This window comes from Nocardia sp. NPDC051911 (assembly GCF_040681035.1).
GTDB classification, from domain to species: Bacteria; Actinomycetota; Actinomycetes; order Mycobacteriales; family Mycobacteriaceae; genus Nocardia; species Nocardia sichangensis.
Genome location: NZ_JBFAXY010000020.1, coordinates 1 through 57,671, shown reverse-complemented (window position 1 = coordinate 57,671; position 57,671 = coordinate 1). Strand labels below are relative to the sequence as shown.

The 57,671-nt window shown below is 68.5% G+C and carries 53 protein-coding genes and 2 tRNA genes; 37 read left to right on the top strand and 18 right to left on the bottom strand.

Features of this window, described 5'->3' with window-relative positions; genetic code table 11:
- Positions 1-66 precede the first annotated feature (66 nt).
- From AB0L97_RS23710 to AB0L97_RS23700, 3 genes are all read left to right on the top strand, one after another.
- On the top strand, positions 67-2,886 hold the full coding sequence (locus AB0L97_RS23710; protein WP_364433127.1) for a DEAD/DEAH box helicase: 2,820 nt from the start codon (positions 67-69) through the stop codon (positions 2,884-2,886).
- Positions 2,883-3,650, top strand: a complete 768-nt coding sequence (locus AB0L97_RS23705; protein ID WP_364433124.1) for an SWIM zinc finger family protein — start codon at positions 2,883-2,885, stop codon at positions 3,648-3,650. Before AB0L97_RS23710 ends, AB0L97_RS23705 begins: the two co-directional genes overlap by 4 nt.
- 363 nt (positions 3,651-4,013) lie before the next feature.
- Positions 4,014-4,730, top strand: a complete 717-nt coding sequence (locus AB0L97_RS23700) for a helical backbone metal receptor (protein WP_355073629.1) — start codon at positions 4,014-4,016, stop codon at positions 4,728-4,730.
- Here the strand turns inward: AB0L97_RS23700 and AB0L97_RS23695 are convergent.
- The 3 genes from AB0L97_RS23695 to icmF form a co-directional block, all read right to left on the bottom strand.
- Entirely contained in the window at positions 4,715-4,828 is a 114-nt protein-coding gene (locus tag AB0L97_RS23695; protein WP_364433120.1) for a DUF3224 domain-containing protein, read from the bottom strand. The genes AB0L97_RS23700 and AB0L97_RS23695 overlap by 16 nt on opposite strands.
- A gap of 46 nt (positions 4,829-4,874) precedes the next feature.
- On the bottom strand, positions 4,875-5,945 hold the full coding sequence (locus AB0L97_RS23690) for an amidohydrolase family protein (RefSeq protein WP_364433117.1): 1,071 nt from the start codon (positions 5,943-5,945) through the stop codon (positions 4,875-4,877).
- Between the two features lie 211 nt (positions 5,946-6,156).
- On the bottom strand, positions 6,157-9,375 hold the full coding sequence (gene icmF / locus AB0L97_RS23685) for a fused isobutyryl-CoA mutase/GTPase IcmF (RefSeq protein ID WP_364433114.1): 3,219 nt from the start codon (positions 9,373-9,375) through the stop codon (positions 6,157-6,159).
- Between the two features lie 193 nt (positions 9,376-9,568).
- On the opposite strand from icmF, the gene AB0L97_RS23680 reads away from it, so the two are divergent.
- From AB0L97_RS23680 to AB0L97_RS23655, 6 genes are all read left to right on the top strand, one after another.
- Positions 9,569-10,546 (top strand): DUF2157 domain-containing protein, encoded by a 978-nt coding sequence (locus AB0L97_RS23680; RefSeq protein ID WP_364433111.1) that lies wholly within the window; start codon positions 9,569-9,571, stop codon positions 10,544-10,546.
- A gap of 174 nt (positions 10,547-10,720) precedes the next feature.
- On the top strand, positions 10,721-12,220 hold the full coding sequence (locus AB0L97_RS23675) for a CoA-acylating methylmalonate-semialdehyde dehydrogenase (protein ID WP_364433108.1): 1,500 nt from the start codon (positions 10,721-10,723) through the stop codon (positions 12,218-12,220).
- 5 nt (positions 12,221-12,225) lie between these two features.
- Positions 12,226-13,365, top strand: coding sequence for an acyl-CoA dehydrogenase family protein (locus tag AB0L97_RS23670; protein ID WP_355073641.1), 1,140 nt, complete (start codon positions 12,226-12,228; stop codon positions 13,363-13,365).
- A 70-nt stretch (positions 13,366-13,435) separates the two neighbouring features.
- A complete protein-coding gene (locus AB0L97_RS23665; protein ID WP_364433104.1) occupies positions 13,436-14,500 on the top strand; it encodes an enoyl-CoA hydratase/isomerase family protein in 1,065 nt (354 codons plus the stop codon).
- Positions 14,500-15,396 carry a 3-hydroxyisobutyrate dehydrogenase gene (gene mmsB, locus AB0L97_RS23660; RefSeq protein WP_356969401.1) on the top strand — a complete coding sequence of 299 codons (897 nt, stop codon included), beginning with the start codon at positions 14,500-14,502 and terminating at the stop codon, positions 15,394-15,396. The genes AB0L97_RS23665 and mmsB overlap by 1 nt, the downstream gene beginning before the upstream one ends.
- Positions 15,393-16,166, top strand: a complete 774-nt coding sequence (locus tag AB0L97_RS23655; protein WP_355073647.1) for an enoyl-CoA hydratase — start codon at positions 15,393-15,395, stop codon at positions 16,164-16,166. The genes mmsB and AB0L97_RS23655 overlap by 4 nt, the downstream gene beginning before the upstream one ends.
- A 50-nt stretch (positions 16,167-16,216) precedes the next feature.
- On the opposite strand, the gene AB0L97_RS23650 is transcribed toward AB0L97_RS23655, so the two are convergent.
- Positions 16,217-17,257 carry an Hsp70 family protein gene (locus AB0L97_RS23650; protein ID WP_364433099.1) on the bottom strand — a complete coding sequence of 347 codons (1,041 nt, stop codon included), beginning with the start codon at positions 17,255-17,257 and terminating at the stop codon, positions 16,217-16,219.
- A 116-nt stretch (positions 17,258-17,373) separates the two neighbouring features.
- A complete protein-coding gene (locus AB0L97_RS23645; protein WP_355073651.1) occupies positions 17,374-17,925 on the bottom strand; it encodes a MarR family transcriptional regulator in 552 nt (183 codons plus the stop codon).
- 113 nt (positions 17,926-18,038) lie between these two features.
- Here AB0L97_RS23645 and AB0L97_RS23640 point away from each other — a divergent pair.
- A tRNA-Cys gene (locus AB0L97_RS23640) sits at positions 18,039-18,113 on the top strand.
- Between the two features lie 80 nt (positions 18,114-18,193).
- Here AB0L97_RS23640 and AB0L97_RS23635 read toward each other — a convergent pair.
- The 5 genes from AB0L97_RS23635 to AB0L97_RS23615 all read right to left on the bottom strand — a co-directional run bounded on the left by AB0L97_RS23635 (position 18,194) and on the right by AB0L97_RS23615 (position 23,766).
- On the bottom strand, positions 18,194-19,246 hold the full coding sequence (locus AB0L97_RS23635; RefSeq protein ID WP_356969405.1) for an ABC transporter ATP-binding protein: 1,053 nt from the start codon (positions 19,244-19,246) through the stop codon (positions 18,194-18,196).
- On the bottom strand, positions 19,243-20,796 hold the full coding sequence (locus tag AB0L97_RS23630; protein ID WP_364433094.1) for an iron ABC transporter permease: 1,554 nt from the start codon (positions 20,794-20,796) through the stop codon (positions 19,243-19,245). The genes AB0L97_RS23635 and AB0L97_RS23630 overlap by 4 nt, the downstream gene beginning before the upstream one ends.
- A gap of 2 nt (positions 20,797-20,798) precedes the next feature.
- Complete coding sequence (locus AB0L97_RS23625) at positions 20,799-21,821, bottom strand: iron ABC transporter substrate-binding protein (RefSeq protein WP_364433091.1); 1,023 nt, start codon at positions 21,819-21,821, stop codon at positions 20,799-20,801.
- 108 nt (positions 21,822-21,929) lie between these two features.
- Positions 21,930-23,207, bottom strand: a complete 1,278-nt coding sequence (locus tag AB0L97_RS23620) for a metallophosphoesterase (RefSeq protein WP_364433088.1) — start codon at positions 23,205-23,207, stop codon at positions 21,930-21,932.
- A 148-nt stretch (positions 23,208-23,355) separates the two neighbouring features.
- Positions 23,356-23,766: a hypothetical protein gene (locus AB0L97_RS23615; protein ID WP_355073670.1), complete on the bottom strand. Its 411-nt coding sequence runs from the start codon at positions 23,764-23,766 to the stop codon at positions 23,356-23,358.
- A 125-nt stretch (positions 23,767-23,891) separates the two neighbouring features.
- Here AB0L97_RS23615 and AB0L97_RS23610 point away from each other — a divergent pair, with 125 nt between their 5' ends.
- Entirely contained in the window at positions 23,892-24,260 is a 369-nt protein-coding gene (locus AB0L97_RS23610) for a hypothetical protein (RefSeq protein ID WP_364433084.1), read from the top strand.
- Positions 24,261-24,690: 430 nt separating this feature from the next.
- Here the strand turns inward: AB0L97_RS23610 and AB0L97_RS23605 are convergent, their stop codons facing one another.
- A complete protein-coding gene (locus AB0L97_RS23605) occupies positions 24,691-25,092 on the bottom strand; it encodes a nuclear transport factor 2 family protein (RefSeq protein ID WP_364433081.1) in 402 nt (133 codons plus the stop codon).
- Between the two features lie 141 nt (positions 25,093-25,233).
- Between AB0L97_RS23605 and AB0L97_RS23600 the strand changes: the two genes are divergently transcribed.
- Together AB0L97_RS23600 and AB0L97_RS23595 are read left to right on the top strand one after the other, a co-directional pair.
- Positions 25,234-25,656, top strand: coding sequence for a hypothetical protein (locus AB0L97_RS23600; protein ID WP_355073673.1), 423 nt, complete (start codon positions 25,234-25,236; stop codon positions 25,654-25,656).
- Between the two features lie 136 nt (positions 25,657-25,792).
- Complete coding sequence (locus AB0L97_RS23595; RefSeq protein WP_364433077.1) at positions 25,793-26,476, top strand: hypothetical protein; 684 nt, start codon at positions 25,793-25,795, stop codon at positions 26,474-26,476.
- 242 nt (positions 26,477-26,718) lie between these two features.
- On the opposite strand, the gene AB0L97_RS23590 is transcribed toward AB0L97_RS23595, so the two are convergent.
- The 4 genes from AB0L97_RS23590 to AB0L97_RS23575 form a co-directional block, all read right to left on the bottom strand.
- Entirely contained in the window at positions 26,719-27,267 is a 549-nt protein-coding gene (locus AB0L97_RS23590; protein ID WP_364433074.1) for a L,D-transpeptidase family protein, read from the bottom strand.
- A 243-nt stretch (positions 27,268-27,510) separates the two neighbouring features.
- The gene (locus tag AB0L97_RS23585) at positions 27,511-27,678 is read right to left on the bottom strand and encodes a hypothetical protein (RefSeq protein WP_364433071.1); all 168 of its coding nucleotides are present in this window, start codon (positions 27,676-27,678) and stop codon (positions 27,511-27,513) included.
- Between the two features lie 94 nt (positions 27,679-27,772).
- A complete protein-coding gene (locus AB0L97_RS23580) occupies positions 27,773-28,141 on the bottom strand; it encodes a hypothetical protein (RefSeq protein ID WP_364433068.1) in 369 nt (122 codons plus the stop codon).
- Positions 28,142-28,296: 155 nt separating this feature from the next.
- Positions 28,297-29,235: a PHB depolymerase family esterase gene (locus tag AB0L97_RS23575; RefSeq protein WP_364433065.1), complete on the bottom strand. Its 939-nt coding sequence runs from the start codon at positions 29,233-29,235 to the stop codon at positions 28,297-28,299.
- 167 nt (positions 29,236-29,402) lie between these two features.
- Between AB0L97_RS23575 and AB0L97_RS23570 the strand changes: the two genes are divergently transcribed.
- On the top strand, positions 29,403-29,684 hold the full coding sequence (locus tag AB0L97_RS23570; protein ID WP_364433062.1) for a type II toxin-antitoxin system prevent-host-death family antitoxin: 282 nt from the start codon (positions 29,403-29,405) through the stop codon (positions 29,682-29,684).
- A gap of 27 nt (positions 29,685-29,711) precedes the next feature.
- On the opposite strand, the gene AB0L97_RS23565 is transcribed toward AB0L97_RS23570, so the two are convergent.
- From AB0L97_RS23565 to AB0L97_RS23555, 3 genes are all read right to left on the bottom strand, one after another.
- Positions 29,712-29,784: transfer RNA gene (locus AB0L97_RS23565), tRNA-Arg, on the bottom strand.
- 106 nt (positions 29,785-29,890) lie between these two features.
- Positions 29,891-30,526: a DUF305 domain-containing protein gene (locus AB0L97_RS23560; RefSeq protein WP_364433318.1), complete on the bottom strand. Its 636-nt coding sequence runs from the start codon at positions 30,524-30,526 to the stop codon at positions 29,891-29,893.
- A gap of 539 nt (positions 30,527-31,065) precedes the next feature.
- On the bottom strand, positions 31,066-32,001 hold the full coding sequence (locus AB0L97_RS23555; RefSeq protein WP_364433059.1) for a DUF3105 domain-containing protein: 936 nt from the start codon (positions 31,999-32,001) through the stop codon (positions 31,066-31,068).
- A 92-nt stretch (positions 32,002-32,093) separates the two neighbouring features.
- Between AB0L97_RS23555 and argS the strand changes: the two genes are divergently transcribed.
- The 23 genes from argS (at position 32,094) to murA (ending at position 57,273) form a co-directional block, all read left to right on the top strand.
- Complete coding sequence (gene argS, locus AB0L97_RS23550; protein ID WP_355073686.1) at positions 32,094-33,752, top strand: arginine--tRNA ligase; 1,659 nt, start codon at positions 32,094-32,096, stop codon at positions 33,750-33,752.
- A gap of 61 nt (positions 33,753-33,813) precedes the next feature.
- A complete protein-coding gene (lysA, locus tag AB0L97_RS23545; protein WP_356969430.1) occupies positions 33,814-35,235 on the top strand; it encodes a diaminopimelate decarboxylase in 1,422 nt (473 codons plus the stop codon).
- Positions 35,232-36,587 (top strand): homoserine dehydrogenase, encoded by a 1,356-nt coding sequence (locus AB0L97_RS23540; protein ID WP_355073690.1) that lies wholly within the window; start codon positions 35,232-35,234, stop codon positions 36,585-36,587. The genes lysA and AB0L97_RS23540 overlap by 4 nt, the downstream gene beginning before the upstream one ends.
- A gap of 23 nt (positions 36,588-36,610) precedes the next feature.
- Entirely contained in the window at positions 36,611-37,732 is a 1,122-nt protein-coding gene (gene thrC, locus AB0L97_RS23535; protein ID WP_356969450.1) for a threonine synthase, read from the top strand.
- A 25-nt stretch (positions 37,733-37,757) separates the two neighbouring features.
- Positions 37,758-38,711 carry a homoserine kinase gene (gene thrB, locus AB0L97_RS23530; protein ID WP_364433053.1) on the top strand — a complete coding sequence of 318 codons (954 nt, stop codon included), beginning with the start codon at positions 37,758-37,760 and terminating at the stop codon, positions 38,709-38,711.
- A 415-nt stretch (positions 38,712-39,126) separates the two neighbouring features.
- On the top strand, positions 39,127-41,151 hold the full coding sequence (gene rho, locus AB0L97_RS23525; protein ID WP_364433050.1) for a transcription termination factor Rho: 2,025 nt from the start codon (positions 39,127-39,129) through the stop codon (positions 41,149-41,151).
- Between the two features lie 632 nt (positions 41,152-41,783).
- Complete coding sequence (gene rpmE, locus AB0L97_RS23520) at positions 41,784-42,014, top strand: 50S ribosomal protein L31 (protein ID WP_039796334.1); 231 nt, start codon at positions 41,784-41,786, stop codon at positions 42,012-42,014.
- A gap of 82 nt (positions 42,015-42,096) precedes the next feature.
- A complete protein-coding gene (prfA, locus tag AB0L97_RS23515) occupies positions 42,097-43,167 on the top strand; it encodes a peptide chain release factor 1 (protein WP_364433046.1) in 1,071 nt (356 codons plus the stop codon).
- A 25-nt stretch (positions 43,168-43,192) separates the two neighbouring features.
- Positions 43,193-44,071 (top strand): peptide chain release factor N(5)-glutamine methyltransferase, encoded by an 879-nt coding sequence (gene prmC / locus AB0L97_RS23510; protein ID WP_364433044.1) that lies wholly within the window; start codon positions 43,193-43,195, stop codon positions 44,069-44,071.
- 580 nt (positions 44,072-44,651) lie between these two features.
- Entirely contained in the window at positions 44,652-45,320 is a 669-nt protein-coding gene (locus AB0L97_RS23505) for an L-threonylcarbamoyladenylate synthase (protein WP_355073699.1), read from the top strand.
- On the top strand, positions 45,317-46,474 hold the full coding sequence (locus AB0L97_RS23500; protein WP_364433039.1) for an MraY family glycosyltransferase: 1,158 nt from the start codon (positions 45,317-45,319) through the stop codon (positions 46,472-46,474). The genes AB0L97_RS23505 and AB0L97_RS23500 overlap by 4 nt, the downstream gene beginning before the upstream one ends.
- A gap of 11 nt (positions 46,475-46,485) precedes the next feature.
- Positions 46,486-46,941 (top strand): hypothetical protein, encoded by a 456-nt coding sequence (locus AB0L97_RS23495; RefSeq protein ID WP_355073702.1) that lies wholly within the window; start codon positions 46,486-46,488, stop codon positions 46,939-46,941.
- A gap of 271 nt (positions 46,942-47,212) precedes the next feature.
- Positions 47,213-48,061, top strand: a complete 849-nt coding sequence (gene atpB / locus AB0L97_RS23490) for a F0F1 ATP synthase subunit A (RefSeq protein WP_355073704.1) — start codon at positions 47,213-47,215, stop codon at positions 48,059-48,061.
- 78 nt (positions 48,062-48,139) lie between these two features.
- The gene (locus AB0L97_RS23485) at positions 48,140-48,388 is read left to right on the top strand and encodes an ATP synthase F0 subunit C (protein WP_039796339.1); all 249 of its coding nucleotides are present in this window, start codon (positions 48,140-48,142) and stop codon (positions 48,386-48,388) included.
- A gap of 5 nt (positions 48,389-48,393) precedes the next feature.
- Positions 48,394-48,954: a F0F1 ATP synthase subunit B gene (locus AB0L97_RS23480; RefSeq protein ID WP_355073706.1), complete on the top strand. Its 561-nt coding sequence runs from the start codon at positions 48,394-48,396 to the stop codon at positions 48,952-48,954.
- 19 nt (positions 48,955-48,973) lie between these two features.
- Positions 48,974-49,783: a F0F1 ATP synthase subunit delta gene (locus tag AB0L97_RS23475; protein WP_355073707.1), complete on the top strand. Its 810-nt coding sequence runs from the start codon at positions 48,974-48,976 to the stop codon at positions 49,781-49,783.
- Between the two features lie 54 nt (positions 49,784-49,837).
- On the top strand, positions 49,838-51,475 hold the full coding sequence (gene atpA, locus AB0L97_RS23470; protein ID WP_355073709.1) for a F0F1 ATP synthase subunit alpha: 1,638 nt from the start codon (positions 49,838-49,840) through the stop codon (positions 51,473-51,475).
- A 126-nt stretch (positions 51,476-51,601) separates the two neighbouring features.
- Positions 51,602-52,573 carry a F0F1 ATP synthase subunit gamma gene (locus AB0L97_RS23465; RefSeq protein WP_355073710.1) on the top strand — a complete coding sequence of 324 codons (972 nt, stop codon included), beginning with the start codon at positions 51,602-51,604 and terminating at the stop codon, positions 52,571-52,573.
- A gap of 79 nt (positions 52,574-52,652) precedes the next feature.
- Positions 52,653-54,101 carry a F0F1 ATP synthase subunit beta gene (gene atpD / locus AB0L97_RS23460; protein ID WP_355073712.1) on the top strand — a complete coding sequence of 483 codons (1,449 nt, stop codon included), beginning with the start codon at positions 52,653-52,655 and terminating at the stop codon, positions 54,099-54,101.
- Positions 54,102-54,107: 6 nt separating this feature from the next.
- Complete coding sequence (locus AB0L97_RS23455; protein WP_355073713.1) at positions 54,108-54,485, top strand: F0F1 ATP synthase subunit epsilon; 378 nt, start codon at positions 54,108-54,110, stop codon at positions 54,483-54,485.
- Between the two features lie 252 nt (positions 54,486-54,737).
- Positions 54,738-55,160 carry a DUF2550 domain-containing protein gene (locus tag AB0L97_RS23450; protein WP_039796346.1) on the top strand — a complete coding sequence of 141 codons (423 nt, stop codon included), beginning with the start codon at positions 54,738-54,740 and terminating at the stop codon, positions 55,158-55,160.
- Positions 55,161-55,217: 57 nt separating this feature from the next.
- Positions 55,218-55,799, top strand: a complete 582-nt coding sequence (locus AB0L97_RS23445; RefSeq protein ID WP_355073715.1) for a cob(I)yrinic acid a,c-diamide adenosyltransferase — start codon at positions 55,218-55,220, stop codon at positions 55,797-55,799.
- Between the two features lie 214 nt (positions 55,800-56,013).
- Positions 56,014-57,273, top strand: a complete 1,260-nt coding sequence (murA, locus tag AB0L97_RS23440) for a UDP-N-acetylglucosamine 1-carboxyvinyltransferase (RefSeq protein ID WP_364433027.1) — start codon at positions 56,014-56,016, stop codon at positions 57,271-57,273.
- Positions 57,274-57,671 lie beyond the last annotated feature (398 nt).

Genomic DNA, 57,671 nt, shown 5'->3' with positions numbered 1-57,671 from the left:
AGAAATCCACAACGGTCCGGGCACGGTGTGCGCGGCCGTGTCGTACCCGCCTGCTTGGATGGGGTGATGCTGCACGGACTGTGGTCGCCGGGTGCCGGGTTGCTGCTCTGGCACGACTCGCCGGTCGCCGCGACGTCCGCCGAGCTTCCGGATCCGCTGGGCAGCGTGCTGCGCGCGTCGAAGTTCCGGCACCGGGCCGAGGTCCTGGTCGTCGAGCACGGGATCGCCGGGACCGAGCAGGTCCGCGCGCACGCGCTGGCCCCGGTCGCGGCGGCGGAGGCCCTCCGGCAGCGGTTGCCCGCCGACCTGGTGGCGGGGGATCTGCGGTATCTGGCGCATGTCGCGGGCGGCATCGAACGCTGGGTGCGCGCCGGGCGTGTCGTGCCGGACCTGCGCAGGGAGGACGGCCAGTGGTGGGTGCGCTGGCGGCTGGTCGGCGGGGAGCGGCAGCGGGCTTGGCTGGCCGAGCTGGCGGTCGCCATGCCGGAGGCGCTGCGGGTGGCCGGGCGTCCGGCAGCGCTGCTCGAGGACCTGGTCACCGAACTCACCGACCCGATCGCGCGGTCACTGGCCGACCTGCCGGACTCGCCGCATCCCCTGGTGGCCGCCCTGGTCGGCGACATTCCGCTGGACAACGGCAGCTATCAGGTCGCCGAGGTGCTCGAGGGCTGGCGGGCCAGCCTGACCGGTGACGAGCCGGAACTGGTGCTGCGTCTGCTGGAACCGGATGGCGAACTCGGTCTCGCCGACGAGTCGGTGGCGTTGTGGCGGCTGGAGGTGTGCCTGCGGCTCACCGGTGAGGCGCCCAGAACCGTTCCGCTGCACGAGGACCCGAATCTGGTCCGGATCGCGGTGGACAAGCTCGGCGCGGCCAAGCGGGCATATCCGAGGCTGCGTGACCTGCCGAGCGATCCGCGCAGCATGGATCTGCTGTTGCCCACCGAAGTGGTGCTCGACCTGGTCGCGCACGGCGTGCACGCCCTGCATGCGGTGGGGGTCCAACTGCTGCTCCCGCGTGCCTGGAGTGTCGCCGAGCCGAGCATGCGGTTGCGGGTGGAGAGCGCGGTGCCCGCCGCGGAGAGCACGGTCGGTCTGCCCGGCCTGGTGTCCTACCGCTGGGAACTTGCGCTCGGCGGCATGGTGCTGACCACGGCCGAGATGGAACGCCTGGTGCGCGCCAAATCCGATCTCGTCGAGTTGCGCGGTCAATGGGTGCAGGCCGATCACAAGGCGCTGGTCGCCGCGGCCAAGTACGTCGCCGCGCACGCCGACGACTCGCCGATCACCTTCGCGGACATGCTCGGCGAGATCGCGGTCTCCCGGGTGCCCCAGGTGCCGATCACCGAGGTCACCGCCTCGGGATGGGCGGGGGACCTGCTCGACCGCGCGCGGCAGCCGGAAGCGGTCGCCGCGCCCGTCGGGTTGAAGGCCGAGCTGCGCCCCTACCAGGAACGCGGCCTGGCCTGGCTGGCGACCATGAGCCGGATGAGTTGCGGGGCGATCCTGGCCGACGACATGGGACTCGGCAAGACCGTCCAGGTGCTCGCCCTGCTGGTGCACGAGCGCGAGAACGCGACGTCCGAGCCGGCGCCGCCGGGCCCGACCTTGCTGGTGTGCCCGATGTCGGTGGTCGGCAACTGGCAGCGCGAGGCGGAGCGGTTCGCACCCGACCTGCGGGTGTGGGTGCATCACGGCGCGGGCCGGCGGGTGGGCGCCGAACTCGACGAGACGGTCGCCGCCGCGGATCTGGTGATCACCACCTACGCTCTGCTGGCGCGCGACGCCGGGGAACTCGGCAGACAGCACTGGGACCGCGTCGTACTGGACGAAGCGCAGCACATCAAGAACGCGGGGACGCGGCAGGCGCGGGCGGCGCGGTCGCTGCGCGCGCGACATCGATTGGCGCTCACCGGCACGCCGGTGGAGAACCGGTTGGAAGAGCTGCGTTCCATCATGGATTTCGCGGTGCCGAAAGTGCTCGGCAGTCCGCAGTCCTTCCGCGCCCGCTTCGCGGTGCCCATCGAACGCGAGCGCGACCAGAACGCGATCAGTCGCCTGCGCTGGCTGACCCAGCCGTTCGTGCTGCGCCGGGTGAAGACCGACCCCACGGTGATCAGCGACCTGCCCGAGAAGCTGGAGATGACCGTGCGGGCCAACCTCACCGTCGAGCAGGCCTCGCTGTACCAGGCGGTCGTGGACGACATGCTGGCCAAGATCAAGGACGCGAAGGGCATGGCGCGCAAAGGCGCCGTGCTCGGTGCGCTCACCCGGCTCAAGCAGGTGTGCAACCATCCCGCGCATTTCCTGGGCGACGGGTCGAGTGTGCTGCACCGAGGGGCACATCGCTCCGGCAAGCTCGCCCTCGTCGAGGACGTGGTGGACGCGGTGCTGGCCGACGGTGAGAAGGCGCTGCTGTTCACCCAATTCCGGGAATTCGGCGAGCTGGTCGCGCCCTATCTGGCCGAGCGGTTCGGCGCGGCGATCCCGTTCCTGCACGGCGGCGTGCCGAAGAAGAAGCGCGACGCGATGGTCACCGGCTTCCAGGCGCCGGACGGACCGCCGCTGATGTTGTTGTCGCTCAAGGCGGGTGGTACCGGGCTCAATCTCACCGCTGCCAATCACGTGGTCCACCTGGATCGCTGGTGGAATCCCGCGGTGGAGAACCAGGCCACCGACCGCGCCTTCCGGATCGGCCAGCAGCGCAACGTGCAGGTGCGCAAGCTGGTGTGCGTGGACACGATCGAGGAGCGGATCGACGAGATGATCAACGGCAAGCGGCAGCTCGCCGATCTGGCCGTCGGCGCGGGGGAGAACTGGATCACCGAACTGAGCACCGACGAATTGCGCGACTTGTTCGCCCTGGGTGCGGCGGCGGTGGGCGAATGAGTCCGTTCATCGACTACTCCGAGTACGGGAAGAAGCTGCCGGTGCGCGGCGGAGTGGAAGCCCGCAGCAGACGAGGCGGTTTCGGGCGCACCTGGTGGGGCAGGGCGCTGGTGGAATCGGTCGAGCGAATGGCGGAGCCGGGGCGGCTGGCACGCGGTCGCAACTACGCCCGATCCGGCCAGGTGGTGAACTACCGGATCGAGCCGGGCGCGGTGACGGCGGAAGTGCAAGGCAGCCAACCGCGTCCGTTCACGGCGGTGTTCACCGTGCGCCCGGTGCGCGAGGACGAACTCGAATTGCTCATCGAAACCATTCGCTCGGCGCCGGGCATGCTCGCCGAGATCGCCTCGGGGGCGTTGCCCACCGGGCTGGGGCCGCTGCTGCTGCCGAGCACCGCGGCGGACCTGGATTTCACCTGCAGCTGCCCGGACCCGGGCTGGCCGTGCAAGCACGTGGCGGCGGTCTGCTACCTGCTGGCCGAGCGGCTCGACGAACACCCGCGCGAGATCCTGACCCTGCGCGGACTCGACCTGGACACGCTGATCGGGGGCATCGAGCGCGAGCCGAGACCCACCGTTTCCGACGATCCGTACGGTGAGCGCGTTTCGCTGCCGGACTTGCCCGCGGTCGAATTCCGGGCGGCGCCGGAGGATTTGGATCCGCTGCTGCTCCGTAAGGCGCTGCGGATGACTTCGGCGGACGAGACGGTCGCCGCGACCGGTCTGCGCGATCTCACCGCGCTCTATCGGCGGTTCGACCGCTGACGTTGGTTGGCACCCAGCATCGGGGCTGTCGGTTACCGCCGGTCTGTCGGGGCGGGATCGATACCGGCGGAGCGAAGGGACCGGAGACTTCCCGACGCCGGGTGCCGTTATTCAGTGTCGCGCCGCTCAACCCCGCGCGGAACTGCCCCAGCCACGCCCGGATGCTGCCCTTGCACCGCACTTGCCGCATCTCTCCCGGCGTGGCCCGATCGTCGCGGCTGGTCTCGCTTCGTCCAGAAAAGGCCGCCCACCTGCGTGAATCTTCTGTTATAGGCTGACAGCGTGGCAGGAAAGAGCCCAGCGGCCGGGTCGCCCCGCGACGACCTCGGTACTCCGGTGGATCTCCGCACACCCCCGCGCCGGGTGGTGTCGCTCGTTCCGTCGCTGACCGAGGCGGTGGCGCGCACTTGTCCGGAAGTCCTCGTCGCCGCCACGCAATGGTGCACGCACCCAGCCGATCTCGCGGTCGAGCGCGTCCGGGGGACCAAGAACCCGGATGTCCGCCGGATCGTCGAACTCGCCCCCGACCTGGTGCTGTGCAACAAGGAGGAGAACCGCCGCCTCGACGTAGAACGCCTGCGCGCGGCGGGAATTCCGGTGTGGGTTACCGAGATAGAGACCGTCGACGAGGCCATGGCCTCCCTGACCCGGCTCTGCGTGGAGGCGCTCGGCGTCGACTCGCCCGCCTGGCTCACCGAGGCCCGATCCGTTTGGGCCGCACCACCGCCCGAGCCGGCGCGCGCCGCCGTCATCCCGGTCTGGCGCGACCCGTGGATGGTGGTCGGACGGAACACCTTCACCGGCGACATCGCTCGCCGTTTGGGCCTGCGGCTGGTGCATGCCGATCGCCCCGACCGCTATCCGCGCGTCACGCAGGCCGAATTGATCGAAGGCGTCGACCTCGCGGTGCTTCCCGACGAACCCTATGTCTTCACTGAAACCGATGGGCCAGAAGCGTTTCCGGACATCCCGGTCGCGCTGGTGGAAGGTCGCGCCCTCACCTGGTATGGGCCCTCATTGGCTACTGCCCGCGATACCCTCACCGCGCAACTGGCTCGGGCGGCTCAACCCAATTCGTAGTCGAACCAGATGTGGTGCGTGCCGTCGGCGTCCACGTGCAGTCCGCCCGTGCCCGTGATGCCCGCGAGTTCACCGGCGCCGCTGGCGGGCGCGATCACGCAGAACTCGTTCGCGCGGTCGGCGCGGCGGGCACCGACAACCGGCTCAGTCGGCGATCCGGTACACCCGCTGCGCGGTGGTCCGGAAGACCTGCTCGAGTTCGGTTGGACCGCCGCCGTGGCCGGTGACGGCGGTCGCGATCGCCTCGATGCTGTTCGCGATGCTGGTGACCGGCTTGTCCACCGGGAAGTTCGACCCCCAGATGAGACGGTCCGCGCCGAAGACGTCCACGGCGTGTTCGACCAGCGGACCGATCCGGTCGAGCAGCTGCGGCACCGGCGTCGGCGTGCCGCGCGGCGGGATCGGATGGCCGAGGATCGGCATCATCAGCCCGCTCACCTTCGCGACCACGTTCGGGCGCGCGGCCAGTGCGGCGAGATCGTCGCGCCACCGCACCAGCAACTGCCTGCGCAGCCCGGGATTGGCGCCGGTGTGCTTGCCCACCGCCCCGAAGATCCCCGCGGGCGTTCCGAGGTGGTTCAGCACGATCGGCACTTCGGGATAGCGTTCGGCCAGCGCGGTGACGTCGGGAATGGCATGCGAGTACACCCAGGCTTCGAACGACAGGCCGCGCTCGGCCAGCCGCGCGAAGCCGTCCAGGAATTCCTTGGTCGCGAGCTTGCCGGGCGCGTCGGTGAACGACCGCACACCGGGATCGGGATGGTGGGCGACCATGGTGCGGATACCGCGCAGTAGCGGCGAGGCGGCCGCGTGCGCGTCGAGGAGCTCCCCGAACCGGGGGTCGGCCGGATCGCCGCCCGCGAGGATCGCGCCGAGCCGTGGCGCCGCTTCCAGCGGCAGCCCGGCCACCCAGGCGGTCTCCCCGGCCTTCCCGAGCGGTCCCGGTTGCGACCATTCGACTTCGATGTGCGCGACCACCTCCACCGGCGCGTTCCCGGCGTCGGCGCGGTAGTCGAACGGAAGGTAGGGCCGCAGGTAGGCGACGGGGTCACCGACGAATTCCCGGTCCCGGCGCGGCGCGAGACGCTTCGCGGCGTCCACCGGGACCGGCAACAGCCGGAACAGCTTCGCCAGGGCGCTGAAATCCCGGGGTGTGCCGAACGGATCCCACTGGTGGATGTGTGCGTCGATGATCCGGATTCCCGAGAGGTCCATGTCTGCCGTCCCCAACCGCGCCGAAGGTTTGCTCGGCGATTGTCACATGCCCGGCGCGCGGTGAGTTCGGAATCCGCGCCCGCCGAGTCGGCACGGCGGGTTCCGCCCGATCCGCGGGCGAACCCGGTCCGCGAGCGCGAACCGGGCCACCCGGGCATACGGCTGCTCGAAATCCGAGCGCGCGACGGGCTCAACACGGCGCGCAAAAGACTCACACGTTGCGGCGGTACTGACCTCCGACGGTGAAGAACGTTTCGGTGATCTGCTGCAACGTGCACACGCGGGCGGCGTCCATCAGCACCTCGAAAATGTTGTCGTCGGTGCGGGCGACCGCTTCGAGCCGGGCGAGTGCGGCATGGGCGGCGTCCCGGTTGCGCTGCTGGAACTCACGCACCCGGCGTAGCTGCGACTGCTTCTCCGCTTCGGTGCCGCGCGCCAGTTCCAGCTCCCGGTGCGGCTCCTCGTGGGAGTTGCGGAAGGTGTTCACCCCGATGATGGGCAGCGACCCGTCGTGCTTGCGCTGTTCGTAGCGCATCGACTCGTCCTGGATCTTGCCGCGCTGATAACCGGTTTCCATCGCGCCGAGCACGCCGCCGCGTTCGCTGATCCGCTCGAACTCGGTGAGCACCGCCTCCTCGACCAGATCGGTGAGCTCATCGATGAGGAAGCTGCCCTGGAGCGGGTTCTCGTTCATCGCGACGCCCCACTCTCGGTTGATGATCAGCTGGATGGCCAGCGCGCGCCGCACCGATTCCTCGGTCGGGGTGGTGACCGCCTCGTCGTAGGCGTTGGTGTGCAGGCTGTTGCAGTTGTCGTAGATCGCGATCAGCGCCTGCAACGTGGTGCGGATGTCGTTGAAGTTCATCTCCTGCGCGTGCAGCGACCGGCCGGAGGTCTGGATGTGGTACTTCAGCTTCTGCGACCGCTCGTTGGCGCCGTAACGGTCCCGCATGGCCACGGCCCAGATGCGGCGGGCCACCCGGCCGATCACCGAATACTCCGGATCCATCCCGTTGGAGAAGAAGAAGGACAGGTTCGGCGCGAAGTCATCGATATGCATGCCGCGCGCGAGATACGCCTCCACATAGGTGAATCCGTTCGCCAGGGTGAAGGCCAGCTGGCTGATCGGGTTCGCGCCCGCCTCGGCGATGTGGTAGCCGGAGATCGACACCGAGTAGAAATTGCGTACGCCGTTGCGCACGAACCATTCCTGGATGTCGGCCATCATGCGCAGGCTGAATTCGGTGGAGAAGATGCAGGTGTTCTGGCCTTGGTCCTCCTTGAGGATGTCGGCCTGCACCGTGCCGCGCACCGTGGCCAGCGTGCGGGCTCGCAGGTCGGCCGCTTCGGCGTCGGTCGGCGGCCGTCCCTGCTCCGCGGTGAAGCGTTCCAGCGCCTGATCGATCGCGGTGTTGAGGAAGTAGGCCAGGATGGTCGGCGCCGGACCGTTGATCGTCATCGAGACCGAGGTGGTCGGCGCGGTCAGGTCGAAACCGTCGTAGAGCACTTCCATGTCGTCGAGCGAGGCGATCGACACGCCGGAGGTGCCGACCTTGCCGTAGATATCGGGCCGCTCGGCGGGATCGTGCCCGTAGAGTGTGACCGAATCGAACGCCGTGGACAGCCTTTTCGCGTCGGAGTGCTCGCTGAGCACCTTGAACCGGCGGTTGGTGCGGAACGGATCGCCCTCACCCGCGAACATCCGGGCCGGGTCCTCGTTGTCGCGTTTGAACGGGAACACTCCGGCGGTGAAGGGGAAGCGCCCCGGCAGATGCTCGGCGCGCAGGAAACGCAGCAGCTCACCGTGATCGGTGAAGCGGGGCAGGGCGACGCGCGGAATCGAGTTGCCCGACAGGGTCTCCCGGCGCAGCGGAGTGTGTATCTCCCGGTCCCGCACCCGGACCACCTGTTCTTCCCCGCGGTAGGACTCGGCGAGGGCGGGCCACTCGGCCAGCAGTGCGGCGTTCGCGGGGGTGAGGTCGGCGCGGGCGCGTTCGGTCAGTTCGGCCACGGCGGTGTCGTCCGGCAGTTCGAGCGCCACCTGCTCGAGTCGTTGCAGCCGTTGCGCGGCGACGACCTGCGCGGCGGTCTCGGCGTGGTAGTCGCGCACGGTCTCGGCGATCTCGGCCAGGTAGCGCACCCGTGCGGGCGGGATGAGCTGGGCGAACCTGGTGGACGCGCGGGTGTCCACCCGGGGCAGCGCGCCGGGCTCCAGCCGCAGGCCGTGGTTCGCGAGCAGGCCGGTCAGGTGCTGGTATAGCGCTGTCACCCCGTCGTCGTTGAACGTCGCCGCGCTGGTGCCGAAGACCGGCATGTCCTGCGGCGCGGCGTGGAACTCCTCGCGGTTGCGGATCAGCTGCCTGGCCACCTCCCGCAGCGCGTCCGCGGCGCCGCGGCGCTCGAACTTGTTGATCGCCACTACGTCCGCGTAGTCCAGCATGTCGATCTTCTCCAGCTGGGAGGCGGCGCCGAACTCGGGCGTCATCACGTACATCGACACGTCGACGTGGTCGATCACCGCGGCGTCGCCCTGGCCGATGCCGGGCGTTTCGAGGATGACCAGGTCGTATCCCGCTGCCTTGCAGGCGGCCACGATGAGATCGATGTTGTCGGGCAGTTCGTGTCCGCCGCGGGTGGCCAGCGACCGGAAGAAGACGTGTTCGCCGTCGAGGGCGTTCATGCGGATGCGGTCGCCGAGCAGCGCGCCGCCCCCGCGCCGCCGGGTCGGGTCGACCGCGAGGATCGCGACCCGCACCTTGTCCTGCTGGTCCGAGCGCAGCCTGCGCACCAATTCGTCGGTGAGCGAGGACTTTCCGGAGCCGCCCGTCCCGGTGATGCCGAGCACCGGCACGGTTCGCGCCGCCGCGGTCTCGGCCAGTTTCCGCCGGTCGGCCTCCGGCAGCGCGTCCGCTTGCAGACAGGTGATGACGCGCGCGAGGGCGGCGCGCTCGCCCGCGAGCACCGCGTCGAGCACCGGCGGCTCGGCCGCGAGGTCGACGTCGCAGGCGCGGATGAGCTGATTGATCATGCCGGGCAGGCCGAGTCGCTGTCCGTCCTCGGGGGAGAAGATGGTCACGCCGGACGCGGCCAGTCGGGCGATCTCCTCCGCCACGATCACGCCACCGCCACCGCCGAAGATCCGCACGTGCTCGGCTCCGGCTTTCCGCAGGGCGTCCGCGAGATATTCGAAGTACTCGACGTGGCCGCCCTGATAGGAGCTGACCGCGACGCCTTGGGCGTCTTCGGTGAGCACGGCGTCGACCACCTCGCTGACCGAGCGGTTGTGACCGAGATGGATCACCTCCGCCCCTTGGCTCTGCAGGATGCGGCGCATGATGTTGATCGCCGCGTCGTGCCCGTCGAACAGGGCCGCCGAGGTGACGAAGCGAACGGGATGGGTGGGCGTGTAGAGCGCGCTGCTGTCGGCCACTGGGATTCCTCCGGGGATTCCATTGCCGCCCGATACTAGGACGTCAAACTAATTCTACGGTGACTGCGATCACACCGCCAGCCGATGGCGGCGGGTCGTGCGCGCTCGGTTTCATCGAACGACGGGCCCTGCGCCGACCGGTTCGCGCGGCAGATCGTGTTGTCATGGCGGCGGACTCGGACATACTGGGCGCATGGTGAGCGACGGCAAAGCGGAAGCCGCGATCGGACGGCTGGTCGCCGACGGCGTGCTGACTCGCGACCAGGCCGACGCGGTGCTCGCGGCGCTGGCCGTCGAGCGGGCCGCGGCGACCGCGCGCGGGAAGGTGCTCGCCGAGATCGCCGCGTACGTCGGCGCCGGTCTGGTGTTCGGCGGGATCGCCCTGGTGGCGGCCTCGTCCTGGGACGCGCTCGACCGGCCGGTCCGGGTCGGCGTGCTCGCTGTCGTGGCGGCCGGCCTGCTGCTCGGCGGAGTAGTGCTCGCAGGGGCGCCGTCCGGCCGCAGGAGCGCGCTGAGCGCCCGCGACAGGTTGGCGGCCGCGCTGTTCGCGCTGGGCTCGGTCGCGCTGGCCGGATCCGTCGGCACCGCGCTCGACGCAGCCGATGCCGCTTGGGTTTTCGCGTGCGCGGCGGGGGCGGGGATCGCGGTACTCGGTTATCTCGCGCTGCCCTCCGTTCTCGGCATGCTCGTCTGCGCCTGCTTCGTGCCCGCGGCCGTCGCGGGGATGTTGACCGAAGTGTTCGGTCTCGACGACACGTGGGCCTGCGTGGCGGTGTTGCTGCTCGGTGCGGGGTGGTTCGCGCTGACCAGGATCGGCGCCCTGGTCGATATCCGGGTCGGATACCTGATCGCGATCGTCACCTCCGTCGCGGCCGCGCAGAGCCTCGATATCGACGGTCGGACTTGGGCCTACGGGATCACCGCGCTGATTGCGGTGGTCTGCTTCGCGTTGTACGCGACCCAGCGCTCGGCCGTGCTCGTCATCGGGGGTGGTGTGGCCATCGCGGTGGCGGCGGGGGAGGCGGTCTCGGAATGGACCGGTGACTCGCTCGGCGCCGCGGCGGTGGTGGTGGCGATCGGCGCGATCACGCTCGCGGTGGGCGCGTTCCGGTTGGCGCGGCCACGGCGGGAAAAGGAAGCCGACCCGGCCGTTCCGGTATCGCAGGCGTAGGCCATCCGCGCGGTGGGGAAGAAGCCGAAAGGCTGCGCCTCCCGCGCCGGTCGTCCGTCGACACGTGGGATGAATCACATCACGCCCGACGCTCTGCCAATACTTGGACGTCCAACTATAGGATGACCGCATACCGCTCCGCGGTGTCCCGATCGCTACGAGAACAGGACTGGCATGGTTCGCGAACTCACCCATTTCATCGGCGGACAGCATGTGCCGGGCACGTCCGGCAACTTCGGCGACGTCTTCGATCCCAACCGCGGCCGGGTGCAGGCGCGGGTGCCGCTGGCGAGCAAGTCCGAGGTCGAGGCGGCCATCGCGAACGCTGAGGCGGCGCAGCCGCAATGGGCCGCGTTCAACCCGCAGAAGCGGGCGCGTGTGCTGATGAAGTTCCTGACCCTGGTGCAGGACGAGATGGACTCGCTGGCCGCCCTGCTGTCGTCCGAGCACGGCAAGACCATCGCCGACGCGAAGGGCGACATCCAGCGCGGCCTGGAGGTCATCGAGTTCGCCACCGGCATCCCGCACCTGCTCAAAGGCGAATACACCGAGGGCGCGGGCACCGGCATCGACGTCTACTCGATGCGTCAGCCGCTCGGCGTCGTCGCGGGCATCACCCCGTTCAATTTCCCGGCCATGATCCCGCTGTGGAAGGCCGGTCCCGCGCTGGCCACCGGCAACGCGTTCGTGCTCAAGCCCTCCGAGCGGGACCCCTCGGTGCCGCTGCGGCTGGCGGAGCTGTTCCTCGAGGCCGGTCTGCCCGCCGGCGTGTTCAACGTGGTCAACGGCGACAAGGAAGCCGTCGACACGCTGCTGCACGATCCGCGCATCAAGGCCGTCGGCTTCGTCGGCTCCACCCCCATCGCGCAGTACATCTACGAGACCGCCACCGCGAACGGCAAGCGCGCCCAGTGCTTCGGCGGCGCGAAGAACCACGCGATCGTCATGCCGGACGCCGACCTCGACGACGTGGCCGATCAGCTGATCGGCGCGGGCTACGGGTCCGCGGGCGAGCGCTGCATGGCCATCTCGGTGGCCGTCCCGGTCGGCGAGGAGACCGCCGATCGCCTGGTGGCCAAGCTGACCGAGCGGGTGCACAAGCTCAACGTCGGCCGCTCCGACGATCCCGGCGCCGACTACGGCCCGCTGGTCGGTCAGGACGGCGTGAACCGGGTGAACAACTACGTCCAGATCGGCATCGATGAGGGTGCCGAACTGGTGGTGGACGGCCGCGGCCTGGTCGTGGAGGGCGCCGAGAACGGCTACTTCGTCGGTGCGACGCTGTTCGACAAGGTGACTCCGGAGATGCGGATCTACCGCGAGGAAATCTTCGGCCCGGTGCTCAGCGTGGTCCGCGCCGAGGACTACGAGGAGGGGCTGCGGCTGGCCAACGAGCACGAGTACGGCAACGGCGTCGCGATCTTCACCCGGGACGGCGACACCGCGCGCGACTTCGCCGCGCGCGTGCAGGTCGGCATGGTCGGCATCAACGTGCCGATCCCGGTGCCGATCGCGTACTACACCTTCGGCGGCTGGAAGCGTTCCGGCTTCGGCGACCTGAACCAGCACGGTCCGGATTCGATCCGCTTCTACACCAAGACCAAGACGGTGACGCAGCGCTGGCCCGCGGGCCTGAAGGAGAGCAACGCGTTCGTCATCCCGACGATGGACTGACGCGGATGTTCGCACTCGACGACGACGAGAAGGCGATCCGCGACACCGCGCGCGGCTTCGCCGACGAATTCCTCGCCCCGAACGCGCTGGAATGGGACGAGCAGAAGCATTTTCCGGTGGACGTGCTGCGCAAGGCGGGGCCGCTGGGCCTCGGCGGTATCTACGTGCGCGAGGACGTGGGCGGTTCGGGCCTGCGCAGGCTCGACGCCGTGCGCATCTTCGAGCAGCTGGCCACCGGCTGCCCGGCCATCGCCGCCTACATCTCCATCCACAACATGGCGACGTGGATGATCGACCGTTACGGCGACGACGAACAGCGCCACCGCTGGCTGCCCCGGCTGACCGCGATGGAACTGCTGGCCAGCTACGCGCTCACCGAGCCGGGCGTCGGCTCCGACGCGGCGGCGTTGAGCACCAAGGCCGTGCGCGACGGTGACGACTACGTCTTCAACGGCGCCAAGCAGTTCATCTCCGGCGCGGGCGCCACGGACGTCTACGTCGTCATGGCGCGGACCAGTGACGCGGGAGCGCGCGGGATATCGGCGTTCATCGTGCCCGCCGACACTCCCGGCATCTCCGTCGGAGCCAATGAGAAGAAGATGGGCTGGAACGCGCAGCCGACCCGTCAGGTGATCTTCTCCGACGCCAGGGTCCCGGCCGCCAACCGGCTCGGCGCGGAGGGCGACGGCTTCCGCATCGCGATGAACGGGCTCAACGGCGGCAGGCTCAACATCGCCGCGTGCTCGGTCGGCGGCGCGCAGGCGGCGCTGGACAAGACAGTGCCGTATCTCGCCGAGCGGCACGCGTTCGGCAAGCCGCTGCTGCGGAATCCGGCGCTGCAATTCGAACTCGCCGATATGCGCATCGAATTGGAGGCCGCCCGCACGCTGCTGTGGCGGGCCGCCGCGGCGCTGGACGCCGACGCGCCGGACAAGGTGGAGCTGTGCGCCATGGCGAAGCGCTTCGCCACCGACGCGGGCTTCGAGGTGGCCAACAAGGCCCTGCAACTGCACGGCGGCTACGGCTACCTGACCGAATACGGCGTGGAGAAGATCGTCCGGGATCTGCGGGTGCACCAGATCCTCGAGGGCACCAACGAAATCATGCGGCTGGTCGTCGCCCGCTCATTGGTAGGAGCGGCATGAGAGGTCAGGCCCGGAGGCGGCAGCGCAGCGTGACCACGCAGGGTCCCGATCATGTCGGAAAGGACAGAGTATGAGCGAGCCAGAAGTTCTGCTCGAACAGCGTGACGGGCTCGGCCTGATCACGCTGAACCGGCCGAAGGCCATCAACGCGCTGAACCACTCGATGGCTCTCGCCATCACCGACGCGTTGCGCGAGTGGGCCGAGGACGACGCGGTGCGCACCGTCGTGGTCACCGGCGCGGGGGAGCGCGGCCTGTGCGCGGGCGGCGACATCGTCGCCATCCACGCCGACGCGAAAAGCGGTGCGAATACGGCGGATTCGGCCACCGGACGGTTCTGGCGCGACGAGTACGTCCTCAACGCCCTGATCGGTCGCTACCCGAAGCCGTACGTGGTGATCATGGACGGCATCGTGATGGGCGGCGGTGTCGGGCTCTCGGGCCACGGCAGCCACCGCGTCGTGACCGAGCGCTCCAAGATCGGCATGCCCGAGGTGGGCATCGGGTTCGTCCCGGACGTCGGCGGCACCTACCTGCTCGCGCGGACGCCGGGCGAGATCGGCACGCACGTCGCGCTGACCACCGCCCGCATGAGCGCGGGTGACGCCATCGCCGCGGGCTTCGCGGACTACTTCGTCGCCTCCGAGCATCTGCCCGCCCTGCTGGAGACGTTGCGCACGGAGAGCGCCGACATCGCGATCGCCAAATTCGCCACGGACGCACCGGAATCCGCGCTGGCCGCCGAGCAGGACTGGATCGACGTCTGCTACGGAGCCGATTCCGTGGAGGAGATCGTCGCGCGGCTGCAAGCGCACGACGCGCCGGGCGCGCGGGCGGCGGCCACCGAGATTCTGGCGAAATCCCCGGTGGCGCTGAAGGTGACGCTGCGCTCGCTGCGGGCGGCGCGCACCGCGCCGAGTCTCGAGGCGGTGCTGAACGAGGAGTACCGGGTGTCCATCGCGTCGCTGTCGTCGCACGATCTGGTCGAGGGCATTCGTGCCCAGGTGATCGACAAGGATCGTGATCCGCGATGGTCGCCCGCGACCCTCGATGCGGTCACGGACGCGCAGGTGGACGCGTACTTCGCCGAGTTGGGCGATCGAGAGCTGGGTTTGCGGACCCCGGAGGTGGCGTGATGAGCAAGCGAATCGGTTTCCTCGGCCTCGGCCACATGGGCGCGCCGATGGCGGCCAACCTGGTGCGGGCGGGCTACGAGGTGCTCGCCTTCGACCCGGTGCCCGCGGCGCGGGAGCAGGCCGGGCGCGACGGCGCGATCGTGGTGGATGCGGCCACCGAGGCCGCCGCGGCCGAGACCGTGATCACCATGCTGCCCAACGGCGAACTCGTCCTCGACGTGTATGCCGAGCTGCTCCCGGTCGCCGCGCCGGGCACGCTGTTCATCGACTGCTCCACCATCGACGTGGCCGATGCCAAGGTCGCGGCCGAACGCGCCACCGCAGCGGGGCACCGCGCGCTGGACGCACCGGTCTCCGGTGGTGTCGGCGGCGCGGCGGCGGGCACGCTGACCTTCATGGTCGGCGGCGCCGCCGCGGACTTCGCCGACGCGCTGCCGGTGCTCGAGGTGATGGGCGGCAAGGTCGTGCACTGCGGCGGCTCCGGCGTGGGCCAGGCGGCGAAGATCTGCAACAACATGCTGCTCGGCGTGTCCATGATCGCGCTGTCGGAGTCGCTGGTGCTGGGCGAGAAGCTGGGCCTGAGCCATCAGTCCTTCTTCGACGTGGTCTCCACGGCTTCCGGCCAGAGCTGGGCGCTGACCAGCTACTGCCCGGTCCCCGGCCCGGTGCCGACCAGTCCGGCCAACAACGACTACCAGCCCGGCTTCGCGACGGCGCTGATGTCGAAGGACTTGGGCCTGGCCGCGAACGCGTTGCGCGACAACAACGTCGACGGGCAGCTCGGGCTGCTCGCCGCCACGATCTACGACCGTTTCAACCAGACGGATGCCGGACGGGACTTCTCGGCTATCGTCACCGATATCCGTGACCGTTCCGACCAAGAGGGTGCCGAGTGAGCTTCGAGACGATTCTGCTGGAACGCAAGGGCCGGGTCGGCTGGATCACGCTGAACCGGCCGAAGGCGCTGAACGCGCTGAACGCGCAGGTCCTCGACGACGTCATCGCCGCGCTCGACGAGCTCGAGCACGACGACGAGATCGGGGCCATCGTGATCACCGGCTCGGAGCGCGCCTTCGCGGCGGGCGCCGACATCAAGGAGATGCAGCCCAAGTCGTACATGGACATGTTCCTGAACGACTACTTCGCCCGCTGGGACCGGCTGGCGCAGTTCCGCAAGCCCACCATCGCGGCGGTGGCGGGCTACGCGCTGGGCGGCGGTTGTGAGCTGGCCATGATCTGCGACATCCTGCTCGCGGCCGACACCGCCAAGTTCGGGCAGCCGGAGATCAAGCTGGGCGTCATCCCCGGCATCGGCGGCTCACAGCGCCTGACCCGCGCGATCGGCAAGGCCAAGGCCATGGATCTGGTGCTCACCGGCCGCAACATGGACGCGGAGGAGGCCGAGCGGGCGGGATTGGTCTCGCGTATCGTGCCCGCCGCAGAACTGCTCGACACCGCCCTCGAGGTCGCCGAGACCATCGCGGGGATGTCGCTGCCGGTCACCATGATCGCCAAGGAAGCGGTGAACCGCTCGTTCGAGACCACGCTCGCCGAGGGGCTGCGCTTCGAACGGCGAGTCTTCCACTCGCTGTTCGCGATCGAGGATCAGAAGGAAGGCATGAGCGCCTTCGTCGAGAAGCGTCCGGCGAAGTTCACCAACCGCTGACACCGGTTCCGCCCGGCCGGATCGCCCGGCCGGATCGCTCGGCCGGGCGGTTATCCGGTGGGGGGCGCGACGATCTTCGCGGGCACCTTGTTCCCTTCCGGCGGGGGCGCGTCCTCGTTCGTGGCGAGCAGTCCGGCGATGGTGGCGCCCAGCGCGATGGTGACCGCCGCCGCCGCGATGAGTTTGCGCCGGTCGACGGTGGCCGGGACCAGGGTGGCTCCGGCGCGTAGCCGCGCCATCCGGACGTCGCCGCCTCGTCGTTCCGCGGCGAGCAGCACGGCGCCGCGCGCGGAGACGAAGTCGGGTTCGGGGTCGTAGACGATCGGCAGGTCGATGTGTTCGGCCAGCTCGGCGCGAATGCTGGGACTGCGGGTGCAGCCGCCGAGCAGCACCATGGCCTCCGGTCGCACGCCGGTCTCGTCGATGATCTGCCGCACGAACGACACCGAGTGATGAATGCCCGCCGCGCACAGTTCGGCCAGGTCGCTGCGGGTGAGAACGGCCCGGTCGCCGGTGCCGTCGTCGATCGCGGTGACCACCCTCGCCTCGCTCAGTTCTTCGCGATGACGCCGGATGGTCGGCGTGTCGGTGAGCACGCCGTCGCGGGCCAGGCGCCAGCGCAACAGCGCGTCGTAGCCGTCGCCGCCGAGGACCGTGCTGCGTTTGCTGGACAGAATCGTGTCGGTGCGGCAATCGGCGTGGGTGATGGTCAGTCCCGAGCTGCCCAGGTCGTAGAGGATCACCGTGCCGCTGTCCGGCAGTTGCCCGGTGAAGCGCAGGTAGCGCAGCTGGGCGAGCGGTTCGTCGACGATGGTCACGTCACGGCCGCCGACGCCTGCGCGGATGGCGTCGGCGTGCAGCGGACAGCGGCACGTCACCGCCGTGCCCGAGATCAGCTCGTCGCGCCGGTCGGCGGCGCCGTTCATCCGGCGGATCGCCTCGAGGACCGATTCCTCGACGCCGCCGCCCGCCCGCCGCGGCACTTCGCAGCTATCGATCGGGGGTAGGTGTGGCTGATCGGAGTGTGTCAGCATCGCGTGAGCGCCGCCAGCGCCCGCCGATACACCCAAGACCAGCACCATGATCTCCATGGTGGACCTTTTCCGTTCCGCTGCCAAGACGGCGTGCCCGGTAATTCGCCGGTTGAATGCCGGAATGTCATCCCTCGGTCGGTCGGCAGCGGTATGCGACCGACCGGTACGTCGAATTAGTCTGTGGCCGTGGCCGACCAGCGCGCCGTTCCCTCCGCGGTCTCGAAGTCGCCCGCGGCATGTCGGAATTCGGCGAGCAGTTGCAGGAGAGTGTGCAGTCGTTCCGGAGGGAGGCCGGGGAGCGCGAAGACTTTCGCGTTGAGTTCCTCGGTCGCCTTCGCCACCAATTCGCGTCCGGCGTCGGTGATTTCGATCAAGGTAGCGCGCCGGTCGCTGGGATGCGGTACCCGCTCGACGAGCTTCGCCGCCTCCAGTCGGTCGACGGTGTTGGTGACGCTGGTTGGGTGCACCTGCAAGCGAGCGCTGGCCTTCGCCATCGGCAGCGCGCCGGTTTTGCTGAAACTGAGCAGCCGGAGCAACTCATAGCGAGAGAAGGTCAATCCCGTGGGTTTCAGCGCCTCGTCCACCCGTGCCATCACGATTTGCTGAGCCCGAACCAGCGACGTCACCGCGGCCATGCCGTCGGCGACATCCCCCCAGCCGTGGCCGACCCACTGGCGGTGGGCTTCCTCGATCGGATCGTTCGGAAGCGGGCGTGGCCGAGACATGTTCCGATCATTCCATGCCACCACAGGAGGGCGGGGGCACCCGGCCAGGCTTCGGATCACCGTGAGCGCAATGGTGGGCCGGGCCGTCGCCCACGGGCACTATCTAGGGCGAGGCGGGCGTGGCTGAGTGGTTTAGGCAACGGTCTGCAAAGCCGTTTACGCGGGTTCAATTCCCGCCGCTCGCTCCAAACGTCCTCGGTGCTCGGTCACGCCACTGCCGAGCACCGAGGCGCATCAGGAAGCCGCGTGGTCGTGACGCGAGCCTGTTTCAGGCGGCTTGGTTCGGCTCCGAATACGCCACCGCCGATCCGATCACTTCCAGGCGAACCCGCTGCCCGGTGACGGGGGCCGCGACGCTGGCCCGGCGTACGAGAATGGGAGTGCCGGAACCGTCCAGTTCGATCGTCAGGATGACGTCGGCGCCGCGGAAGTCGACGGCGCGCACTCGGCCTGCCTCCGCCTCGTTCTCCGAAGCGACATGGGCGACAAGCTGTTCCGGTCGCAGCATGATCGTCGACGGCCCGCACGCGGCATCGCGCTGCACCGGGATCCGGCCCAGCGCGCACTTGGCCACGTCGGCCTCGACCACCGCGTCCAACAGCACGCAATCGCCGAGGAACCGCGCGGTGAACAGATCCTTCGGCGTCGCGTAGACCTCCTCCGGCGTTCCGACCTGAGTGAAGCGGCCTTCCCGCATCACCGCCACCTGCTCGGCGAAACTGAGGGCCTCCTCCTGATCGTGCGTCACCAGAATGCTGGTCATGCCCGCCTCGCGCAGCGTGTCGGCCACCGCCTGCCTGGTCGTCGCGCGCAGGCCCGCGTCCAGCGCGCTGAACGGCTCGTCCAACAGCATCACCGACGGCTTGCGCGCCAGCGCGCGGGCCAGGGCGACGCGCTGCTGCTGACCGCCCGAGAGCTGATGCGGTCGCCGGTCGGCATAGGACGCGTCCAGCGACACCATCTCCAGCAGTTCGTGCACCCGCCCGCGGCTGTTGCGGCGCATGCCCGGCAGCCCGTAGGCGATGTTCTGGCCGACGGTCAGATGCGGGAACAGCGCACCGTCCTGGGCGACGTAACCGATGTTGCGGCGCTGCGGCGGCACCGTTACCCGTTCACCGACAACGGTTTCCGTTCCGATCGACACCGAACCCGCATCCGGCGACTCGAATCCGGCGATCACGCGCAGCAGGGTGGTCTTGCCGCACCCGGACGACCCGACCACCGCGGTCGCGGTGTGATCCGGCACGTCGAGCGTGATCCCGCCGAGCACCCGGGTGTGGCCGAAGGTCTTCGAGACATCGGCGACGACAACGCGACTCATATCCCGGCCGCCTTCCGCGAGTTGGTGAACAGCAGGTACGTCACCGGCACCGCGGCGACGATCATGATCAGGGCGTACGGCGCGGCGCCCGCGTAGTCCAATTCGCCCGACAGGCCCCAGAACCGCATCGCCAGCGTGCGGGTTCCGTTGGGCGCCAGCAGCAGCGTCGCGGTCAGCTCGGTCGCCACGGCGACGAACACCAGTGCGGCGGCGGCAGCCGCGGCCGGCGCCGCGAGACGCAGCGTGACCAGGAAGAACGTCGCGGGCGCCGATTTGCCCAGCGACCGGGACGCCTCCTCCAGGCCGACCGGCACCTGAGCGAGCCCGGCCCGCACGCTGACCAGGGCGCGGGGCAGGAACAGCAGGAGATAGGCGGCGATCACCATGCCCGCCGTCTGGTAGAGCGCGGGCGCCCACCGGATGGTCACGGTCACCATGGCCAGCGCGATCACGATGCCCGGCAGCGAACTGGTGATGTAGTTGGCGCCCTCGACCAGTCGCGCGAACGCGGAGGTGGAACGCACCGCGATCCACGCGACCGGGAACGCGCACAGGGTGGTGAGCAGTGCGGCGACCGACGCGAGTCCGATCGTCTGCCCGAGCGCGTTGCCGATATCGGTGAGATCCCACACCGCCGCGCCGCCGATGCGCAACCAGCGCCCGATGGTCCACAGCGGCACGCCCAGCGCGCCCGCCGTCACCGCGACGAGCGCGGCCAGCACCGGCAACGTGCCGACGCCCAACCGGGTTCTGGTCGCGGCGCGCGGCGCCCCGCTGCCGATCCGCGCGTAGCGCGCCCGACCGCGCAGCCCCGCTTCGGCCCCGAGCAGCGCCAGGCAGCACAGCACCAGCACACCGGCGAGCATGCTGCCTGCCGGACCGGCGAAGCTGGATTGGTACTGCTCGAAGATGGCCGTGGTGAAAGTGTCGAACCGGACCATCACAAAGGCGCCGTACTCGGCGAGCAGATGAAGTCCGATGAGCAGCCCGCCACCGAGGATCGCCAAGCGCAGTTGCGGCAGCACGATCCGCGCGAACACCGCGACCGGACCCGAGCCCAGCGCCCGCGCCGACTCCTCCACCGCGGGATCCAGGCGGCGCAGTGTGGCCGCCGCGGGCAGATAGACCAGCGGGAAGTAGGACATCGTGGAGATCACCACGCCCGCCCACAGGCCGTGCATGGTCGGAAAGACGCTCACCCAGGCATAGCTGTTGACGAACGCCGGAACCGCGAGCGGCGCGGCGAAAACCGGCCCCCACCAGGATTTCCCCGGCACGTCGGTGCGTTCGACCACCCAGGCCAGCCCGATACCGAGCGCCACGCAGATGGGCACGGTGCACACCACCAGCGCGGCCGTGTTCTCCAGCAGCTCACCGACTCTGGGCCGGAACACCAGCTCCTTCGCCTGCTCGAGGCCGGTGGAGAAGACCGTCGAAACGATGTATCCGAGCGGCACGAACGTCGCCGCCACCAGCAGCAGCGCGACGCTCGTGACCAGCGGCCCCGGCCTGCCGATCCGGGGCGCGGCGACAACGGTCCGGACTGCCACGGCTACAGCAGACCCGCTTCGGTCATCAGCTGCGTGACCTTCTTCGAGTCCAGCTTGGACGGATCGACCGCGGGGGCCTGCAGATCGGCCAGCGGCGGCAGCGCCGGGTTCGCGGCCACTCCGGCGGCGACCGGGTACTCCAGCGACGTGCCGTCGCGCAGCACCTCTTGTCCGGTCTTGCCGACGATGAACGCCAGGAACTTCTGCGCCGCCTCCTGCTTCTTGCTCGCCTTCAGCACGCCGCCGCCGGAAACGCTGACGAAGGCTCCCGGGTCCTGGTTCTTGAAGTAGTGCAGGGCGGTGTCGGCGCTGCTCTCCTTCGTGTTCGTCTGGTCGCGGTACCAGTAGTAGTGGTAGATGACGCCGCCGTCCGGGCTGCCGGAATTGACCGCCTTCATGGTGGCGACGTTGTTCGGGAACGGTGTCGCGTTCTCCTTCATGCCCTTCAGCCAGGCGCGGGTGACGTCCTCACCCTTCAGCGCCAGCAGAGCCGCCACGATGGCCTGGAAGTCGGCGCCGGAGACGCCCGCGCCCCAGCGGCCCTTCCACTGCGGTTGCGCCAGATCCAACAGCGAGGCGGGCAGCTGACCGGGCTGGACCTTGTTCTTGTTGTAGACGAACACCGTCGACCGCGCGGCGACGCCGGTCCACTTGCCGGTGGACGGGCGGAACTGCGCGGGCACCTGCTCCAGGGTCTTGGCGTCCACGTCGGCGAACAGGCCCGCGTTCTCCACCAGCGCCATGGCGGGGGAATTCTCGGTGAGGAAGACGTCGGCGGGCGAGGCAGCGCCCTCGGCGACCAGCTGGTTGCCCAAAGCCGTGTCGCCGCCCTGGCGCAATGTCACCTTGATGCCGGTTTCCTTGGTGAACTCGTCGGCCCACTCTTTGGTGAGCGATTCGTGCTGCGCGTTGTAGACGGTGATCTCGTTCGCGTTGTCGGAGGAATTCGAGCAAGCCGTGCCGCCGATGGCCGTCATGGTGAGGACCAATCCAGCGGCAATCGTCTTCCATCTGACCGGCTTCATCCTCGTCCTTCCGACCGCGTTACCCGTGCATATGTTGAGCCTTACCTAAGGAAGATACCGCGTCCGACATGCGGGAACCCTGGCAGATCTGGGGATTTCTCGCTGACGCTACGTCAGCCCCGAAAAGTCGCGCAGTGCAATGTGATTGCGGTCCGCGCAGGTGCCGAGCGTGTAATCCGGCTGCAGTCCGAAGTACTCGCCGCGGGTGAGCGCGCTCCAGCGCCGGGCGTCCTCGGTGCGGGTCTTGTAGAAATTGACCATGTATCCGCCCTCGTAGAGGCGCAGCAGGCTGTAGCCGCCCGGGTACTCCTTGACCGCGGCGACCTCCAGGAACTCGACCGCGCACGGCGCGTCCGGCCTGGTGCGGCGATTACGGTGGGTGTGGCCGCTGTGTTGCAGGAAGACGCCGGGGCTGCGGGTGTAGAGCGCCTGCAACTCGGCGCTGTCGCGTCCGTCGAGCACGAAGCCGGGTCCGGCGAGGTTGGTCAGTCCGGACTCCGTCGTGACCGGGTGATGGCCGAATACCAGCGTCGGCCGGTCCGGATCGGCGCGCAGGCGTTCGGCGAGGTGATCGAACTGCGGGCGCTCGATGGAGCCGCCCGCGCCGTCGAGTTGGCTGGTGTCCAATCCCAGCACCCGCAGACCGCCGACCTCGTGTTCGACCATTTCCTGTCGTGCGGAGAAGACATCGGCCCAGCAGTCGCGGTGGGCGGCGGGCGCGGGGGCGCAACCGGCGTATTCGCCGCCGACGTGCGGCCGGTCGTGGTTGCCGCGCACGGCCAGGTAGTCGTGGCCGAGCGTGCCCCAGGCATCGAGGCGGGCCCGCACCGTGCGGGTGTCCTGCTCGGAGGCTTCGGCGGTCAGGTCGCCCGCGAGCAGCAAGAGTTCGGCTGCGCGGTCGGGACGACGCAAGTCGTCCAGCATCGCGGTCAGCATCACTTCGGGGTAGGGCGTGAGGCCGGGACCCTGCCGGAAGCCGGGGGGCAGGTCGCCCGCGATCAGCCCGCTGACTTGCTCGCCGTAGTGCACGTCGTTGGACAGTGCCAGCGTGCGCAACCTGCGGCCGGGCGGCGGGACCAGGGTGGTGAACTCGCCGCGCGCTTCCGGCGCGGCCGGGTCGGCGGTGGTGAGCGAAAGCGCCGGTGTGGCGCGCAGGCCCGCGGACCAGGCTTCGAAGCGGTAGGCGCGGCCCGGCTCGAGTCCCGCTATCTCGGCGTAGTGGAAAGGGGTCGGGTGGTCGTCGGCGAAGACCTGGGCCGGTGCGCGCGGCGAGTCGGCGGGACCGATTCGCACCTGGGCGTCGGTCTCGACGGGCAGCAGCCGACCGCTCGGGTCGGGTGCGAGCGTGGTCCAGGTGAGGATCACCGACGTGTCGGTGATCGTCACCACTTCCAGATCCGTCGCGATGGTCGTATTCGGTTGAGCACGAACCGGTTTCGGTCGACCGGCGAGAGGGAGCAGAGCGGCGAGGCCGAGCGCGCCGAGGACGGTCCTGCGGCTGGGGCCGCAGCAACTCATGCGTGGGTGCATGTGATCAGCGCGTGCCCTCCGGGGAGCAGACCTTCCACTTGCCGTCTTCTTTCTTCAGATGCTCGGTCGTGCTGGTTTCGGTATCGGGCTGCTCGCCCGGCACCGCGACGGTGAGTTTGCCGGTGACCTTCGCGGTCGCGGTGTCCCCGGTGACGACGATGTCGTCGATCCTATCGATGGTGACCGAAACCGAGGTGCTGTCGAATTCCTTCTTCTCGCTCTCGGTCATCGCCTCGAACGCGGCGCGTTCGCGGGCGCACGCCTGTTCGGCCGCCGCGCGGAAGCCGCGCCTGTCGAGAGTCTCGTAGAAGTCGCGGATCGCGAGTTCGATCTTCTTCTCGTCCGAGGCGAGCGGACCTTTGCCCTGCGTGGTCAAGAAGATCCCGGCGATCAGCGCGCCGGCGATCACCAGCACGACTATCACCACCAAGCCGGCGATCAGGCCGGTGTGGCTCTTTCTGGGCTGTGGTGGGTATCCGCCGGGGGCGTAGCCGGGTGGCGGATAACCGGGCCCGGGCGGTGGATAACCCGGTCCGGGTGGTGGGAACGGTTGTCCGGGACCGGGTGGTGGGAAGGGTTGTGCCGGTCCGGGTGGTGGAAAGGGTCGCCCGGGTTCGGGCGGTGAAGGTGGTTGCCCCGGACCGGGTGGTGAAGGTGGTTGCCCCGGACCGGGTGGTGAAGGGGGTTGCCCCGGACCGGGTGGTGAAGGGGGTTGCCCGGGACCGGGCGACGAAGGCGGTTGCCCCGGACCCGGCGGTGAAGGCGGTTGCCCCGGACCGGGTGGAGGGGAGGGTTGCACCGGCTCCGGCGACGGAAGGGGTTGCTCAGGTTCGGGCGGCGTGGAGCCGGGGGGCGGCTGTTGCGGCTGCGGCGGTCGGTCATCCGGCGGTTGCCCGCCCGGTGGATTAGCCATGTCGTCCTCCGGTCTGCCCCCGGTGCCTGCATCGCTACGGCAAGGGCGTGCCCGGGTGACCGGAAACCAAACCAGACCGGATCGTTCGGTCAGGTGTGGAGCGGCCAGGCGGCGATCGGCTCCCGATCCGGTCCGGCGCTGGTGTCGTCTGCGCGCTGTGTGGGTCTCGGCGGGAGGGTGGTCGGCTTCTGGTGTGGTCCGGTGCTGGTGTTGTGTTCGGGTGTGTGGGTGTCGGCGGGAGGGTGGTCGGCTTCTGGTGTGGTCCGGTGCTGGTGTTGTGTTCGGGTGTGTGGGTGTCGGCGGGAAGGTGATCGGCTCTTGATGCGATCCGGTGCAGGCGTCGCGTCCGGGCTGTCGGCGCGGGTGTCGGCGGAACAGCAATCGGCCCGTGATCCAGGTTCTTGCGCGAGGTCGGCAGTCGCGGCGTCAGGCGTCCAATGCGGCGTGCCAGCGTGCGGTGTCGGTGTACTGGTGCAGGCGCGTGATGCGCCCGTCGTCGTCGACCTGCCACAGGTGCACGAACTCCGCTTCGTACTCGCGGCCGGTGGCGCGCGCCGCGCCGCGATAATGCCCGGTCACCACGATGGTGCCGTCGGTTGTCTCTTGCCATGTCTCGTCGTACGGCGCGGTGTCGAAATCTCGCGCGACCGGTCCCCAGATACCCGTCATCGCCGCGATCGGCCCGTGGAAGGCGCCGCCCGCGCCGCACGGCATGCCCGGTGCGGTTCGCGCTTCGAACTCCGGATGCAGCAGCGCCAGGATCGCCGGTCCGTCACCGGTCTGCGTCGCGGCGTAGAAACCGTTGACCACCTCGAACTTCGCGGTCATGTCGCCCTCCTTCTAATATGATCGTTCTAGAACGAACATACTAGAAGCCGAGCGCTGATGGCACTGTGGCCGTCGTCATGCCGCCCGATTCGGGCCGGGGTTGCCTGGTGCTTGCCGCATATGTCCGGCTAACATTCGAACATGGGTTCGATAAGCGATGAAACGCCGCGAACCGAAGGAACGGAACCCGAGCTGGTCTACCCGAACCGGACCGGCCACTACTACCGGACGCTGACCTACCCGCCGCGCCCGGTCTGGGTGCGGCTGGACGCGATCCTGGTCCGCGATCCAGGGACGCCGCGCCATGTGAACGGCGCCGGGGTAATCATGCGCGGCGAGCGACCCGGAACCCTGACGCACTGGTTGCCCACCGTCGACGGCGATTGGATGGGCCGGGTGAACTACAGCATCCAGTTCGCCGACGGACGTCCGGATCTGCAGGTGCGCGACCAGTTGGTTCCCGCCTATGCGCTGCGTCCGCGGGATACCGGACAATCCGGACCGGAATCGGCTCGATCGTCACGCGGGAATGTCGCGCGACCCGAGCCGGGCTCATTGCCGTGAATTTGCCTGCCCTGCTCATATCTGCGTGATCGCCGCCAACCAGGTTTGCTGTCCAGCGCGCCGCGGCCCGAATGGGTTGTCCCGTCGATTGCCGGCCCGGTTGTCGCCGTAAGGGGCCGGTGATACGTTGCCCGGCATGGGATTTCAGTTGCCGCATCCCGAGGTGCTGTGGGCGCGCGTGACCGTCTTGGACGTGATCACCTGCGCAACGCACACCGATCGGGCCGCGAGCGGACAGGAGATCGGGCAGACGGCCAGAGTGGAAGGCGGCCGGCTGATCAACGACGACGGTGAGGGCAATTGGTTCTCGCTGGTCAGATATGCCGGTGACCGCGCGCTGCTATTCGGGAGGGATGAGGACAACGAGGTCGCCGGAACCTCCTACGATCCGCTGGCCGCGGCGCCCGCCTGGGTGCGGTCCGTGGAACCGACCACGAAGCTGCCCGGCGGCGTCCAGGGCCCGGTCAGCTTCGTGCGCTGGTGGGAGTTCGGCCGCTGGCAGCACACGCCGACCGACCTGGACGACGGCCTCGAACTCGGCCTCAGCGCCGCCTCCGACCGGGAGGACTTCACCGGCAGCGTCATGAGCGCCGCCATTCACGCGAAGTGGGTGGAGATGGATTACGAGGCGGGCAAACTCACCGCCCTCACCGTCGACCCCACCGCCCTGCACGCCCTCTGCGACGCCGCCGAGAACGGGGCCGTCACCAAGGCGCACTTCTACTTCCTGCAGCCCGGCTTCACGGCCCCCGCCTTCACATACCTCACCAACGCGGGCGTCCTCACATCCACCGACAAACCCACCGAACCCCTGCCGTAAACGTCGCGCCGCACACGGCACCCAACCATCCGAGAAGGGCTCCCGACTACGGGGGCCTTTTCTTATATGACGGCGGCATTGGCGGCACGCGTCCACGTGTCATGCCACGACTGTCGGTGGGCTGCGTTGCGGGCGGTAGTCACCCAGCTGGTCGCGCAGCGCGAACGCGAGCGGATGTCATTCTGTTCGGCCGAGTGCCGGAACGTCGCGGGCGAGCGGACAACGGCCTGCTGGTCGGGCGTTCACCTCGCGTGTATGTCGATAACCGGTTTCCGCGACGGTTCGAGGGTGGCCAGCAGCGTCCGCATGACGTCGTCGCCGATCGCGACACACCCTGCTGTCGGCCTGCCGACATCGACGTGGACGAAGAACGCGGAGCCCCGCCCCGGCACGACCGGAAAGCGGTTGTAGTCGATGACCAGCGCATAGTCGTACTGCGGTTCGGTTCGCCCGAGATTCTCGCTGAGGGCGGTGTCGAACGGGCATTCACCCTCGGCGCACCGATACTTCTGGTTGTACAGCGGGCTTTCGGTGTCGGACACCCACCACCAGGTATTGGACGGATCGACCGAAAGGTAGGGAAGTTTCGCGCCCACGGCAGGCACCCGGCCGAATCCTTCGGTCAACGGAAAGGTGCCCTCCGGCGTATATGCCGCCCCTTCTCTGGCCTCCCGCGAAATCCCCTCCGCACCAATCCAAGCGGGCACAGCAAGCGTCCGCTCCCACCGCCGGAACCGCCCCCGCTGCCACAGCTCCAACGTCCCCCGGTCGGCCCCCGCCGCCGCACTCACCCAGACAACCTGACTCCCAGGAACCGCATCCACATCGAAGGGCGGCCGCTCTCTACCGACCACAGCCCACAACACACCCCCCAGCACCACGGCAACGGCCACGAGCCCGCCCACCACAACCCGGCCTCGCCGCCCCCCACTCCCATCCAATCCCATTCACCCTCCTATGTAGACGAGCCACGAGTGGCACACGGCTGCGGCAAATGTCGAGTAGACCTCTCGATGGTGTGCCACTCGTCATCATCATCTCGGGGTTATGGCCTGCCAGTACTGGGTTCTCACCGTGTTCCAGAGGTCGAAGAGTTTCGGGAACCACTCGCGTACCTGGGCCAGGTCGGGGCGGTCCTCTCCTTCACCGAAGTAGATCATGCCGGGGTCGCCGTTGGGGATGTCGATTATCGAGCCGTCCATTCTCATCCGGTAGGCCGGGGCCCCAGTGGCATGGTCGATGAGCGACTCGATCGCGATCCGCGACCCGCGCACGATCCGCCAGAGGACGGTGTGGTCACCAAATGTCGTGCTGCGCAATGGTCATCCCCCCGCGCGAGGAGTCGCCGGTATCGCTCGCGAGCACCCGACGACCGCTGACAGTGATCTGGTATCCACTGCGGCCGACCATTCCGGTGTGAACGACCAGGCCGGCCGCCTCTAGGCGTAGTGCGCGGCCAGTTCGCCTTCCGTACGCATTCGCCGTTCTCGCCAGCGAGTCCACGGACAGGATTCCGCGCGGCGCGAGCGCCGCCAGCACGGCGGACTGAGCCTTGCTGAGTCGGGGGTGCGATGCCATAGGGCAGAGGATGTGCGAGAAGCCGATATCCAAGCCCAGCAACGAAATCAGGTCGGCAAACTCGCGCAAACGAGCCTCGGGTGACACCGGGGCTCGTAATCATTGCAGCGGCTAGCATTCGAAGTGCCTGCAATCCCGGTGCTGGAAAGACGGGCGATCGGGTGTCGACCACTGGGAGTTCTCGGCATCCGCGCCCGTACCAGCGTCCTGTCGATTCGAATCAGGTGTGTCCCGCGCCCCATTCAGTGGGCGGCGAAGAACTGCCAGATGATCTCCGAAGCATCGAATTGGCGGCTCACCGCGCCGACCAACGCCTTGGGGAGATACTGCTCGCCGCCCGGCCAGGTGTGGCCACCGTTGGTGACCGTGTAGAGGACGACGCCGACATCGTCCGGGCACAGCGCCGTCTCGATCTTTACTGAGGTCCCGTCGTCGCCGCGTGCGGGCAACTCACTGGCGTTCGGCGGTGGACAGCCGTTCTTCCCGCGCCACAGCTGTTGCGTGGCCGCCACCGACAAGACCGGGCCGGTGCCCGTGCGGCCGTTATTGCCCGACGTCACCCGCACGACACCGCCTTCGTACGGGACGATCGGATCGGCGGTGCCATGGATCTCCAGCACCGGAAGTGGATGCGCGAGTGCGCAGTTCGTCTCGTCCGCGGCGGGAAGCGGACCAGCCACCGGCGCGATCGCGGCCAGCTTGGCGCTCAGGTGACACCCCAGATGCTGGGTGAACATGCCCCCGTTGGACATCCCGGTGGCATACACCCGAGCCGGATCGACCTCGTCGGCGGCGACCAGGTGGTCGATCAGCGCCGAGACGAACCCGACATCATCGACATCCGCTGCGCCCGCGCGTGTGTCGGCACCCCGGCCGTCGTTCCATGACCTGCCGATCCCCTCGGGGTAGACCGCGATGAATCCATTGGCGTCGGCCAGCCGATCGAAACCGCTCTTGTTCGCCATGTACCCGGCGCTACCGCCACCACCGTGGAAGACCAGAACCGCCGCGAGCCTGCCTTGCGGTGAACCCGCCGGACGGTGGATGAGGTAGTGGCGTTGCGCGCCCGCGTAGTCCAGGACACGGTGCGGATCATCGGGTCCACTGGCACGCGAATGCGCGCAGGCGGCGGTCAGGACCAGGGCCGCGCCGACGACGATGGCGGCCAACGATCTCAGCACGGCTCGATGGTAGGAGCCCCGGCATCGCGAGGCCACCCACTGATGCGGCCGCTGTCCGCACAGTGTCGCTGCGTGGTCGATCGCACCGAGTCGCGGGACGGCGAACGCCCTATCGGTGATCCAAAAGTTACGGTCGCCAACTGCACAGGGTCTCGTACCTTACGAGCATGAAGTCGATGAACTACACCGAGGCGCGAGCGAACCCCGCCTCGGTTCTCGACAGCGCCACCGAGGATCTGGAAGAAGTGGTGATCACCCGTGCCGGGCGCGAACCGGCCGTGGTGGTCGCCCTGAGCGAATACCGAGCGCTGAAGGAGACCGCGTACCTTCTCGGCAACCCCTTCAACGCGCGACACCTCGAGCGTTCTATCGCGGAACATCGCGGCGCAGTGTCACACCTCGGGTCCTCGCCCACGAGGCCTAGGCCGCCGATGAGAAAGGCCCCTTGACCAGCTGGTCAAGGGGCCTTTGCTCGGTGCCCTCGGCAGGATTCGAACCTGCGGCCTTCTGCTCCGGAGGCAGACGCTCTATCCCCTGAGCTACGAGGGCGGGATAGGACTCGGTCGGGGCCGGGATGGCGGTCCGATCGGGCTGGGTCAGCCTATCGTATCGGCGGCCGTCCGCCAAAAAGGGCGGACGGCGGCGGGGTTTCGGGTCAGGGGAGGGGGGCGGCGCCGCGGGCGGTGAGCATGGTGGTCATCAGGTCGGATTCGCCGCGTTGGGTGGTGGCCATGGTTTCGGCGAGGGTGCGCACCGCCGTGGTGTCGGCGTGCTGGGCGGCGTAGTCGATCATCGACAACCCGCCCTGGTGATGGCGCAGCATGAGCTGCAGGAACATCGTGTCCAGCTTGGGGCTGGCGGCCTGGCGGAGCGCGGCGAGTTCGGCGGGGGTGGCCATGCCGGGCATGGTGGACACCGGCCCGGAGTGGTGTGGCATGTCGGCACCGGAATGATCGTGGCCGCCCATCGGCTCGGTCATCCAGCCCATGAACCCGTCGACGCTCTGCGCGGGCTCGCCCCACAGCTGCAACCAGCCCTGCATGCGTCCGATCTGGCTCTGCTGGGTGGTGAGGATGTCGTAGGCCAGGCGGCGTACCTCGGTGTCGGTGGAGCGAACCAGCAGCACGCCCGCCATTTCGACGGCTTGGGCGTGGTGCGCCGACATGTCCTGACTGAAACCGACATCCACCGGGCCCGGGTCCGGCTCCGTGGAACCGTTCAGCGGAATCCGGACCAGCACGCCGATCGCGAAGCCGATCAGGATCGCGCCGATGATGCCGAGGATCAGCAGCGCGGTGCGCTGGCGGCGGAACTGTCCGCCGACGCCGGATGCTTCGCGGTCATCGGATCCATCAGATGCTTCGCGTTCGGATGTGGTAGCTCGGCGATCGCCCGATCCGGCAGGTGCTTCGGGCGAGGAGGACCGGGCGGATGCTTCGCTGTCGGATTCGACGTGTGCCCTTCGATCGCCCGATCTCGAGGATCCGACACTCTCGGGCCTGCTGGCTTCCTCGATACCGGACCCTGCGGCTGTTGCCCGATCGCCGGAGCCGGCGGCTTGGAGATCGCCGGACTCGGTAACTCCGGTGCTGGCGGCCGTCGTCGGTTCGCTGGACCCGGTGGCGCTGCGATCGGCGGATTCGGGAGTGCCGGACCCTGCGGACGCGGCGCGATCCCCGGACCCAGCGGTTTTGCGATTGCCGGATCCGCGCGCCTTGCGACCGTCGGGTCCGATGGCGTCGTGAGTGCCGGACGCGGTGACTTCAGGAGCGCCGGAACCGGCGGATGCTTCGCGCCCCCCGGACTCGACGCCTCCCTGATCGCCGGCCACTACTGCCCCGCGCCAGGAGCGGGCTGCGCGGGCGCGGGCTGTACGGGCGCGGGCTGCGCGGGCACCGGAGCGCCGGGCACACCGGGAAGTCCGGGAAGACCCGGCACGCCGGGCACGCCGGGCAGACCACCGGGCATGCCGCCGAGTTCGGTTTGGTCCTGCTGCAAGCCCTTGCCGTCCATCGGCACCGCGTCGGGTCCGGGCGGCGTGGGATCGAACGGCGGCGGGTTGTCGGTGTCGAAGACGATCGTCGAACAGTCCGCGCCGACCTCGGGATAGGTGTAGTTGTTCAGCCGCAGAGCTGTGATGAACTGGCCGACGCGCTTGTCGTCGGGGCTGTCCAGCTTCAACTGGTGCCCCCAGGACTGCAAGGAGACGGCGGAGTCGAGGCCGGGGTAGGGCGACATCAACGTGTACGGCTTGCCCTCGACCTTCGCCTTCAGCGTCGCGATGCCGTCGGCGTTCACCTTGTCCGGGTTGTAGGTGATCCACACCGCGCCGTGCTCGAGCGAGTGCACCGCGTTCTCCACCCGGATCGGCTTGTTGTAAACCACGCCGGTGCAGGTCGCCCACGACTGGTCGTGCGGGCCGCCGAACGGCGGAGCCTGGTCGTAGGCCACGCGCTGGCTGGAGTTGATGTGCAGCCCGGCGGGGTATTCCTTCTTCACCACGCCCGCGATCCCGTCGGACGGGTCCTTCTTCTGCGCGCTCGGCGTGTACTTCTCCAGGTCGGCCTTCTCCCGGTACTTGGGGACCAGGCTGTAAGCCAGCGCGCCGATCAATGCGATGATTACTACGGCCGCGCCGATGGCCAACCAGGGAACCTGGCGATTCTTCTTCGGAAGCTGTCCTTGCCCGCCCCGCTTGCGGGGAGCCGACAACTTCGCCGCGGCCTTGGCGGCCTTGGCCGATTTGGCGCTGGGACTGCTAGGCATCGCTCAGTGTGCTCTTTCGACGTGGATGGATCCGCTGGCTGCGCAGTGCCCACCCGAGGTGCACACCCGCCAAGACCATAGGATAGAGACTCGTGACTCCAGCTGACCTTGCAGATCTCCTTCGCTCTACCGCGGCGAAGGTGCTTGTCGAACGTGGACTGGACCCTGCGGTCCTGCCCGACGAGGTCACCGTGGAGCGTCCCCGCAACCCCGAACACGGCGACTATGCCACGAATGTCGCGATGCAGGTGGCCAAGCGCGCCGGAACCAAGCCGCGTGATCTGGCCACCTGGCTGGCCGACGCGCTGGCCGCCGCCGACGGCGTCGCCGCCGCCGAGGTCGCCGGGCCCGGCTTCCTGAACATCCGTCTCGCGGCCTCCGCGCAGGGCGCGATCATCGAGCGGGTGCTCGCCGCGGGCGCGGCGTACGGCACCGCCGAGACCCTGAAGGGCACCCGGATCAACCTCGAGTTCGTCTCGGCCAACCCGACCGGTCCCGTGCATCTGGGCGGCACCCGGTGGGCCTCGGTCGGCGACGCGCTGGGCCGCATCCTGGCCGCGCAGGGCGCGGACGTGGTGCGCGAGTACTACTTCAACGACCACGGCGCGCAGATCGATCGGTTCGCCGCCTCCCTGGCGGCGGCCGCCACCGGCGCGCCGACCCCGGAGAACGGGTACGCGGGCGCCTACATCGGCGAGATCGCCGACAAGATCGTGGCCGCCACCCCGGACGTGCTGAGCAAGCCGGAGGCCGAGCGCCTCGAGCTGTTCCGTGCCGAGGGCGTCGAGCTGATGTTCGCGCACATCAGGGAGTCGTTGCACGAATTCGGCACCGATTTCGACGTCTACTTCAACGAGAGCTCGCTGTTCGCCTCCGGCGCGGTCGAGCAGGCCGTGGAGCGGCTGAAGAACTCCGGCGACCTGTACGAGAAGGACGGCGCCTGGTGGATCGCCAGCTCGGAATACGGTGACGACCAGGACCGGGTGGTCATCAAGAGCGACGGCAAGGCCGCCTACATCGCGGGCGACATCGCCTACTTCCAGGACAAGCGGGCCCGTGGCTTCGACCTGTGCATCTACATGCTCGGCGCCGACCACCACGGTTACATCGGCAGGCTGAAGGCCGCCGCGGCCGCGTTCGGCGACGACCCGGCCACGGTCGAGGTGCTGATCGGGCAGATGGTGAACCTGCTGCGTGACGGCGTCGCGGTGAAGATGAGCAAGCGCGCTGGGACCGTGGTCACCCTCGACGACCTGGTCGAGGCGATCGGCGTGGACGCGGCGCGGTACTCGCTGGTGCGTTCGTCGGTGAACTCGAGCATCGACATCGATCTGAACCTGTGGGCCAGTCAGAGCAACGAGAACCCGGTCTACTACGTGCAGTACGCGCACGCGCGGACCGCGTCCATCGCGCGCAACGCCGCCGAGTTCGATTACGACTCCGTCGCCGCCGACCTCGCGCTGCTGTCGGCCGACGAGGAAGGCGAGCTGATCCGCACCCTCGGCGAATACCCGCGCGTGGTGAGCGGTGCGGCGAGCTTGCGCGAACCGCATCGGGTAGCCCGCTACCTGGAGGAACTGGCCGGCGCGTACCACCGTTTCCAGACCAACAAGAACCTGCGCGTCCTGCCGCTCGGCGACGACCCCGTCTCGCCGACGAACGCGGCCAGGCTCGCTCTGGTCAACGCCACGCGCCAGGTCTTGGCCAACGGCTTGGGCCTGCTCGGCGTCAGCGCGCCGGAGCGCATGTGACCGTCCGGTCGACCAGAGCGAGGAAGGAAGCGAAGTTGAGCGAGCGCAGCGAGGTGGAATTATGAGCGCGCATCCCGCCGGTCCCCGGCATGCCGAGATTCCGCATGCGCCGAATCTGCCTGAGCGCCCGAGCGATCCGCGGCAGATGATCGACCTGCCCGCGAACGTCTGGCCGCGCAACGCGACCCGCGACGACGCGGGCGTGGTCCACCTGGCGGGCGTGCCGGTGTACGAGCTGGCCGAGCGGTTCGGCACCCCGCTGTTCGTGGTGGACGAGGACGACTTCCGTTCCCGCTGCCGCGACATGGTCCGCGCGTTCGGGGCGAACGCGCGAGTCCACTACGCGTCGAAGGCGTTCCTGTGCGGCGAGGTCGCCCGCTGGATCCGGGACGAGGGCCTCTCGCTGGACGTCTGCTCCGGCGGCGAACTCGCCGTCGCGTTGCACGCGGGCTTCCCCGCGGAGCGAATCGCACTGCACGGCAACAACAAATCCGTCGCCGAGCTGGAAGCCGCGGTGTCCGCGGGGGTCGGCCACGTCGTGGTGGACTCGCTCATCGAGATCGAGCGCCTGGAGGCCGTCGCGAGCCGCGCGGGCGTGGTGCAGGACGTGCTGGTCCGGGTCACCGTCGGGGTGGAAGCCCACACCCACGAATACATTTCGACCGCGCACGAGGACCAGAAGTTCGGCTTCTCGATCGCGGGCGGCGACGCGATGGAGGCGCTCGCGCGCGTCTTCGATGCCGACAACCTGCGCCTGGTCGGCCTGCACAGCCACATCGGTTCGCAGATTTTCGAGATCGACGGCTTCGAGATCGCCGCGCGGCGCATGCTCGGCCTGCTCCGCGAGGCCATCGACAAATTCGGCATCGAGCGCACCGCGCAGATCGCGACGCTGGATCTCGGTGGCGGACTTGGCATTTCGTATCTTCCGTCGGACGACCCGCCGCCGCTGGACCGGTTCGCGGCGAGCCTGCGCGAACTGGTCGCAGCCGAAGCCGAACGCGCGGGTCTGCCCACGCCGACGATCGCTGTCGAGCCCGGCCGCGCCATCGCTGGGCCCGGCACGGTGACGCTCTACGAGGTCGGCACCATCAAGGACGTCTCGCTGGACGGCGGTCTGCGCCGCCGGTACGTGAGTGTCGACGGCGGCATGAGTGACAACATCCGGCCCGCGCTGTACCAGGCCGACTACGACTGCCGTCTGGTCTCGCGGTCGTCGCAGGCCGGGCCGGTGGTCGCGCGCGTTGTCGGAAAGCATTGCGAGAGCGGCGATATCGTCATCCGGGACACCTGGATGCCCGCCGACGTCGGCCCCGGCGACCTGATCGCCGTCGCCGCCACCGGCGCGTACTGCTACTCGATGTCCAGCCGGTACAACCAGTTGACCCGTCCCGCGGTCGTCGCGGTGCGGGACGGACAGCCGCGCCTGATACTGCGCCGGGAGACGGTGGCGGACCTGCTCAGCTTGGAGGTGGAAGCGTGACGGCCAACGCGAAGAACGGCGTGTGGGGGACCGATCGCCCGATCGGGGTCGCGGTCCTCGGCATGGGCAATGTGGGCACCGAGGTCGTGCGCATCCTGCGCGAGCACACCGAGGACCTGCGTTCCCGCGTCGGCGCGCCGGTGGTGCTCCGCGGGGTGGCCGTGCGCAGCCTCGACACCGACCGCGGCATCCCCGCGGACCTGCTCACCACCGACGCGGACGCGCTGGTCGCCCGCGACGACGTCGACCTGGTGGTGGAGGTGATCGGCGGCATCGATCCGCCGCGCCGGTTGATCCTGGCCGCGCTGAATGCGGGCAAATCCGTGGTGACCGCGAACAAGGCGCTGCTGGCCGACTACACCGGCGAGCTCGCCGCCGCGGCCGAAGCCAGTCGCGCCGATCTGTACTTCGAGGCCGCCGTCGCGGGCGCCATCCCTGTGGTGCGCCCGCTGATCCAGTCGCTGGCGGGCGACCGGGTGAACCGGGTCGTCGGCATCGTCAACGGCACCACCAACTTCATCCTCTCCGCGATGGACGAGACCGGCGCCGACTACTCGCAGACGTTGGCCGAGGCCACCCGGCTGGGCTACGCCGAAGCCGACCCGACCGCCGACGTGGAGGGCTACGACGCCGCGGCCAAGGCCGCGATCCTCGCCTCGCTGGCGTTCCACACCCGGGTCACCGCCGCCGATGTCTACCGCGAGGGCATCTCGCGGATCACCGCCGAGGATCTGGAAACCGCCTCCGCGCTCGACTGCACGGTCAAACTGCTGGCCATCTGCGAGCGGGTGGACGCGGGTCCCGGCGAGCCCGGACCGGAGGACGGCGGCAAAGAGCGCGTCTCGGTGCGCGTCTACCCGGCGCTCATCCCCCGCAAGCACCCGCTGGCCGCGGTGACCGGTGCGTTCAACGCGGTGGTCGTCGAGGCGGAGAACGCCGGGCGGCTGATGTTCTACGGGCAGGGCGCGGGCGGCGCTCCGACCGCGTCGGCCGTACTCGGCGATCTGGTGATGGCGGCACGGAACAAGTTCTATGGGGGTCGCGCTCCCGGCGAATCGGTTTATGCTGAGCTACCGATCGCGCCGATCGGCGATACGCCCACCCGCTATCACGTGAACCTGCAAGTCGAGGACCGTCCTGGAGTCCTGGCCGCGGTGGCGGGCGAATTCGCCAAACACGGGGTGAGCATTTCGACCGTCCGTCAAGAAGGGCACGGCTCGGGTGCGCGCCTGGTCGTGGTGACCCACCACGCCGTGGAGTCGGCGCTCGCGGACACCGTGGCCGCACTGGCGGGAATGGCATCCGTCACATCCGTGACCAGCGTTCTGAGATTGGAAGGCACCGAAGAATGACCACAGCGTCGCGCAACGACTCCATGAGGGGCGGCGGCCGGGAGACGGGCGGGCACACGACCGGCGTCGCGCCACAGGCAGGGGTGCACTCCCGCTGGCCGGGCCTGATCGCGGCCTACCGCGACCGGCTCGCCGGCGCGGCCGACTGGGAGCCGGTCACGCTGTACGAGGGCGGAACGCCGCTGGTGCCCGCGCCGCACCTGTCCGAGATCACCGGTTGCGAGGTCTACCTGAAGGTCGAGGGCCTGAACCCGACCGGCTCGTTCAAAGACCGCGGCATGACGATGGCGATGACCGACGCCAAGTACCGCGGCCAGAAGGCGGTGCTGTGCGCGTCCACCGGCAACACTTCGGCATCCGCCGCGGCGTACGCCACTCGCGCGGGCATGAGCTGCGCCGTGCTGATTCCGCAGGGCAAGATCGCGATGGGCAAGCTGGCCCAGGCCGTGATGCTCGGCGCGAAGATCATCCAGGTGCAGGGCAACTTCGACGACTGCCTCGAACTCGCCCGCAAGGTCACCGCTGACTTCCCCAGCATCGGACTGGTGAACTCGGTGAACCCGGCCCGCATCGAGGGCCAGAAGACAGCGTCCTTCGAGATCTGCGACGTGCTCGGCAAGGCCCCCGACGTGCACGCCCTTCCCGTCGGCAACGCGGGCAACATCACCGCCTACTGGCGTGGCTACCGGGAGTACTACGCCGACGGCGTCACCGGCGGGCTGCCGCGCATGCTCGGCGTGCAGGCGGCGGGCGCGGCCCCGCTGGTCAACGGCGCCCCGGTGAAGGATCCCGAGACCATCGCCACCGCGATCCGGATCGGCGCGCCCGCCTCCTGGAACGGCGCGGTCGAGGCCAAGGAGCAGTCCGGCGGCGCTTTCCGCGCCGCCACCGACGAGGAGATCCTCGACGCGTACCGCCTGGTCGCGGCGACCGAGGGCGTGTTCGTCGAGCCCGCGTCGGCGGCCAGCGTGGCCGGTGTGCTCGCCGCACGCAAGGAGGGCTGGCTGGATGCCGGGCTCACCGTGGTGTGCACCGTGACCGGCAACGGTCTCAAGGACCCCGACACCGCGCTGTCGGGCATGCCCAAGGTGCAGCCGATCTCGGTCGATCCGGTCGCGGTCGCCGCCGAATTAGAGCTGGCCTGAGTTGAATTCGCGCGACAGCCAGGTCATGAGCGCGACGCTGCCCGCCGGTCTGACCGTGACCGCCCGGGTGCCCGCGTCCACCGCGAACCTCGGTCCCGGGTTCGACTCGCTCGGTATGGCATTGGGGATCTACGACGAAATCCAGGTGCGCACTACCGATTCCGGGCTCACCATCCGGGTCGAGGGTGAGGGCGCCGACGATGTGCCTTGGGGCCCTACGCATCTCGTGGTCCGCGCGATCGAGCGCGGCCTGGAGTCGGCCGGGGTGTGGGCCGACGGCCTCGATGTGGTGTGCCGCAACGTGATTCCGCATTCGCGCGGCCTCGGGTCCTCGGCCTCGGCGGTGGTCGGCGGACTTGCCGCCGGGTGCGCCCTCGCCGCGAAGCTGGACTCGGCGCCGGCCACGCCTGCCGACCGATTGGTGCAGCTGGCAGCGGAATTCGAGGGGCATCCGGACAACGCGGCGGCCAGCGTGCTCGGCGGGATCGTGGTCTCGTGGACCGAGAGCGATCGCCCCGCCGACGAGGCCCCGGGCACGGAATACCACGGTCGCGTCTACCGCGCGGTGCGGCTGGAGGCGCATTCGGCACTGCGCCCGGTCGTGCTGATCCCGGAGGAGCGCTCGTCCACCGCGCACACCCGCGGCCTGCTGCCCGACGTCGTGCCGCACGGCGACGCGGCGTTCAACGTCAGCCGCGCCGCGCTGGCCGTGGTGGCGCTCACCCAGCGTCCCGACCTGCTGCTGCCCGCCACCGCGGACCGCCTGCACCAGGCCCAGCGTGCGCCCGCGCTACCGCTGACCACCGCCTGGATCACGCGCCTGCGCACGGCGGGCATCGCGGCCACCGTCTCCGGGGCGGGACCGACCATCCTGGCCCTGGGGACCAGCGAATTTCCCGCGGAACTCCGCGAACTGGCGGCAGCCGACGGCCTGCGCGTAGTGGAGCCGGGAATCGCCGAAGGCGTCCTGATCGACTGACGGCGAGTCTGTCTTGCCGAGATTCGCAATGGACAGCTATTCTGGGCAGGTCCGTACATCGTGCGCATCAGACGCCGGTGCTTCATCAGGGCAATCGCTCCAGCAGGCTCCAGGCTCGAGCCTCCAGGCCATGGGGGTGCTGCGTAGCTGCGCAACTGGAATGATCTCTCCCCACCTTTCACCAATGGTGGAGAAGCCGCCGGTCCGGCGGGGCAGGTGATACGGCACACAGCGCCCGGACGGACGCATCCCAGTCCGGCAGAATGCCCGGGCTGCGGGACGAACCCTCGAAACAGCACACGGCGATCGAGGGAAGGAAAGGATTTCCGTGACAGATACGGACCTGCTCGCGACACCCGGCGTGGAATCGAACCCGACGGGCGAGCGCGATAGTGAATCCGGACAGATTTCGAAGATGAGCGAACACACCGACGTCGCACGATCGGGGCTGACTGGAATGTTGTTGCCGCAGTTGCGTGCGCTCGCGGGGGAGCTCGGTATCCGAGGCACCTCCGGGATGCGCAAGGGCGATCTGATCGCCGCCATCAAGGAAAATCAGGCCGCGGGCAAGGCGGCGAAGGCGGAGAAGCCCGCCAAGAGCGAGGCCAAGTCCGCGGCAACCGCGAAGGCCGACGCCCCCGCGAAGGCCGGTGCGCCCGCGAAGACCGCCGCTCCCGCTGAGCAGGCGCCGGCCAAGGCCGAGCAGGCGACCCTCGACGTGACGCCCGCGGCTTCGGCCGCGCCCAGCGAGGCTCCCGCCCCGGCGAAGACGGCCCCCGCCGATTCCGCGCCCGCCGTCGAGGCGGCGTCGTCCACGGCGACCGAGACCACCGAGGAGTCCGGCCGAGACAGCGAGTCCGGCCGAGACAGCGGCCAGCGTGGCCGCGGTCGGCAGCGGCGCGGCCGTGACCAGGCGCGATCCGCGACCGATACCGCGCAGGCCGAGACGCGTACCGAGGAACCGAAGCAGGACGCCGAGCAAGGTGGCGAGCGCCGCCGCGACCGCGGCCAGAGCGACCGTGGCCAGGGTGAGCGTGGCCAGGGTGAGCGGCAGAGCGACCGCGGCCAGGGTGAGCGGCAGAGCGACCGCGGCCAGGGCGAGCGGCAGAGCGACCGCGGCCAGGGCGAGCGTGGCCAGCAGAGCCAGAACGGCAGCGCGGGTGGCCGCGGCGGCGACGACGAAGAGGGCGGTCGCGGACGGCGCGGACGCCGCTTCCGGGAGCGTCGTCGTGGGCGTGACCGCGACGGCGGCGGCGGTGGCGGCGAGACCCGCGAGCTCGAGATCCGCGAGGACGACGTCCTCCAGCCGGTCGCGGGCATCCTCGATGTGCTGGACAACTACGCCTTCGTCCGCACCTCGGGTTACCTGGCCGGGCCGAACGACGTCTACGTGTCGATGAACCTGGTCCGCAAGAACGGCCTGCGCCGCGGTGACGCGATCACCGGCGCGGTGCGCGCCCCCCGCGACGGCGAACAGTCCAACCAGCGCCAGAAGTTCGATCCGCTGGTGCGGCTGGACACGGTCAACGGCGGCGACGTCGAGGCGGCCAAGCGCCGTCCCGAATTCGGCAAGCTCACCCCGCTGTACCCGAACCAGCGCCTGCGGCTGGAGACCCAGCAGAACAAGCTGACCACCCGGGTGATCGACCTGATCATGCCGATCGGCAAGGGCCAGCGCGCCCTGATCGTGTCGCCGCCGAAGGCCGGTAAGACCACGATCCTGCAGGACATCGCGAACGCGATCGCGACCAACAACCCCGAGTGCTACCTGATGGTGGTGCTGGTCGACGAGCGTCCGGAAGAGGTCACCGACATGCAGCGCTCGGTGAAGGGCGAGGTCATCGCCTCGACCTTCGACCGTCCGCCGTCGGATCACACCTCGGTCGCCGAACTCGCCATCGAGCGCGCCAAGCGCCTGGTGGAGATGGGCAAGGACGTCGTCGTGCTGCTCGACTCGATCACCCGGCTCGGGCGCGCGTACAACAACTCCTCGCCCGCCTCGGGCCGAATCCTCTCCGGTGGTGTGGATTCCACCGCGCTGTACCCGCCCAAGCGGTTCCTCGGCGCGGCCCGCAACATCGAGAACGGCGGCTCGCTGACGATCATCGCCACCGCCATGGTGGAGACCGGTTCGACCGGTGACACGGTGATCTTCGAGGAGTTCAAGGGCACCGGTAACGCCGAGCTCAAGCTGGACCGCAAGATCGCGGAGCGGCGGGTGTTCCCGGCGGTGGACGTCAACCCGTCCGGTACCCGCAAGGACGAGCTACTGCTCAGCCCCGACGAGGCGGGGGTACTGCACAAGCTGCGCCGCGTACTGTCCGGCCTGGACTCGCACCAGGCGATCGATCTGCTGATCGACCGTCTGAAGAAGTCCAAGAACAACCTCGAGTTCTTGATGCAGGTGAGCAAGACCGCGCCGGGCGCGCTCGACGAGTGAGTAGCGGCGCCAGGTCGGCGCCGTGACAACGGCCGAAAGGGTCCCGCTGATGCGGGACCCTTTCGGCGTCCGGGGAGCGAAGAATACGAGGCCGACCGTGGCCGCGCCGCCGATGAGGAGAGCGATGATCAGCGCGCAGGGCCCGACGTCGGGATCGGGGGCGGCGGATTCCGAGGTGTGGACGTACACGGCGTTCTTCGGCGCGGGGTAGTTCGGGTGCGCGGGGAGCGCGGATACACCGACGGCCACCGAGAGAAACAGCAGAACGAAAATCGCGGCCGCGATCCGGACGTTCACGGGGTCTCCTTCCTGTCTCGGCACGCCGATGTGCACCAGGTCTGCCACTCTATGAACGAATTCGTTCACATTCGTGAGTAGCGGACTACCCGACTTCAGGGTCCAGGAGGTGGCGCGGATTCGCGTGCCCGGACTTCCGGGGGCGCAAACGATGGGGGAGTACCTGGGGTGGGAACAAACCACTCGCCAGGGGCGTTTTGGGAGCGTAACGGCAGTTCTGGCATACTGAACGGTCGTTGCGTCTGCTCAGGTGAGCAGAGCTCCCGCCTAGTCGGTTCCGGTTCACGCTTCGCGTTCGCGCGGGCGACCCGGCGACCACAATCGAGAGGACATCCATGAAGGCAGGAATTCACCCGACGTATGTCGACACCACGGTCGTCTGTGGTTGCGGCAACACCTTCCAGACTCGCAGCACCAAGGAGTCGGGACACATCACCGTCGAGGTCTGCTCGCAGTGCCACCCGTTCTACACCGGCAAGCAGAAGATCCTCGACACCGGTGGCCGCGTGGCCCGCTTCGAGGCTCGTTACGGCAAGCGTGCCGGCAAGAAGGCCGACGCCAAGTAGCTTCCTCGCCGACGCCCGGTCCTGCCCCGCAGGCCGGGCGTCGGTGTTTTTGTATGGACAGCTACCAGGAGAAGGAAGCACTGTGACGCAACCGTCCGCCATCGACGACATTCTGGCCGAGTACGCCGGCTTGGAGACGCAGCTGTCCGATCCGTCGCTGCACAACGATGCGGGCGCCGCGCGCCGGGTCGGCAAGCGATTCGCCGAGCTGGCCCCGGTCATGGCCACCTATCGCAAACTCGAGACAGCCCGCGGCGACTTGTCCGCCGCGCGGGAACTCGCCGCCGACGACGCCGCGTTCGCCGCGGAGGTCCCGGATCTGGAACAACAGGTCGAGGAACTGGAACAGGCCCTCGCCGACCTGCTGGCCCCGCGCGACCCGCACGACGGCGACGACGTCGTGCTCGAGGTCAAGTCCGGCGAAGGCGGCGAGGAGTCCGCGTTGTTCGCCGCCGACCTGGCCCGCATGTACGTGCGGTATGCCGAGCGCCACGGCTGGAAGGTCGAGATCCTCGACGCCGCCCTGTCCGACCTGGGCGGATACAAAGAGGCGACGCTGTCGATCAAGAGCCGCGACGCGGCGCGCGACGGTGTCTGGTCGCGATTCAAGTTCGAGGGCGGTGTGCACCGGGTGCAGCGCGTCCCGGTGACCGAATCGCAGGGCCGCATCCACACCTCGGCGGCGGGCGTGCTGATCTACCCGGAACCCGACGAGATCGAAGAAGTGCAGATCGACGAGTCCGATCTCCGCATCGACGTGTACCGCTCCTCCGGCAAGGGGGGTCAGGGCGTCAACACCACCGACTCCGCGGTGCGCATCACCCACCTGCCTTCCGGCATCGTGGTCACCTGCCAGAACGAGCGTTCCCAGCTGCAGAACAAGGCGCGCGCCATGCAGGTCCTCGCGGCGCGTTTGCAGGCACTGGCGGAAGAACAGGCCGATCAGGAGGCCGCGGCGGGCCGCGCCAGCCAGATCCGCACGGTGGACCGCTCCGAGCGCATCCGCACCTACAACTTCCCGGAGAACCGGATCACCGACCATCGGATCGGCTTCAAGGCGCATAACCTCGACGCCGTGCTGGACGGGGAACTCGACGCGCTGCTCGACGCTCTGGGGAAGGCGGATCGCGAAGCGCGTATGGCCGCGGAATGATCGTCCTTCGGGCAGAGTCGGTGTCATGTCCACGAGCCGAGTAGCGCTGCGCCCCGTCATCAACGACGCCATCGAGACGTTACGGATCGCCGGGGTGCACAGCCCGCGGGCCGACGCCGAACATCTCGCCGCGCACGTCCTCGGCGTGGAGCGGACAAGGCTGGTGCTGACGCCGCTCGTCCCGCCCGGCAAGTTGGACGAGTACCGCGAGTTGGTCGCCCGCCGGGCACGGCGAATCCCGTTGCAGCACTTGACTGGAACGGCCGTGATGGGTGCGCTCGATCTCGCGGTGGGCCCCGGCGTCTTCGTGCCGCGCCCGGAGACCGAGTTGCTGTACGCCTGGGCGCTGGCGCAGTTGGAGGCGCTGCCGCACGATCACACGCCGATCGTCGTCGACCTGTGCACCGGATCGGGCGCGCTCGCACTGGCCCTCGCGCACGCGCGCCCCGACGCCGAAGTGCACGCCGTGGAACTCGATCCCGCCGCGCAGGTCTGGGCCCGGCGCAACGCCGACGACCGGATCGCCGCGGGCGATACCCCGATCACCCTCTACGCCGACGACGCCACCGATCCCGGCCTGCTCACCGACCTGAACGGCCGGGTGGACATCGTCGTGTCCAACCCGCCCTACATCCCCGAGGGCGCAGGTCTCGACCCCGAAGTGGCCGAGCACGATCCGTCCGTCGCCTTGTTCGGCGGCCCGGACGGATTGTCGGTAATACGCGGCATGATCCCGAACATCGCCCGGCTACTGCGCCCAGGCGGCGCCACCGCCATCGAGCACGACGACACCAACGGCTCCGGCGTAGCCGCCCTCCTCACCGCCACCGGCGCCTTCACCGACGTCGTCGAACACCCCGACTTGGCAGGCAAACCCCGCTTCGTCGCCGCCACCCACACGTGAGGGAGTCTTCCGCGCGGTTCCTCGCGTGGGGCACCGAATTCGTGTGGTCTTGCCCGGCTCCTGTGATGCCGACCACGTCCATTCCTCTGATGACAGCGTCGTCTGACGACGTGCCGCCGGATGAAGCAACGACGATGCCCTGCGCGATCCGAGACGTTTCCGGCCGCACTGGCGTGCGCGGGACGATTCGCGATCGTTCGCTATGCCGGGAACTGGGCTCAACGGATCGGCGCGGCCTCCGCACGGCACTGTGCGCTGCCGAACGGAGGGATTTGCACTCGGCGACTATGGCGTGCGCGGCACTGTAGAGCTGGCCAACTGCAAGGCCCGCACTCGAGACGATCGCGAGCGCGCCGCGTATTGCACCGAGCCGCAAAGTCGCCTCGAGGATGCTCCCGGTGCGCGGCGACAGCCGCCGCATCCCACGTGACGACTGATTTCGTAAGCACATGGGTAACTCGCCGGGCACGCCCAGAACTCGCTCGGCACCCGACGCAAGACCTGAACGCAACTCTCGTTTCACCCCACTAGTACGGCCTGAATACGCGGAGAGGCGGGGGAGCATGCCAGGATGGTTGCCGTGAGTACCGTCTACGACTGCGCGGATCCCGACTCGCGCGCCGCGGGACTGTCCGCAGCCACCAGCGCCCTGAAATCCGGACGTCTGGTCGTGCTGCCCACCGACACCCTGTACGGGCTGGGCGCCGACGCGTTCGATTCGACCGCGGTGAGCTCGTTGCTCGCGGCCAAGCGCCGCGGCAGGGACATGCCGGTGCCGGTGCTCGTCGGGTCCTGGCACACCATCGACGGCCTGGTGTTCTCGGTGCGCCCGCAGGCGCGCGAGCTGATCCGGGCGTTCTGGCCCGGCGGCCTGAGTCTGGTTGTGCAGCAAGCGCCTTCGCTCGCGTGGGATCTCGGCGACACCCGCGGGACGGTGATGTTGCGGATGCCGCTGCACCCGGTCGCGCTCGAACTGTTGCGCGAGGTCGGCCCGCTGGCGGTGTCCAGCGCCAACGTGTCCGGGCAGCCGCCGGCGAAGACCGCCGCCGAGGCACGCGATCAACTCGGCGATCTGGTCGGCGTCTATCTGGACGGCGGCCCGGCCGAACACGCGGTCGCCTCCACCATCGTCGACCTGACCGCTGATCAGCCGCGCATCCTGCGCGTGGGCGCGGTGCCCGTCGCCGACATCGCCGAGGTGCTCGGCATGTCGCCGGAAGCGCTCAGCGGCGCCGCGCAGCTCGGATGATGGGTTCGAGCGCCGTCGTCCCGCTCCGGGAGCTGCTCGTCGTGCTGCTCATCTCCGCGGTGGTGACGTTCCTGGCCACCGGTGGGGTGCGGGTGCTGGCGATCGGCTTCGGCGCGGTGGCCGTGCCGCGTGACCGGGACGTGCACGTCAAGCCGATTCCGCGGATGGGCGGCGTCGGCATGTACATCGGTGTGGTCGCCGCGGTGCTGTTCGCCCACCAGCTGCCCGCGCTGCGCAGCGGCTTCGACTACAAACCCAACATCCCGATCGCCGTGCTGGTGGCTGCCACGATCATCGTGCTGGTCGGCATCGTCGACGACCGCTGGGGACTCGACGCGCTGACGAAGTTCGCGGGCCAGGTGACGGCGGCGGGCGTGATGGCCGTCATGGGATTGGGCTGGTATGTGATCTACAACCCGTTCAGCAACACCACGGTGGTGCTGGACGGATTGCAGGGCGGGCTCGTTACGGTCGCGGTCACCGTCACCCTGGTCAACGCCATGAACTTCGTCGACGGCTTGGACGGCCTCGCGGCGGGCTTGGGGCTGATCGCCGCGCTGGCGGTTTTCGCGTTCTGCCTCGGTCTGATGAACGAGCAGGGCGGCTCGGTCGACACCTACCCGCCCGCGTTGCTGGCCGCCGCGCTCGCGGGTGGCTGCCTCGGATTCCTGCCGCACAATTTCCAGCCCGCGCGCATATTCATGGGCGACTCCGGTTCGATGTTGATCGGATTGATGCTGGCCGCGGTCTCGACCGGCGCCTCGGGGCGAATCCCCCTGCAGGGATACGGTCCGCGCGACATCGTCGGTCTGCTTTCTCCGCTGTTGCTGGTCGGCGCGGTGATGTTCATTCCGGTGCTGGACCTGTTGCTCGCCATTGTGCGACGGGTTCGCGCGGGCGTCAGTTTCTCGACGCCGGACAAAATGCACTTGCATCATCGCTTGCTGCAGATCGGCCATTCCCATCGCCGCGTGGTGTTGTTGATCTATTTGTGGGTCGGTGTGCTCGCGTTCGGCGCGGTCGGCACCTCGCTGATGGATCGCAGGCTGGTCGTGTTGCTGATGGCGGGCGGGCTGGTTTTCGCTTTGGTGATCACCGCTATTCCGGGGCTGCGGCGTGGGGACCCGGCGGGCGACGGATCGGCGTCCGGGTAAAGTCGGCGACTGTGAGCTTCACACCCGAACCCGTCCCCGGCCCCGACGCGCCGCTGCGGTCCGCGCTGCGCTACGGACTGATCGGCTTGGGCGTGCTGGTGGTCCTGTCGGTCGCGCTGGGCGCGGCCGTCTCGGGTGTCGCCGGCGTGTGGGGCGCGGTGCTCGGCGCCGCGATCGGCGGCGGCTTCATCCTCACCACCGCGGCCGTGGTGCTGTTCGGCGCGAAACTGCCGCCGAGCACCGCGGGGCTGGTCATGCTGGTCAGCTGGGTGGGGAAGGTCCTGGTGGCGCTGATCGTCGTCGGGATCCTGCACCGATTCGACTTCTACGACCGGGTCGTGTTGTTCCTCACCGTGGTCGGCGCCCTGGTGATCGTGCTCGGTGCGGAGACGTACGGCGTTGTCCGGCAGAAGGTTCCGTACGTGACGACGACCGACTCGGAACCCACGTCCGATACCCGCCAGTAACGAAAAACCCCCCACCCCCTACACGCTGTCGTAGATGACTTGGTAAAGTGTTGGTAAGCAAGCGACCAAGTCGGGGATCAGTGAGGGGTCACCGCCGAGATCCCCTGCATGGGCCGCTATGCTTACTGCCGTGCCGGGCTCCGAGGGGTGTTCCGGTTCTGCATGTCGACGAATGTCGCCGACACACGTACAGACGCCTGGTGGATTTCGAACCACCGCACAGCTGCTGACGAACTTCGAGCCGACCTGAGTCGACCCAAATTGATCGTCAATGTCCGATCGAACCGCGGGAATGACCGTACCCGCGGCCCGAACACGGGAGAGAACGCTGAGCGTCACCACTCTGGCGGCCGAGTTCCACGCGCCGTCGCTTACCGACTTCTTCCCTCCAGCTGTGCTGTTCGAGGGAACGCCGTTCGAACTCGATCGATTGATGCTGATCCGCATTCTGATGACGGCTGTTCTCTCGGTCGTGATGGTGCTGGCATTCCGCTCGCCCCGGATCGTTCCGCGCGGCCTACAGAATGTCGCCGAAATCGGCCTGGTCTTCGTCAAAGAGCAGATCTGCGACGAGGTCCTCGGCAAGGAAACGGGACGGAAGTTCTTCCCGCTGATCGCGACGATCTTCTTCACGGTCCTCTTTCTGAACTTCTCGGGTGTCGTTCCGGGGTTGAACATCTCGTCGAACGCCCGAATCGGCATGCCGCTGGTGCTGGCCGTCATCGCGTACCTGGCGTTCAACTACGTCGGTATCAGGAAGTACGGCTTCTTCAACTACATGCGCAGCAGCATCGTCGTTCCGAACGTTCCCCCCGCGCTGCATGTGCTGCTGATTCCGATCGAGTTCGTCTCGACCTTCATCCTGCGTCCGTTCACGCTGACCGTCCGACTCATGGCGAACATGCTGGCCGGCCACATCATGCTGGTGCTGTTCTTCAGCGCGACCTGGTTCTTCCTGTTCGACGCCACCTCGTGGATGAAGGTGTTCTCGCCGTTCTCGCTGGTCGCGGGACTCGGATTCACGCTCTTCGAGCTGTTGGTCATCTTCCTGCAGGCCTACGTGTTTGCGCTGCTGACCGCCGTATACATCGGACTCGCACAGCACGCGGCCGATCACTGACCTGACCGACACAACTACCGGAAACCTGCTACACCACGCCGACCGGCGGGTGAGCAACAGAAAGGGAATGGAAGACTCATGAGCCTCGCTTACCTGGCCCAGGAAGCCGCCACGAACGAGAGCACCTTCAAGGGCCTGGGCGCCGTCGGCTACGGTCTCGCCGCGATCGGCCCCGGCATCGGCGTCGGCATCGTCGTCGGCAAGGCCATCGAGGGCATCGCGCGTCAGCCTGAGCTGCAGGGCACCATCCGCACCAACATGTTCCTCGGTATCGCGTTCACCGAGGCCCTCGCCCTTATCGGTCTCGTCGCCGGCTTCATTTTCTGATTCCGATGTACGAGTCAGTTTTGCTCGCGGCGGCGGAGGGAGAGGATGTGAATCCTCTCATCCCCGAAACGTACGACATCGTCTGGTCGATCGTCTGCGTCGTCATCATCGCGGCCCTGTTCTACAAGTACGTGGTCCCGCGCCTGATGAAGACGCTCGACGAGCGCTCGGACAAGATCGAAGGCGGCATCGCTCGCGCGGAAGCCGCGCAGGAAGAAGCTCAGCTCACCCTGCAGCAGTACCAGCAGCAGCTGGCCGAGGCCCGGCTCGAGGCCGCGCGCATCCGGGAGGACGCGCGCACCCAGGGCCAGGAGATCCTCGCGCAGATGCGCTCGGAGGCCCAGGCCGAAGCCGATCGCATCATCGCGGCGGGCCACACTCAGCTGGAAGCACAGCGCCAGCAGATCCTGACGGAGCTGCGCCACGAGGTCGGCCGCACGGCCGTCGACCTGGCCGAGAAGATCATCGGGCAGTCGGTTTCGGACGAGGCCAAGCAGGCCGCCTCGATCGACCGGTTCCTCGACGAGCTCGACCAGACCGACGCAGGCATCGGGGTCGGAAGGTAACGACGCGAAAGTGAGAAGCATGTACGCAGCGAGCCGCGAGGCCAGTGCCCGGTCTCGGGAGGCGCTTCGGGCCGCTCTGACCGGAAGCGACAGTGCTGCGGCCACGACGGGCTCGGAACTGTTCGCCGTTGTCGCCGTGCTGGACGACCAGCGTTCGCTGCGTGTGGCGCTCGCGGACGTGTCGGTGCCGGGTTCCGTGCGCGCGGAACTGTGCGAGCGGGTCTTCGGCGGCAAGGTCAGCGCTGCCACGCTGGCAGTGCTGACCACCGCGGTGGCCCAGGACTGGTCGCGCACCTCCGACCTGGTGGACACCCTGGTGCTGCTCGGCCAGGAGGCGTTGCTGGAGTCGGCGGCCCAGCGTGGCCGGCTCGAAGCGGTGGAGGACGAGCTGTTCCGGCTCGGCCGGATCATCAGCGACAACCCCGAGTTGGAGCAGGCACTGTCGGATCGGTCGCAGCAGGCCTCGGCCAAGAGCGAGCTGGTCAACCGGCTGCTCGCCGGTAAGACGGAGCCCATCACCCTGACCCTGGCGGAGCAGGTGGTGACCAGGCAGCGGTCGGGCATCAGCGCCGCCTTCGACGAGCTGGCCGACCTCGCGGCGGCGCGTCGCGATCAGATCGTCGCGCACGTGCGCGCCGCGATCGGGCTCAGCGAGCAGCAGCGCGACCGGCTGGCCGCGTCGCTGCGGCGCATCTACGGCAAGGCGACCACGGTGCACATCCAGGTCGACCCGAGTCTGCTGAGCGGAGTCGTGGTGCGCGTCGGTGACGACGTGATCGACGGCAGCGCACTCGGCCGACTGGAGAAGCTGCGCCGGGCCCTGACCTAGCGCGCTTCCACCACCCCCGACATTCCAGACCCAGACAGCGAGAGCAGGAAGAACATGGCGGAGCTGACGATCTCCTCCGACGAGATCCGTAGCGCGATCGAGAGCTACACCAAGAGCTACACCCCCGAGACCTCCATCGAAGAAGTCGGTGTGGTCACCGACACCAGTGACGGCATCGCGCACGTCAGCGGCCTGCCTTCGGCAATGGCCAACGAGCTGCTCGAGTTCCCGGGCGGCGTGCTCGGCGTCGCGCTGAACCTCGAGGACCGTGAGATCGGTGCGGTCATCCTCGGCGAGTACGCCGAGATCGAGGAGGGCCAGGAGGTCCGCAGGACCGGTGACGTGCTCTCGGTTCCGGTCGGCGACAAGTTCCTCGGCCGCGTGGTGAACCCGCTGGGCCAGCCGATCGACGGCCTCGGCGAGATCGAGTCCGAGGAACAGCGCGTGCTCGAGCTGCAGGCCGCCACCGTGCTGGAGCGCCAGCCGGTCGAGGAGCCGCTGGCCACCGGCATCACCGCGATCGACGCGCTGACCGCCATCGGCCGTGGCCAGCGTCAGCTGATCATCGGCGACCGCAAGACCGGCAAGACCGCGGTCTGCATCGACGCGATCCTGAACCAGAAGGCCAACTGGGAGACCGGCGATCCGACCAAGCAGGTGCGCTGCATCTACGTAGCCATCGGCCAGAAGGGCTCCACCATCGCGGGCGTCAAGGCCGCGCTGGAGCAGCACGGCGCGCTGGAGTACACCACCATCGTCGCCGCCCCGGCCTCCGACTCCGCCGGCTTCAAGTGGCTGGCCCCCTACACCGGTTCGGCCATCGGCCAGCACTGGATGTACCAGGGCAAGCACGTGCTCATCGTGTTCGACGACCTGACCAAGCAGGCCGAGGCGTACCGCGCCATCTCGCTGCTGCTGCGTCGCCCGCCGGGCCGCGAGGCCTACCCGGGTGACGTCTTCTACCTGCACTCCCGGCTGCTGGAGCGTTGTGCGAAGCTGTCCGACGAGCTGGGCGCGGGCTCGATGACCGGTCTGCCGATCATCGAGACCAAGGCCAACGACATCTCGGCGTTCATCCCGACCAACGTCATCTCCATCACCGACGGTCAGGTCTTCCTCGAGTCCGACCTGTTCAACAAGGGTGTCCGCCCGGCGATCAACGTCGGTACCTCGGTCTCCCGTGTCGGTGGCGCCGCCCAGACGAAGGGCATGAAGAAGGTGGCCGGTTCGCTGCGCCTCGAGCTGGCGCAGTACCGCGAGCTGGAGGCGTTCTCCGCCTTCGCCTCCGACCTGGACGCGGCCTCGCTGGCTCAGCTCGAGCGCGGCGCCCGCTGGGTCGAGCTGCTCAAGCAGGACCAGTACTCGCCGGTGCCGGTCGAGGATCAGATCATCTCGATCTACCTGGTCGACCGTGGCCACTTCGACTCGATCCCGGTCGCGGACATCCGCCGCTTCAACGCCGAACTGCTCGAGGAGCTGCACCGCAGCGCCGCCGACGTGTTCAAGGCGATCGAGGGCGGCAAGGTGCTCGCCGGCGAGACGGCCGAGCAGGTCGAGGCGGCGACCAAGAAGTTCTTGGGAACCTTCCTCACCTCCGACGGCACCCCCGTGGTCAACGAGGCCGAAGCCGGCCAGCTCGACCACGAAGAGGTCGAGTCGCTGTCGGTGACCCGCAAGCACGTCGAGAAGTAACGCGGGTCGGCAAATGCGCTATTCGATCCGCGGCATGCGCGACGGGCACGAGGGTGGCAGCGACCACCTCGTGCCCGGCGGATGCCGCCCATCCCACGCAGCGAATGAAGGGAGTGTGAACCGCTGATGGCAAGCTTGCGTGAATTGCGCTCCCGCATTCGTGGTGTGAATTCGATCAAGAAGATCACCAAGGCCCAAGAGCTGATCGCGACCTCGCGCATCTCCAAGGCCCAGGCCAGGGTCGCGGCCGCGAAGCCGTACGCGGAGGAGATCACCAAGGTCCTCAGCGAGCTGGCGAGCGCGTCGAAGAACCTTTCGCATCCGCTGCTGACCGAGCGCGCCAACCCGCGCCGGGCGGCCGTGCTGGTGATCACCAGTGACAGCGGCATGTGCGGTGGCTACAACTCGAACGTGCTCAAGCGCGCGGAAGAGCTGATGACCACCTTGCGTGACGAAGGCAAAGAGCCGGTGCTCTACGTCATGGGCAACAAGGGCCTGACGTACTACGCCTTCCGCAATCGCTCGTACGTGTCGGCGTGGACCGGGTTCTCGCAGCAGCCGAAGTACTCCGATGCTTCGTCCGCGTGTCACCACCTGGTCGACGCCTTCATGGCAGGCTCCGACGGGGCGGTGCCCGCTCCGAACGGGACGGGTGACATCGCCGGTGTCGACGAGCTGCACGTCGTGTACACCCGCTTCGTCTCGATGCTGACGCAGACCCCTGAGGTGCGCCGGTTGGCGCCGATCCAGGTGAGCTACGTCGACGAGAACTTCGACCTGGGTGAGGACATCGTGTCGGATTCACCGACCGCGGACGTCCACGCGCAGTACGAATTCGAGCCCGACGCCGATGTGCTGCTGGCGGCGCTGCTGCCCAAGTACGTCAACACGCGCATCTACGCGTCGTTGCTCGAGGCAGCGGCATCCGAGTCAGCGGCTCGGCGCACCGCAATGAAGGCCGCCACCGACAACGCCAACGAACTCGCGAGCGTGCTCCAGCGCGAGGCGAACTCGGTGCGCCAAGCCCAGATCACGCAGGAAATCAGCGAAATCGTCGGCGGCGTGAACGCGCTGGCGTCGAGCTCGGACCGCGACTGAGCGCCACCAGCGGCCTGAGCGACGGGCACGTAGAAGGCCCCTCGAAGGCCGCACATCGACACGGAGAGAACCAACACCAATGACCGCAGCTGTCACTCAAGACAACACGAGCCGGACCGGCGGCGCCGCAGGCCGCGTCGTCCGGGTCATCGGCCCCGTCGTGGACGTCGAGTTCCCGCGCGGAGCCATTCCCGAGCTGTTCAACGCTCTGCACGCCGAGATCACCCTGACCTCGGTGGCCAAGACCCTGACCCTCGAGGTCGCCCAGCACCTCGGCGACAACATCGTGCGCACCATCTCGATGCAGCCGACCGACGGCCTGGTCCGCGGTGCCACCGTCACCGACACCGGCAAGCCGATCTCGGTGCCGGTCGGTGACGTGGTCAAGGGCCACGTCTTCAACGCCCTCGGCGACTGCCTGGACACCCCCGGCCTCGGCCGCGAGGGCGAGCAGTGGGGCATCCACCGCAAGCCGCCGTCGTTCGACCAGCTCGAGGGCAAGACCGAGATCCTGGAGACGGGCATCAAGGTCATCGACCTGCTCACCCCGTACGTGAAGGGCGGCAAGATCGGTCTGTTCGGTGGCGCCGGTGTCGGCAAGACCGTTCTGATCCAGGAGATGATCACCCGTATCGCGCGGGAATTCTCCGGCACCTCCGTGTTCGCCGGCGTCGGCGAGCGCACCCGTGAGGGCACCGACCTGCGCCTGGAGATGGAGGAGATGGGCGTCCTCCAGGACACCGCCCTCGTCTTCGGACAGATGGACGAGCCGCCGGGCACCCGTATGCGCGTCGCGCTCTCGGCCCTGACCATGGCCGAGTACTTCCGCGACGTGCAGCACCAGGACGTGCTGCTGTTCATCGACAACATCTTCCGGTTCACCCAGGCCGGTTCCGAGGTGTCGACCCTGCTCGGCCGCATGCCCTCCGCCGTCGGTTACCAGCCCACGCTGGCCGACGAGATGGGTGAGCTGCAGGAGCGCATCACCTCGACCCGTGGTCGGTCGATCACCTCGCTGCAGGCCATCTACGTGCCCGCCGACGACTACACCGACCCGGCTCCGGCGACCACCTTCGCCCACCTCGACGCGACGACCGAGCTCTCCCGCCCGATCTCGCAGAAGGGCATCTACCCGGCCGTCGACCCGCTGACCTCGACCTCCCGCATCCTGGAGGCCTCGATCGTCGGCGACCGGCACTTCCGGGTGGCCAACGAGGTGAAGCGGATCCTGCAGAAGTACAAGGAACTGCAGGACATCATCGCCATCCTCGGTATGGACGAGCTGTCCGAAGAGGACAAGGTGCTCGTCGGCCGCGCCCGTCGTCTGGAGAAGTTCCTCGGCCAGAACTTCATCGTGGCCGAGAAGTTCACCGGTCAGGTGGGTTCGGTCGTGCCGCTCGAGCAGACCATCGACGACTTCGACCGCGTCTGCAAGGGTGAGTTCGACAACTACCCGGAGCAGGCCTTCAACAGCTGCGGTGGTCTCGACGATGTCGAGGCGGCCGCGAAGAAGATCCTCGGAAAGTAGTCACCGATGGCGGAAATGTCAGTCGATCTCGTCGCGGTCGAACGACTGCTCTGGTCCGGCCAGGCGACGTTCGTCAGCGCGCAGACCACCGAGGGCCAGATCGGCATCATGGCCGGGCACGAGCCGTTGCTCGGCCAGCTGGTCGAGGGCGGCACCGTGGCGATCGTGGACACCGATGGTCAGCGGGTCGTCGCCGCGGTGCACGGCGGCTTCTTCTCGGTGACCGCGAACTCGGTTCGGGTGCTCGCCGAGTCGGCGGAATTCGCCGACGAGGTGGACGTCGAGGAGGCCCGCCGGGTGCTGGCCGACTCCGACGCCAGCGAGGAGCAGCAGCGAGCCGCTCAGGCTCGGGTGCGCGCGGTCGAGCAGAACGCGAACGCCTAGCAACAACCTGTCATCGAGAACGATCGCTGTCGGCGGTGAAGCTTCCTTCACCGCCGACAGCGTCTTTCAGGCGAGTCGGACACGGCCGGGGCATTTGTAAACTCGGGGCCGTGATTGAATGACCGCACGCGGTGTCAGCATCGGGCTCGGGGGCGAAAGCCCGCGAAACCACGAGAAGCTGGTACACCGCCAATCGAATGCCGTGGACGACACGGCGGCGGAGCGAAGGGACGTACGGCATTGCAAACCGGGATGGTTCTGCTGATCATTCTGGTGCTAACGCTCGTGTTCCTCGCCTTGGCCTCGACTTACCGCCTGATCATGTTGCGGCGCGGCGGAACTGCCGCGATCCTGCGCGTACTGCCCGCCCGCGGCGGTCAGGGGTGGCGGCACGGCCTGATCCGCTATGACGAGGATCGTCTCGTCTTCTTCAAACTCACCAGCCTGAAACTCGGCCCGGATTCCACCATCCGGCGTCAGGGCATCGAGATCGGCGATCGCCGCGGCCCCCGTGGCGACGAATACGACATCATGACCGACGACATCGCAGTGATCGCGGTGTCCGACCGCGCGGGCGACTTCGAGTTGGCCCTGGATCGCGACTCTTTGACCGCCTTCCTCTCCTGGGTGGAGTCCCGCCCCTCCGATCGCACCCGGCGGATGCCGGGGCTGTAGTTCCCGGTCCGACGGCTATCGGCGGCCCGAGCAGGCCGCGCCCGTTAGGGTTGTGCTGTGAGCGTGCATTTGACCCGGATCTACACGCGGACCGGCGATGACGGGACCACGGGATTGAGCGACTTCTCCCGGGTCGCGAAGACCGACCCACGCCTGGTCGCCTACGCCGACTGCGATGAGACGAACGCCGCCATCGGCGTCGCGATCGCCCTCGGCGGCCCGGACGAAACGATGCTCGCGGTGCTGCGACAGATACAGAACGATCTGTTCGACGCCGGGGCCGACCTCTCCACCCCGGTGGTCGCGGAGCCGAAGTACCCGCCGCTGCGGGTCACCCAGCCCTACATCGATCGGCTCGAAGCGTGGTGCGACGAGTTCAACGCCGGACTGCCTGCGCTCGATTCGTTCATCCTGCCCGGCGGTACCGCGCTGGCGGCCCTGCTGCACACCGCGCGTACGGTCGCCCGCCGTGCGGAGCGCTCGGCCTGGGCGGCGATCGAGTGCCATCCGGAGGACACCAACGCGCTGCCGGCCAAGTACCTCAATCGCCTCTCGGATCTGCTGTTCATCCTGAGCCGGGTCGCCAATCCCGGCGGCGATATCCTGTGGAAGCCCGGCGGGAAACGGCCGGGCGTCTGATCGCGTAGCACCCGAGGCGAGTACCCGAGCGATCACTGGGTATTGCCGGCAAGGTGACGAGACCACCTCGTCGATCGCAGTACGCCCATCCCGCGGCACTCGCTCCAACGGCGAAAACGTCCGGAGGCGAGGGGAGTCGTGGAGAGGCGGCACCGGAGTGCGCCGCCCCAACTATCCTTGCACCAACAGTGCGCCGAATACGCGGAGAGGCGGCATGGAACGGTTTTTGGTTACCGGCGGAAATCGACTCGTCGGTGAGGTCACGGTGGGGGGCGCCAAGAACAGCGTCCTCAAACTGATGGCCGCTGCGCTGCTGGCCGAGGGCACCACCACGATCACGAACTGCCCGGACATCCTCGACGTGCCGCTGATGGGTGATGTCCTACGCGGTCTCGGCTGCGACGTGACCATCGACGGCGGAGTGGTCGCCATCACCACGCCCGCCGAACCGAAGTATCACGCGGACTTCCCCGCGGTGACCCAGTTCCGCGCGTCGGTGTGCGTGCTCGGTCCGCTGATGGCGCGGTGCAAGCGCGCCGTCGTGGCGCTGCCCGGCGGTGACGCCATCGGCTCCCGCCCGCTGGACATGCACCAGGCCGGTCTGCGCCTACTCGGCGCGACCAGCGAGATCGAGCACGGTTGTGTGGTCGCCAAGGCCGACGAATTGCAGGGTGCGCGCATCCGCCTGGATTTCCCCTCGGTCGGCGCGACCGAGAACATCCTCATGGCGGCGGTGCTCGCCGAGGGCGAGACGGTGATCGACAACGCCGCGCGCGAGCCCGACATCGTCGACCTGTGCCACATGCTCGTCCGGATGGGCGCGCGGATCAGCGGCGCGGGCACGTCGGTGCTCACCATCCAGGGGGTCGAACGGCTCGAGCCCACCACGCACCGCGTCATCGGGGACCGCATCGTCGCCGCGACTTGGGGTATCGCCGCGTCGATGACGCTGGGCGACATCCGCGTCACCGGTGTGAATCCCAAGCACCTGTCGCTGGTGCTGGACAAGCTGCGGTCCGCGGGTGCGCGCATTTCGTTCGAGCAGGACGGCTTCCGGGTGGTCCAGGCGGAGCGTCCGCGCGCCGTGAATTTCTCGACCCTGCCGTTCCCCGGTTTCCCGACCGACTTGCAGCCGATGGCCATCGGGCTCGCGTCGATCGCGGACGGGACCTCGATGATCACCGAGAACATCTTCGAGGCGCGCTTCCGGTTCGTGGAGGAGATGATCCGGCTCGGCGCCGACGCGCGCACCGATGGGCACCACGCGGTGGTCCGTGGGATTCCGCGGTTGTCGAGCGCTCCGGTGTGGTCGTCGGATATTCGAGCCGGCGCGGGTCTGGTGCTCGCGGGCTTGGTCGCCGACGGGACCACCGAAGTGCACGACGTCTTCCACATTGATCGCGGATATCCGAATTTCGTCGAGCAGCTGCAGGCCCTCGGTGGCGATGTAAGGCGCGTCGGCGTCGCGGATTGAGTGCCGCGGCGTTCGGGTCGGTGGCGAGTTACCGAAAGCGTTCCGGAAAATGCGTGCTGACCAGGCGATTTGACATGGTGCACGCAGACACGTAACTTATTCCAAGTCAGAGCGACACGGACACCGACCCGGAGCCGAGAAGCTGAGCGGAAACGCTGAGCGGGAGGCCAGGGAAACGAGGTAGGACGAGGAGCGCCTGACGGTCACACTAGCTCGAACGAGACCTCAGTTTGCAACTGGGTTCACGGCTGAGCTAAGCTGGAAAAGTTGCTTCACCGATCAATCGGCTCAAACCGGGCGATGGTGTGTGCGTGTGTTCTTTGAGAACTCAATAGTGTGTCGATGAATGTCAGTGCCAAATATTTTTTGGTTCCGGCCTTTTCACCCCCCGTGTGGAG

Bases quoted from the DNA above. Each gene is read 5' to 3' on its own strand.
- AB0L97_RS23670 (WP_355073641.1), top strand. From the start codon at position 12,226: ATGTTCGCACTCGACGACGACGAGAAGGCGATCCGCGACACCGCGCGC.
- AB0L97_RS23500 (WP_364433039.1), top strand. From the start codon at position 45,317: ATGATGGGTTCGAGCGCCGTCGTCCCGCTCCGGGAGCTGCTCGTCGTG.
- murA (WP_364433027.1), top strand. From the start codon at position 56,014: ATGGAACGGTTTTTGGTTACCGGCGGAAATCGACTCGTCGGTGAGGTC.
- thrB (WP_364433053.1), top strand. From the start codon at position 37,758: ATGAGCGCGACGCTGCCCGCCGGTCTGACCGTGACCGCCCGGGTGCCC.
- AB0L97_RS23680 (WP_364433111.1), top strand. From the start codon at position 9,569: ATGGTGAGCGACGGCAAAGCGGAAGCCGCGATCGGACGGCTGGTCGCC.
- rho (WP_364433050.1), top strand. From the start codon at position 39,127: ATGAGCGAACACACCGACGTCGCACGATCGGGGCTGACTGGAATGTTG.
- AB0L97_RS23455 (WP_355073713.1), top strand. From the start codon at position 54,108: ATGGCGGAAATGTCAGTCGATCTCGTCGCGGTCGAACGACTGCTCTGG.
- AB0L97_RS23570 (WP_364433062.1), top strand. From the start codon at position 29,403: ATGAAGTCGATGAACTACACCGAGGCGCGAGCGAACCCCGCCTCGGTT.
- AB0L97_RS23625 (WP_364433091.1), bottom strand. From the start codon at position 21,821: ATGAAGCCGGTCAGATGGAAGACGATTGCCGCTGGATTGGTCCTCACC.
- atpD (WP_355073712.1), top strand. From the start codon at position 52,653: ATGACCGCAGCTGTCACTCAAGACAACACGAGCCGGACCGGCGGCGCC.
- mmsB (WP_356969401.1), top strand. From the start codon at position 14,500: ATGAGCAAGCGAATCGGTTTCCTCGGCCTCGGCCACATGGGCGCGCCG.
- AB0L97_RS23645 (WP_355073651.1), bottom strand. From the start codon at position 17,925: ATGTCTCGGCCACGCCCGCTTCCGAACGATCCGATCGAGGAAGCCCAC.
- AB0L97_RS23595 (WP_364433077.1), top strand. From the start codon at position 25,793: ATGGGATTTCAGTTGCCGCATCCCGAGGTGCTGTGGGCGCGCGTGACC.
- prmC (WP_364433044.1), top strand. From the start codon at position 43,193: ATGTCCACGAGCCGAGTAGCGCTGCGCCCCGTCATCAACGACGCCATC.
- atpA (WP_355073709.1), top strand. From the start codon at position 49,838: ATGGCGGAGCTGACGATCTCCTCCGACGAGATCCGTAGCGCGATCGAG.
- AB0L97_RS23600 (WP_355073673.1), top strand. From the start codon at position 25,234: ATGGGTTCGATAAGCGATGAAACGCCGCGAACCGAAGGAACGGAACCC.
- thrC (WP_356969450.1), top strand. From the start codon at position 36,611: ATGAGGGGCGGCGGCCGGGAGACGGGCGGGCACACGACCGGCGTCGCG.
- AB0L97_RS23485 (WP_039796339.1), top strand. From the start codon at position 48,140: ATGAGCCTCGCTTACCTGGCCCAGGAAGCCGCCACGAACGAGAGCACC.
- rpmE (WP_039796334.1), top strand. From the start codon at position 41,784: ATGAAGGCAGGAATTCACCCGACGTATGTCGACACCACGGTCGTCTGT.
- AB0L97_RS23465 (WP_355073710.1), top strand. From the start codon at position 51,602: ATGGCAAGCTTGCGTGAATTGCGCTCCCGCATTCGTGGTGTGAATTCG.
- AB0L97_RS23635 (WP_356969405.1), bottom strand. From the start codon at position 19,246: ATGAGTCGCGTTGTCGTCGCCGATGTCTCGAAGACCTTCGGCCACACC.
- AB0L97_RS23585 (WP_364433071.1), bottom strand. From the start codon at position 27,678: ATGGACGGCTCGATAATCGACATCCCCAACGGCGACCCCGGCATGATC.
- AB0L97_RS23480 (WP_355073706.1), top strand. From the start codon at position 48,394: ATGTACGAGTCAGTTTTGCTCGCGGCGGCGGAGGGAGAGGATGTGAAT.
- AB0L97_RS23675 (WP_364433108.1), top strand. From the start codon at position 10,721: ATGGTTCGCGAACTCACCCATTTCATCGGCGGACAGCATGTGCCGGGC.
- AB0L97_RS23605 (WP_364433081.1), bottom strand. From the start codon at position 25,092: ATGACCGCGAAGTTCGAGGTGGTCAACGGTTTCTACGCCGCGACGCAG.
- lysA (WP_356969430.1), top strand. From the start codon at position 33,814: ATGAGCGCGCATCCCGCCGGTCCCCGGCATGCCGAGATTCCGCATGCG.
- atpB (WP_355073704.1), top strand. From the start codon at position 47,213: ATGTCCGATCGAACCGCGGGAATGACCGTACCCGCGGCCCGAACACGG.
- AB0L97_RS23650 (WP_364433099.1), bottom strand. From the start codon at position 17,257: ATGGAGATCATGGTGCTGGTCTTGGGTGTATCGGCGGGCGCTGGCGGC.
- AB0L97_RS23690 (WP_364433117.1), bottom strand. From the start codon at position 5,945: ATGGACCTCTCGGGAATCCGGATCATCGACGCACACATCCACCAGTGG.
- AB0L97_RS23705 (WP_364433124.1), top strand. From the start codon at position 2,883: ATGAGTCCGTTCATCGACTACTCCGAGTACGGGAAGAAGCTGCCGGTG.
- AB0L97_RS23665 (WP_364433104.1), top strand. From the start codon at position 13,436: ATGAGCGAGCCAGAAGTTCTGCTCGAACAGCGTGACGGGCTCGGCCTG.
- AB0L97_RS23710 (WP_364433127.1), top strand. From the start codon at position 67: ATGCTGCACGGACTGTGGTCGCCGGGTGCCGGGTTGCTGCTCTGGCAC.
- AB0L97_RS23450 (WP_039796346.1), top strand. From the start codon at position 54,738: ATGGTTCTGCTGATCATTCTGGTGCTAACGCTCGTGTTCCTCGCCTTG.
- AB0L97_RS23475 (WP_355073707.1), top strand. From the start codon at position 48,974: ATGTACGCAGCGAGCCGCGAGGCCAGTGCCCGGTCTCGGGAGGCGCTT.
- AB0L97_RS23555 (WP_364433059.1), bottom strand. From the start codon at position 32,001: ATGCCTAGCAGTCCCAGCGCCAAATCGGCCAAGGCCGCCAAGGCCGCG.